At 71.6% G+C, this 57,671-nt stretch carries 46 protein-coding genes (2 of these 46 running past the window's edge); 4 read left to right on the forward strand and 42 right to left on the reverse strand.

Annotated features, from left to right (window positions below; genetic code table 11):
• From trpA to DSM112329_RS16155, 15 genes are all read right to left on the reverse strand, one after another.
• Positions 1–463 carry the 5' portion of a tryptophan synthase subunit alpha gene (gene trpA, locus DSM112329_RS16085; protein WP_354697568.1) on the reverse strand. Its footprint begins 350 nt before the window's first position, so only the first 463 of its 813 coding nucleotides appear in the window; its start codon is at positions 461–463; the stop codon falls past the left edge of the window.
• Complete coding sequence (trpB, locus tag DSM112329_RS16090; RefSeq protein WP_354697569.1) at positions 460–1,641, reverse strand: tryptophan synthase subunit beta; 1,182 nt, start codon at positions 1,639–1,641, stop codon at positions 460–462. Before trpB ends, trpA begins: the two co-directional genes overlap by 4 nt.
• Complete coding sequence (locus tag DSM112329_RS16095; RefSeq protein ID WP_354697570.1) at positions 1,638–2,312, reverse strand: phosphoribosylanthranilate isomerase; 675 nt, start codon at positions 2,310–2,312, stop codon at positions 1,638–1,640. Before DSM112329_RS16095 ends, trpB begins: the two co-directional genes overlap by 4 nt.
• Before the next feature lie 47 nt (positions 2,313–2,359).
• A complete protein-coding gene (locus tag DSM112329_RS16100) occupies positions 2,360–3,544 on the reverse strand; it encodes a trypsin-like peptidase domain-containing protein (protein WP_354697571.1) in 1,185 nt (394 codons plus the stop codon).
• Between the two features lie 89 nt (positions 3,545–3,633).
• Positions 3,634–4,446: an indole-3-glycerol phosphate synthase TrpC gene (gene trpC, locus DSM112329_RS16105; protein WP_354697572.1), complete on the reverse strand. Its 813-nt coding sequence runs from the start codon at positions 4,444–4,446 to the stop codon at positions 3,634–3,636.
• 3 nt (positions 4,447–4,449) lie between these two features.
• Entirely contained in the window at positions 4,450–5,493 is a 1,044-nt protein-coding gene (trpD, locus tag DSM112329_RS16110) for an anthranilate phosphoribosyltransferase (protein ID WP_354697573.1), read from the reverse strand.
• 18 nt (positions 5,494–5,511) lie between these two features.
• Positions 5,512–6,174 carry an aminodeoxychorismate/anthranilate synthase component II gene (locus DSM112329_RS16115; RefSeq protein ID WP_354697574.1) on the reverse strand — a complete coding sequence of 221 codons (663 nt, stop codon included), beginning with the start codon at positions 6,172–6,174 and terminating at the stop codon, positions 5,512–5,514.
• Positions 6,175–6,243: 69 nt separating this feature from the next.
• Positions 6,244–7,272 (reverse strand): hypothetical protein, encoded by a 1,029-nt coding sequence (locus DSM112329_RS16120; protein WP_354697575.1) that lies wholly within the window; start codon positions 7,270–7,272, stop codon positions 6,244–6,246.
• A 13-nt stretch (positions 7,273–7,285) separates the two neighbouring features.
• Positions 7,286–8,953, reverse strand: coding sequence for a transposase (locus tag DSM112329_RS16125; protein WP_354697576.1), 1,668 nt, complete (start codon positions 8,951–8,953; stop codon positions 7,286–7,288).
• Between the two features lie 97 nt (positions 8,954–9,050).
• Positions 9,051–9,722 (reverse strand): SprT family zinc-dependent metalloprotease, encoded by a 672-nt coding sequence (locus DSM112329_RS16130; protein ID WP_354697577.1) that lies wholly within the window; start codon positions 9,720–9,722, stop codon positions 9,051–9,053.
• A 4-nt stretch (positions 9,723–9,726) separates the two neighbouring features.
• Complete coding sequence (locus tag DSM112329_RS16135) at positions 9,727–12,987, reverse strand: HsdR family type I site-specific deoxyribonuclease (protein WP_354697578.1); 3,261 nt, start codon at positions 12,985–12,987, stop codon at positions 9,727–9,729.
• Positions 12,984–14,153, reverse strand: a complete 1,170-nt coding sequence (locus DSM112329_RS16140) for a restriction endonuclease subunit S (protein WP_354697579.1) — start codon at positions 14,151–14,153, stop codon at positions 12,984–12,986. Before DSM112329_RS16140 ends, DSM112329_RS16135 begins: the two co-directional genes overlap by 4 nt.
• Positions 14,143–16,833 (reverse strand): class I SAM-dependent DNA methyltransferase, encoded by a 2,691-nt coding sequence (locus DSM112329_RS16145; protein WP_354697580.1) that lies wholly within the window; start codon positions 16,831–16,833, stop codon positions 14,143–14,145. The genes DSM112329_RS16140 and DSM112329_RS16145 overlap by 11 nt, the downstream gene beginning before the upstream one ends.
• A 127-nt stretch (positions 16,834–16,960) precedes the next feature.
• Positions 16,961–17,572, reverse strand: coding sequence for a hypothetical protein (locus tag DSM112329_RS16150; RefSeq protein ID WP_354697581.1), 612 nt, complete (start codon positions 17,570–17,572; stop codon positions 16,961–16,963).
• On the reverse strand, positions 17,573–18,484 hold the full coding sequence (locus DSM112329_RS16155; protein WP_354697582.1) for a nucleotidyltransferase: 912 nt from the start codon (positions 18,482–18,484) through the stop codon (positions 17,573–17,575). It lies immediately after the preceding gene.
• A gap of 285 nt (positions 18,485–18,769) precedes the next feature.
• Between DSM112329_RS16155 and DSM112329_RS16160 the strand changes: the two genes are divergently transcribed.
• A complete protein-coding gene (locus DSM112329_RS16160; protein ID WP_354697583.1) occupies positions 18,770–19,345 on the forward strand; it encodes a calcium-binding protein in 576 nt (191 codons plus the stop codon).
• 21 nt (positions 19,346–19,366) lie between these two features.
• Here DSM112329_RS16160 and trpE read toward each other — a convergent pair whose 3' ends face one another.
• From trpE to DSM112329_RS16180, 4 genes are all read right to left on the reverse strand, one after another.
• Positions 19,367–20,866: an anthranilate synthase component I gene (gene trpE, locus DSM112329_RS16165; RefSeq protein WP_354697584.1), complete on the reverse strand. Its 1,500-nt coding sequence runs from the start codon at positions 20,864–20,866 to the stop codon at positions 19,367–19,369.
• Complete coding sequence (gene hisIE / locus DSM112329_RS16170; protein WP_354697585.1) at positions 20,850–21,446, reverse strand: bifunctional phosphoribosyl-AMP cyclohydrolase/phosphoribosyl-ATP diphosphatase HisIE; 597 nt, start codon at positions 21,444–21,446, stop codon at positions 20,850–20,852. Before hisIE ends, trpE begins: the two co-directional genes overlap by 17 nt.
• Positions 21,447–21,506: 60 nt before the next feature.
• The gene (locus DSM112329_RS16175) at positions 21,507–23,678 is read right to left on the reverse strand and encodes an EAL domain-containing protein (RefSeq protein ID WP_354697586.1); all 2,172 of its coding nucleotides are present in this window, start codon (positions 23,676–23,678) and stop codon (positions 21,507–21,509) included.
• Between the two features lie 78 nt (positions 23,679–23,756).
• A complete protein-coding gene (locus DSM112329_RS16180) occupies positions 23,757–24,614 on the reverse strand; it encodes a phytoene/squalene synthase family protein (RefSeq protein WP_354697587.1) in 858 nt (285 codons plus the stop codon).
• Positions 24,615–24,652: 38 nt separating this feature from the next.
• On the opposite strand from DSM112329_RS16180, the gene DSM112329_RS16185 reads away from it, so the two are divergent.
• Entirely contained in the window at positions 24,653–25,588 is a 936-nt protein-coding gene (locus DSM112329_RS16185; RefSeq protein WP_354697588.1) for an ArsA-related P-loop ATPase, read from the forward strand.
• 537 nt (positions 25,589–26,125) lie between these two features.
• Here the strand turns inward: DSM112329_RS16185 and era are convergent.
• The 13 genes from era to DSM112329_RS16250 all read right to left on the reverse strand — a co-directional run bounded on the left by era (position 26,126) and on the right by DSM112329_RS16250 (position 42,836).
• On the reverse strand, positions 26,126–27,046 hold the full coding sequence (gene era / locus DSM112329_RS16190; protein ID WP_354697589.1) for a GTPase Era: 921 nt from the start codon (positions 27,044–27,046) through the stop codon (positions 26,126–26,128).
• Positions 27,043–27,429 carry an rRNA maturation RNase YbeY gene (ybeY, locus tag DSM112329_RS16195; protein WP_354697590.1) on the reverse strand — a complete coding sequence of 129 codons (387 nt, stop codon included), beginning with the start codon at positions 27,427–27,429 and terminating at the stop codon, positions 27,043–27,045. Before ybeY ends, era begins: the two co-directional genes overlap by 4 nt.
• Before the next feature lie 55 nt (positions 27,430–27,484).
• Positions 27,485–28,468 carry a PhoH family protein gene (locus tag DSM112329_RS16200; protein WP_354697591.1) on the reverse strand — a complete coding sequence of 328 codons (984 nt, stop codon included), beginning with the start codon at positions 28,466–28,468 and terminating at the stop codon, positions 27,485–27,487.
• Between the two features lie 11 nt (positions 28,469–28,479).
• Entirely contained in the window at positions 28,480–28,911 is a 432-nt protein-coding gene (locus tag DSM112329_RS16205) for a GatB/YqeY domain-containing protein (RefSeq protein WP_354697592.1), read from the reverse strand.
• Between the two features lie 23 nt (positions 28,912–28,934).
• Positions 28,935–30,305 carry an NAD(P)/FAD-dependent oxidoreductase gene (locus DSM112329_RS16210; protein WP_354697593.1) on the reverse strand — a complete coding sequence of 457 codons (1,371 nt, stop codon included), beginning with the start codon at positions 30,303–30,305 and terminating at the stop codon, positions 28,935–28,937.
• Positions 30,306–30,355: 50 nt separating this feature from the next.
• On the reverse strand, positions 30,356–31,282 hold the full coding sequence (locus DSM112329_RS16215; protein WP_354697594.1) for an alpha/beta hydrolase: 927 nt from the start codon (positions 31,280–31,282) through the stop codon (positions 30,356–30,358).
• A 74-nt stretch (positions 31,283–31,356) separates the two neighbouring features.
• A complete protein-coding gene (locus DSM112329_RS16220; protein WP_354697595.1) occupies positions 31,357–35,424 on the reverse strand; it encodes a hypothetical protein in 4,068 nt (1,355 codons plus the stop codon).
• 78 nt (positions 35,425–35,502) lie between these two features.
• Positions 35,503–38,799, reverse strand: a complete 3,297-nt coding sequence (locus tag DSM112329_RS16225) for a Calx-beta domain-containing protein (protein WP_354697596.1) — start codon at positions 38,797–38,799, stop codon at positions 35,503–35,505.
• A 137-nt stretch (positions 38,800–38,936) separates the two neighbouring features.
• On the reverse strand, positions 38,937–39,770 hold the full coding sequence (locus DSM112329_RS16230; protein WP_354697597.1) for a 50S ribosomal protein L11 methyltransferase: 834 nt from the start codon (positions 39,768–39,770) through the stop codon (positions 38,937–38,939).
• Positions 39,767–40,891, reverse strand: a complete 1,125-nt coding sequence (dnaJ, locus tag DSM112329_RS16235; RefSeq protein WP_354697598.1) for a molecular chaperone DnaJ — start codon at positions 40,889–40,891, stop codon at positions 39,767–39,769. The genes DSM112329_RS16230 and dnaJ overlap by 4 nt, the downstream gene beginning before the upstream one ends.
• A gap of 14 nt (positions 40,892–40,905) precedes the next feature.
• Entirely contained in the window at positions 40,906–41,943 is a 1,038-nt protein-coding gene (gene hrcA / locus DSM112329_RS16240; protein WP_354697599.1) for a heat-inducible transcriptional repressor HrcA, read from the reverse strand.
• Between the two features lie 48 nt (positions 41,944–41,991).
• Complete coding sequence (locus DSM112329_RS16245; RefSeq protein ID WP_354697600.1) at positions 41,992–42,390, reverse strand: MaoC/PaaZ C-terminal domain-containing protein; 399 nt, start codon at positions 42,388–42,390, stop codon at positions 41,992–41,994.
• A gap of 5 nt (positions 42,391–42,395) precedes the next feature.
• Complete coding sequence (locus DSM112329_RS16250) at positions 42,396–42,836, reverse strand: MaoC family dehydratase N-terminal domain-containing protein (RefSeq protein ID WP_354697601.1); 441 nt, start codon at positions 42,834–42,836, stop codon at positions 42,396–42,398.
• 92 nt (positions 42,837–42,928) lie between these two features.
• On the opposite strand from DSM112329_RS16250, the gene DSM112329_RS16255 reads away from it, so the two are divergent.
• Positions 42,929–43,282, forward strand: coding sequence for a hypothetical protein (locus DSM112329_RS16255; protein WP_354697602.1), 354 nt, complete (start codon positions 42,929–42,931; stop codon positions 43,280–43,282).
• A 23-nt stretch (positions 43,283–43,305) separates the two neighbouring features.
• On the opposite strand, the gene DSM112329_RS16260 is transcribed toward DSM112329_RS16255, so the two are convergent.
• The 6 genes from DSM112329_RS16260 to murJ all read right to left on the reverse strand — a co-directional run bounded on the left by DSM112329_RS16260 (position 43,306) and on the right by murJ (position 50,354).
• Positions 43,306–44,088: an SDR family oxidoreductase gene (locus DSM112329_RS16260; protein WP_354697603.1), complete on the reverse strand. Its 783-nt coding sequence runs from the start codon at positions 44,086–44,088 to the stop codon at positions 43,306–43,308.
• A 55-nt stretch (positions 44,089–44,143) separates the two neighbouring features.
• Positions 44,144–45,385 carry a hypothetical protein gene (locus tag DSM112329_RS16265; protein ID WP_354697604.1) on the reverse strand — a complete coding sequence of 414 codons (1,242 nt, stop codon included), beginning with the start codon at positions 45,383–45,385 and terminating at the stop codon, positions 44,144–44,146.
• The gene (locus DSM112329_RS16270) at positions 45,382–45,981 is read right to left on the reverse strand and encodes an RNA polymerase sigma factor (RefSeq protein WP_354697605.1); all 600 of its coding nucleotides are present in this window, start codon (positions 45,979–45,981) and stop codon (positions 45,382–45,384) included. The genes DSM112329_RS16265 and DSM112329_RS16270 overlap by 4 nt, the downstream gene beginning before the upstream one ends.
• 48 nt (positions 45,982–46,029) lie before the next feature.
• Positions 46,030–47,835, reverse strand: coding sequence for a translation elongation factor 4 (gene lepA, locus DSM112329_RS16275; protein ID WP_354697606.1), 1,806 nt, complete (start codon positions 47,833–47,835; stop codon positions 46,030–46,032).
• Between the two features lie 84 nt (positions 47,836–47,919).
• Entirely contained in the window at positions 47,920–48,729 is an 810-nt protein-coding gene (locus DSM112329_RS16280) for a class I SAM-dependent methyltransferase (protein WP_354697607.1), read from the reverse strand.
• Positions 48,726–50,354, reverse strand: a complete 1,629-nt coding sequence (gene murJ / locus DSM112329_RS16285) for a murein biosynthesis integral membrane protein MurJ (protein ID WP_354697608.1) — start codon at positions 50,352–50,354, stop codon at positions 48,726–48,728. Before murJ ends, DSM112329_RS16280 begins: the two co-directional genes overlap by 4 nt.
• Before the next feature lie 98 nt (positions 50,355–50,452).
• Between murJ and rpsT the strand changes: the two genes are divergently transcribed.
• Complete coding sequence (gene rpsT, locus DSM112329_RS16290) at positions 50,453–50,719, forward strand: 30S ribosomal protein S20 (protein ID WP_354697609.1); 267 nt, start codon at positions 50,453–50,455, stop codon at positions 50,717–50,719.
• Positions 50,720–50,810: 91 nt separating this feature from the next.
• On the opposite strand, the gene holA is transcribed toward rpsT, so the two are convergent.
• The 4 genes from holA to leuS all read right to left on the reverse strand — a co-directional run.
• Positions 50,811–51,782: a DNA polymerase III subunit delta gene (gene holA, locus DSM112329_RS16295; protein WP_354697610.1), complete on the reverse strand. Its 972-nt coding sequence runs from the start codon at positions 51,780–51,782 to the stop codon at positions 50,811–50,813.
• 407 nt (positions 51,783–52,189) lie between these two features.
• Positions 52,190–54,664: a ComEC/Rec2 family competence protein gene (locus tag DSM112329_RS16300; protein ID WP_354697611.1), complete on the reverse strand. Its 2,475-nt coding sequence runs from the start codon at positions 54,662–54,664 to the stop codon at positions 52,190–52,192.
• 52 nt (positions 54,665–54,716) lie between these two features.
• The gene (locus DSM112329_RS16305; RefSeq protein ID WP_354697612.1) at positions 54,717–55,553 is read right to left on the reverse strand and encodes a ComEA family DNA-binding protein; all 837 of its coding nucleotides are present in this window, start codon (positions 55,551–55,553) and stop codon (positions 54,717–54,719) included.
• A 107-nt stretch (positions 55,554–55,660) separates the two neighbouring features.
• A protein-coding gene (leuS, locus tag DSM112329_RS16310; protein ID WP_354697613.1) for a leucine--tRNA ligase crosses the window boundary here: on the reverse strand, positions 55,661–57,671 show its 3' portion. The gene runs 476 nt beyond the window's last position; only the last 2,011 of its 2,487 coding nucleotides appear in the window; its start codon lies beyond the right edge, outside the window; it ends in the stop codon at positions 55,661–55,663.

Below are 57,671 nucleotides of genomic sequence, written 5' to 3' on the forward strand. Positions count from 1 at the left end.
CCAGGCCGGCGGCGTCGCATGCGGCGAGCACGGCCGGCGCCTCCTCCATCGGCAGATCCGGGACGATCAGGCCGCTGGCGCCGGCGTCGCGCAGCCGGGCCGCGAAGGCCTCGGCGCCGTGCACGAGCACCTGGTTGGCGTAGCACATGAGCACCACCGGAAAGCGCGGGGCGAGGCCTTCGCAGACGGTCAGCACGCCGGCGACCGTCGTCCCGGCGCGCAGCGCCGCGGCGCCCGCGGCAGCGACGACCGGCCCGTCCGCGAGCGGGTCCGAGAACGGGATGCCGAGCTCGACGAGGTCGGCCCCGCCGTCGGCGTAGGCGTGCCCGATGGCGAGCGAGCCCTCGATCGTCGGGAAGCCGCCCATCAGGTACGGCATCAGCGCGGCACGCTTGCCGTTGTCCGTGAACGCCGCGGCGATCCGCTCGGCACCGGCGTTGGACACCGTCTCGGTGCTGGTCACAGCTCCTCCAGCCCGCCGAGGCGCTCGAGGACCTGCGCGAGGTCCTTGTCGCCGCGACCGGAGAGGCAGACGAGGTCCATCGTCGACTCCGAGGGCTCCTCCAGCGCGTAGTGGAAGGCGTGAGCGGTCTCGAGCGCCGGGATGATGCCCTCCAGGCGCGTGACGGTCGCGAACGCGCGCAGGGCATCCTCGTCGGTCACGGCGACGTACTGCGCGCGGCCGGTGTCGCGCAGGTACGCGTGCTCGGGCCCCGACCCTGGATAGTCCAGGCCCGCGGAGATCGAGTGCGCCTCGGTGATCTGGCCCTCGTCGTCCTGCATGACCGCGGACATCGAGCCGTGCAGCACGCCGGCGCGGCCGCCGACCGTCAGCGGCGCGCCGTGGCGGCCGGTCTCGATCCCCTCCCCCGCGGCCTCGACGCCGATCAGCTCCACGCCGTCGTCCCCGACGAACGCCGTGAAGATGCCGATCGCGTTGGAGCCACCGCCGACGCAGGCGATCACGCGGTCGGGCAGCCGGCCCTCGCGCTGCAGGAGCTCGGCGCGGGCCTCGTCCCCGATGACGCGCTGCAGGTCGCGGACGATCGACGGGTACGGCGACGGCCCGACCGCCGAGCCGATGATGTAGTGGGTGTCCTGGACGTTCGTGACCCAGTCCCGGATCGCCTCGCTGGTGGCGTCCTTCAGCGTGCCGGTGCCGGCCTCGACGGGACGGACGGTCGCGCCGAGCAGCTGCATGCGCTCGACGTTCGGCTTCTGGCGCCGGGTGTCCTCGACGCCCATGTAGACGATGCACTCCAGACCGAGCAGCGCGCACGCGGTGGCGCTGGCGACGCCGTGCTGGCCGGCACCGGTCTCGGCGATGATCCGCTTCTTGCCCATCCGCACGGCGAGCAGCGCCTGCCCGATCGCGTTGTTGAGCTTGTGCGACCCCGTGTGGTTGAGATCTTCGCGCTTGAGGTAGATCGGCCGGCCCGCGTGCTCCGACAGCCGGCGGGACCGGTAGAGCCGGGACGGGCGGCCGGCGAAGTCGCGCAGCAGCTCGAGCAGCTCGTCCTGGTAGCCCTTGTCCGCCCGGGCGACCCCCCACGCGGCCTCCAGCTCGGCCAGGGCCGGCATCAGGGTCTCGGGGACGTACTGGCCCCCGTACGGGCCGAAGCGGTGCTCGACGGTGCTCATGATGCGATCTCCTCTTCGGCGGCGGCTGCCGCGGCAAGCTGGTCGTCGGCGGCCTTCGCGGCCTCGACGAACGCCGTGATCTTCTCGGGGTCCTTCACGCCCGGGGACGCCTCCGTCCCGCTGGCCACGTCGACGGCGAACGGCCGCACCACGTCGATCGCTTCGGCGACGTTCCCGGCGTCCAATCCGCCGGACAGGATCAGCGGGATCCGGGTCATGCGCTCCTTGGTCAGCGACCAGTCGAACGTCTCCCCCGTCCCGCCGACCTTGCCCTCCACGCGGGTGTCGAGCAGGTGCAGGTCCACGCGGTAGCGCTCCATGTCCTGGATGTCCCAGCGGGCGCCGACGCGGGCGGCCTTGATGACCTTCACGCCCGTCCGGCGGCCGACCTCGGTGCAGAAGCTCGGGCCTTCGTCGCCGTGCAGCTGCACCATGCTGAGCTGGGCGACGTCGACCGTCCGGACGACCTCGTCGAGCGTCGCGTTGACGAAGACGCCGACGATCTCGGCGCTGCGGCGGTGCGTCGCAGCGATCTCCTGGGCCGCCTCGAGCGTGCAGGCACGGGACGACGGCTCCCAGAGCACCATTCCGAGGGCCCAGGCGCCGGCTTGAACCGCGAGGGTCGCGTCCTCGACGCTCGTCAGGCCACAGATCTTGATTCGGGTGCCCACCCGGCCATCGTACGACCCGCGGCCCGGGGGCGGCCGACCGGGCGCGGTCAGCCGATGTCGGCGGCGTCCGGGCGGGTGGCGAGCTCGACGGTCACGTTCAGCTTCTCGCGGCCACGCAGCAGCCCGATGCGGACCGTGTCGCCCGGCTTGTGCCCGGTGATGCTGTCAGTCAGGTCCTCGGAGCTGGTGATCGCCTTGCCGTCGACCGACTGCAGGATGTCCCCGCCGAGGACCAGGTCGATCCCGCCCAGCTGCGCGCTCTGCGTCCCGGCGTGGATGCCGGCCTTGGCCGCCGGGCTGCCGGCCTGGACGGTCTGCACGAGGACGCCGGCCCTGGTCGGCAGGCGCAGCGCGGCGAGCGATCCGTCGACCGTCAGCGACGAGACGCCGAGGTAGGCGCGCTGGACCTTCGCCCCGGTCTTCAGCTGCGGGAGGATCTCCTTCGCGGTGTCGATGGGGACGGCGAAGCCGATGCCCACGCTGCCGTTGCCGCTGCCGCCGGTCTCGATCTGCGAGTTGATCCCGATGACGCGGCCCGTGGCGTCGATCAGCGGGCCCCCCGAGTTGCCCGGGTTGATGGCCGCGTCCGTCTGGATGACGTTGTCGATCCCGACCTTGTTCGGTGCCGAGATCCGGCGCTGGAGGGCGCTCACGACCCCGGTGGTGAGGGTGCGGTCCAGGCCGAACGGGTTCCCGATCGCGATGACGGGATCGCCGACCTGCACGTCCTTGGCGGAGCCGAGCTGCAGCGGCATCAGGTTCAGGCCGTCCGGGTCGACCCGCAGCAGCGCGATGTCCGAGTCGACGTCCTTCCCGATGACCCGCGCGTCGACCACCTGCTTGTCCGCCAGCTGCACGGTCACCTTCACGGCGCCGTCGACCACGTGGGCGTTCGTGAGGATGTCGCCGCGGGCGTCGATGACGAACCCGGACCCGGTCGACAGCCCGCGCTGGGCCTGCGGCGAGCCGAAGTCGAACGGGGACGGCTCGCCTTGCTGCACGACGTCGGCGCGGACGAAGACCACGCCCGGCGAGTCGCGCTTGTACAGGTCGCGGGCGGTCATCGCGCCGCCGGCCGGCAGACGGCTGCTGCCGGTGTCGGCGGAGAGCGGAGCCTGCTGGACGACCGTCCGGGTCGTGCTGGTCGCGCCGAGGTCCAGCAGGGCGACGCCGGTGGCGGCGACCACGCCGCCGAGGACCGCCGCGCCCACGACGGGTACGAGCTTCTTCATCCTGCCCATGCAAGCGCGGTGCGCTCAACGGACCCCAAACCCGGGCTGAACCTCAGCTAAAGCGGACGGATGGCCGAGGCGGCGGCGCGTCAGACCAGCTCGGAGAGGTCGCCGCCGTGGCGGCCGAGCAGCTCCGCGAGCGCGTCCTCGGGCTGGGGGGCGCGCATCAGCGACTCCCCGACGAGCACGGCGTCGATGCCGACGCGCTCGAGGTCCTCGAGCTGCTCGCGGTGGTACAGGCCGGACTCGGACACGACGGTCTTGCCGGTCGGGATGTCGGCGAGCAGCTCGTAGGTGCGCTCGACGTCGACCGTGAAGTCAATGAGGTTGCGGTTGTTGATCCCGATGATGTCGGCGTCCACGACCTCGAGCGCGGTCTTCAGCTCGTCCTCGTCGTGCACCTCGACGAGCACCGCGAGATCCAGCCGGTAGGCCTCGGTGTACAGCGCCTCCAGCTGGTCCTCGTCGAGTGCGGCGACGATCAGCAGGATGGCGTCCGCACCGGCCACGGCCGATTCGACCACCTGGTAGCGCGTGACGATGAAGTCCTTGCGCAGGATCGGCAGGCGGCACGCCTGCTGGGCGGCGGCGAGGTCGTCGAGCGAGCCCTCGAAGTGCGGGCCCTCGGTGAGGATCGACAGCGCCGCCGCGCCGCCACGCTCGTAGGCGGAGACGATCTCCGCGACCGACGCGCCGGCGCGGATCTCCCCGGCGGACGGCGAGCGGCGCTTGTGCTCGGCGATCACGGAGATGCCGGGACGGGTGAGCGCCTCGCTGAAGGGGCGGTCGTCGTGCAGCTCGCGCTCCTCCAGGCGCTGCTCGAGCTGCTTGATCGAGATGTCCTTCTTCCGCCGCTTGACGTCCTTGCGGGTGGTCTCGACGATCTTGTCCAGGACTGACATCGGTTACGCCGGGTCCGTTCCGCCGGCGAGGTCGGCGCTGAGCGTCGTGTACCGCTTGAGCGTCGCCGCGGCGGCGCCGGAGTCGATCGCCTGCTCGGCGGCGCGCACGCCGTCGCCCAGGTTGTCCGCGCGGCCGGCGGCGTAGATCGCCGCCCCTGCGTTCAGGACCACGATGTCGCGCGGCGCACCGTGCTCGCCGGCCACGATGGCGCGGGCGATCGACGCGTTCTCGGAGGGCCCACCGCCGATCACGGACTCGTAGGCGGCCACGTCGAGACCGACATCCGCGGGGGACACGTCGTAACGCTCGATCTGCGGTCCGTTGACTTCCACGACGTGGGTGACGCCGGAGGTGCTGAGCTCATCCAGGCCGTCGCTGCTGGACACTACCAGCGCCCGATCGCAGCCCAGCTTCGCCACCGCGCCCGCGATCCGCTCCACCAGGCCGGGGTCGGAGACGCCGATCAGCTGGCGTCGCGCGCCCGCGGGGTTGGTCAGCGGGCCGAGGACGTTGAAGATCGTGCGGACCGCGAGGCCCTTGCGGACCGGGACCACCCAGCGGGTCGCGGCGTGGTGTGCCGGCGCGAACATGAAGCCGAAGCCGCACTCGTCGATGCAGCGGGCGACCTGCTCCGGAGTGAGGTCGATGCGGGCGCCGAGCGCCTCGAGCACGTCGGCGCTGCCGGAGATGCCGGTGGCCGAGCGGTTGCCGTGCTTGGCGACGGCGCAGCCGGCACCGGCAGCGATCAGGGCGGCGGTGGTGGAGACGTTGAACGTCCGCCGTCCCCCGCCGGTCCCGGCGGTGTCCACCAGGTCGTGCCGGCCGGTGTTGACGGGTGTGGCGAACGCGCGCATGGTGGCGGCGAGTCCGGCGATCTCCTCCTCCGTCTCGCCCTTCGTCCGCAGCGCGATCATGATCGCGGCGATCTGCACCTCGGAGGCCTCGCCGCTCATGATCTGGGCCAGGACGGCCGCCATCTCCCCCCGCGGGAGGTCCCGCCCCGACGCGAGGTCGTCGATCGCGGCGGTCAGCACGTCGGTCTCCATTGGACGGGGAGGGTATTCCTAGGCCGCGAGGAAGGCGGCCAGCATGGCCATGCCGTGCTCGGTCAGGACCGACTCGGGGTGGAACTGCACGCCTTCGACGGGCAGCTCGCGGTGGCGGATGCCCATGATCACGTCGCCGCCGCGGGCCGCGACCTCGAAGCAGTCCGGCAGCTCGTCCTCGGCGACGACGAGCGAGTGGTAGCGACCGACCGTGAGATCTTGCGGCAGGCCCAAGTACACCCCGCGCCCGTCGTGGGTGATCGGGGACGTCTTGCCGTGGACCGGGACGTGCCGCACGACCTTCCCACCGAAGGCCTGCGCCAGCGACTGGTGGCCCAGGCAGACGCCGAGCGTCGGGATCCCCGCCTCGGGAAAGCGCCGCATCGCCTCCAGCGAGACGCCGGCATCGTCCGGGGTGCACGGCCCCGGGGAGACGACGACCCGGTCGGGGGCGGTGTCGAGCAGCGCGTCGACCGTCGCCTGGTCGTTGCGGACGACGCTGAGCTCCGCGCCGAGCTCACCCAGGAACTGGACCAGGTTGTAGGTGAACGAGTCGTAGTTGTCGACGACGAGGCATTTGATCAACCGTTTGCCGAACTCGGCTGGCGCTCGCTGGGACTCGGTCACAGAGCCATTCTCGCGCATCCGGCCGCCGATGCCGTGCCCGAGGTCGTCGGTCACGCGCCCGAGGTTGTAGGTGAATGAGTCGGCTTTCCAGCGGGTTCGGGTCTCGGCCCCAGTGTGGGCCGACTACCGCGCCCGTCGACGAGCCCGGATCGCAGCCTCGGCGCGGACCATTTCGGGGAAGCTCGTCTCACTCTTCTTCGCGCGGTCGATGATGGTCTTTGCGCTGGGGAACCCATCGGCACGGGCGAGCAGCTTGTAGCGCTCGACCGTCAGACGCTCCCCCGGCCCGAGTGCATCGAACGCTCGGGCGATCACCACCCGAAGCTCCTCGATCGTCCACGGCTCAGCGCGGGTTCGCTTGCGCGGGTAGGCGCGGGCGAGCGCTGCCAGCTCGGGGGCACCGTCGGCGAGGGTCTGCCAGTCCTCCGGCCGGTCGCCGGTGCGACTCACCGGCGGGAACCAGCGGCGAGCCTCGACGAACAGTCGCTCGGCTTCGGCGACGGCCTCCGAGTGCGGGCTACGCACTCGCATGACGAGCTGGATGCGGTGGTGCTTGCCGAACCAGTCGACGTCGGCCTGACGTGGCCGAAACCCGTAGTGCTCGACGAACGCTACGACCGCGTCAGCGCGCGGGAACACGGGCTCGGCTCCGGTCGCGGGTTCCAGCCCGGCCGCGAGGGTGACCTCGGGCCACTTGAAGCGCTGCGTGATGACGTGCGCCTGTGGCAGCGGGACGAGGTGCGCGCCGTGCTTGTGTCGGCCGGAGGCTCGACGGTCAATGTCGATGCGCCCCTCTTCGTACTGCGGCACGGAGAGCGTCGTGGCGCTGCGGTACGTAGCGACGCGTCGGATCGCGGCCACCGCTTCTGCGTGGGTGAGCACCCGTCGAACTTGCTGCTTGCCTGCGATCGACAGTGCATAGGCGGGGTGATCGTGATGAAGCACGCGGTCGCGGAACACCGGCCAGCTCACGTTGAAACGGGCTGCGAGCTTGTCGGCTCGCGGTGACTCCTCGTGGCCGACGAGCGGACGGGCCGCGTCGTACGCACGCTGGCTCACGCGCTCAGGGTGCGCCGGGTCGGCCGCGCGAAAGACCTCCTCGGCGATGGCGAGGAGGACGAGAGGGTCGTGCTGACTCTTGAAGCGACCCACGGGGTCGCGGATGCTACGGACCGGGCGGGTCGTCGCTCCCCTCTGTCGGACTTGGGTCAGCTGCCGCCGTTGGCGCGTCCGGGACCGCAGCCCCCGGTTCCAACAGCGCGGAGATCCCCGGCCCGTGCGCGCTTCCTGGCCCGAGTCCGGAGGCCGACGAGCCGTAGGCGCCGAGCACCTCGGCCTGGTGCTCGGCGAGATCGGCGCTATCGACGGAGCTGAGGCCAAGCGCCTGACGGACGGCGACGAGCCGATCGCAGTAAGCACGGGCCTCGCCTCGGCGCACGACCGTCTCCGAGCGAGTGTTGATGCGCGGCCCGCCGAGCCAGCCCTCCCGGTGGCAGATCGTGAGCCACTCGATGACGAGCGCGGCCGAAGCCCGGAGCTGCTGCACCCCCAGCCCACGGCGCTTGATGCGGTCGGCCTTGCAGTCCCCGGCGACGGCGTACCGCTCGCGCCAGCGGTGATGTGACGCCTCGTAGGACTGATGCTTCTCACGGAGCACCTGGTAGGCCGGGCTGGTGCGCCACAGGGGCAGCAGCAGCCGCCAGTTTTCCGAGCACATGATGCTCTGCGACCGCTCGCAGCCTTCCTCGACGGGGCGAGCACAGAGGAACCACAGACGGGGACGACTCGACGGCCCGGCGTCGTGCTGGAAGCGCTGGTACACCGTCTCGCCGTTGCAGTGCTTGCAGCGTGGGATGCCGTGGCGGTCGAAGCGCTCGTGGTCGTCACGGTTCAGCTCGTAGTGGTGCTTGCGCCAGGGCATGACGCTCGCCACCCCGTCGCGGGTGTGCAGCTCGAACACCGACGAGATCGAGAAGCCACGATCGGCGACGACGGCCTTCGGAGCCTGGCCGATGTTCTCCTTGACCTGCTCGTACAGCGCGGGGTAGCCGAGGTGCTCCTGCGTGGATGCATCGGTGAAGTGCGCGCCGATGACGCCGCCCGTGTAGTGATCAGTGGCCTTCAAGCAGTAGTAGCCCGCCCAGAACTTGCGGACCTTGCCGTCGGCTCGCACGTAGGCGCGGATGCCCGCCTCGTCGTCGGAGAGCAGGTACCAGCAGCCTCCGACCTTGACGCGAAGCCCCCGGTCGCCTTCTTCAACCCCGTCCGCTGCGCCCATCAGTACGTCATCGGTAGGCAGCTGCTCGGCGAGACGGTGGCGCTCGTCGCGTGCGTCGGCGCTACCGAGACGGCGCGGGACCTTCGCCTGCTTTGAGCAGGCGTCCCCATCCGTGCAATCGTGGATGAGCCGTGAGTTGGTCTCGGCCTCGGTGCCGTCGACGTGGACGGCGTGTCCGACCTTGCCACCGGACTTCTCGACGGCGAGCTGGATGAGCCTCGACGCGACCAGTCGGAACGCGGCCTCGTGTGCTTCCAGCTCGCGGAAGTTCTTGTACGTCGCGTCGTAGCCCGGCATCGCGGCGAACCCGATCCGCTGCCACAGCTCGTCGGCCGTCGACCGGTGCCAACGGCGTAGCTCGCGCTCTCCGCTGTTCGCGTACAACAGGAAGGCGAGCGGCCACTCGCCGCCCATGCGCGGACGGCCCTCCTTCTTGACGAGGAGATCCGCCGACGAGAGGCCGTCCCACAGCAGTGGATGCGCCTCGATGACGTCGAGCAGGTCCTGCCATCGGGACAGTGAGTTGTCGATCGCGCCGGTCAGCCTGGCGGGCACCCAGTCCCTACGCACCCTCGTTCGCTCGCAGATCCATGACTGAGTTCAATCATGGATCTGCGCGAAGTCAAGGCCGCGACGCTGATTTCCACGCTCGTTACCAGCCACTCGCGTTCCGTCGAAGCCACGCGCGCCTGTCGTCGGCGTCCGGCATGACCCGGAGGACGGCACGCCAGAACGCGCGGTCATGCGTCGGATGGTCGAGATGCGCGAGTTCGTGAACGAAGAGGTAGTCGATCATCTTCGGCGGCAGCGACATCGCCTGCCAGTGGATGTTCATGACGTCGTTCGTCGACATCGACGCCCAGCGATAGCCGAGATCGAGCACCTTGATCTCGACCGGGTCGATGCCGAGGCGATCGCACCACGGGCCAAGGCGAGCGGGCAGCCAGGCCCGTCCGCGAGAGGAGTACCAATCACGGAGCATCTTCTCGGCGTCGGCGCGATCGTGCGTCGGAACGTGTAGCCGACCGTCTTTGCAGACCACCCCGTCGAGGTCGCCCGTGAACGTCAGTCGATACGTGCGCCCGAGGTACCGGAAGCTGGCGCCCGCGACGAACGCCTTGTCGGCAAGGTCCGCCCGGAGCAGCCGTTCGGCAAGCTTGCGGTGGACCCATTCGACGCGCGACCGAGCCGCGTCGGCGAGGTCGGCGTCGTCGAGGTCGGTGGGTGCTTGCAGAACGAGCGTTCCATCGCGCTCGATGGCGATCGCCGTCGTCTTGCGGCGGTCAGAGCGTGCAACCGAGAACGTGAGCCCGTCGACGATCAACGACTCAGACATCGCCGAGCAGCTCCTCGTGGAGGCGATGCGCGAGATCGCGCATGTCATCCCCGAGCTGCTGGACGGTGGTGAAGTCGTCGATGTAGCCGTCGAGCAGCTGGACGAGCTTGTTGCGAAGACCATCACGCAGCGTCTCGCTACGCCAGAAGTCGACCGCCGCGATCTCGGAGCGGATCAACGCGGTGGCCTTCTGCGTGGCCTCGATGATCTTCGGGTCGATCGCCGTGCCGTCGAGGCTCGCACGGAGCACGATCAGCTCGTAGAACGGGCGCTCCACCGCCGACAGGCCCGGAACGGTCGAACTCGGGGACGTGGTCGCTGCGTCTTTGAGGTCGACGAGGGCATCGAGCAGCTCGTCCCAACGGTCGGCGAGCTTCTCGATGATCTCTTCAAGCCGCTCGCTCAGCGCGATCGCCCGAGCGGGATGCTTGTCTTCGAGCACCGTCAGGTAGTCACGGATGGCGTGTTCCATCACCTGTGCCTTCGCCCGTGGCGACTTGCGCTCATCGACCTCCTTGGCGAATGCTGGATCGGTGAGATCTACCGGGGCGATCGTGGGATCGACGCCCTGCGCCTTGACGTGCTCGTCGATGAGCGCGCGGACCTTCGGCGCCGCATCGGCGAGGACCAGAGCTAGGTCGTCGTCACGGGTGAGGTTGCGCACGCGCAGGGCGATCTTGCCCAGCCGCTTGGCGTCGCCGAGGTACGCGAGCGCCTTCGGCTGCGGCAGCGTGTCGGCGAGGCTGCGAGCAAAGTCCTTGAACTTGTCGGCGAAGTCAGCCCGGAACGCAGCGTCCTCGACGAGTGCATCGACGCAAGCGTCTTCGTCGTCGAGCCCGAGCTTGCGATCGGAAAATAGGGCGAGCGCGCGGGCGTGGCGCTTCTCCAAGCGAGTCAGCTCGTCGTCGGAGTCGTTGCTCGCCCCCTTCACGGGCTTCTCGCCCCGATACAGCGCTAGCGCTGCTTCGAGCGTCGCGGCGATCCCGACGTAGTCGACGACAAACCCTCGGCTCTTGTTGTCGGCGCTTCTGTTGACGCGGGCGATCGCTTGGAGCAGCTCAGCGCCCTTCATCGCACGGTCGAGGTACATGACCTGCGCGATCGGAGCATCGAAGCCGGTGAGCAGCATCGACTTCACGCACAAGAGGGCGACGTCGCCCCCGTCGGCGCCGATCGACTTCTTGAAGCTCGTGATGCGCCCGTTGGTCTTCGTCGGGTCAGACCATTCGACGAAGCTGTCAGGAGCACCGTCTGGCGGATCGTTCTCGGCCCCGCTGATGACGGCCGCAGCCTTGATCTGCTTCAAGCGGTCGAGGTGGAGCGCCGCTCGATCCAGGAAGCCGTCGTCAGGCTTCTCCCACCGGGTCAGTGCTTCGGCGTCGCCGTCGAGCGCGACGACGAGGTCGTCGATGAGTTCGGTGAACGCCTCCTGGTAGCGGACGGCTGCGATGCGACTAGAAGCGACGACCATCGCCTTGAAGCCGTCTGGCATGGCGGTCTCTACGTAGTGGATGAGCATGTCTCGGGCCTTTGCTCGGATGATTTCGGTTGCCTCCGAAACCATGCCTTCTGTCGCGTAACGCTTCACCACCGCATCGCGTTCTTTCTGCGACAAATGTGCGAAGAAACTGCTGAACACGGCGTCGAGGCTCGTCGCGCCCTCCACAACGGCAACCGCGTGGCGTCCTTCGTACGTGATCGGGACGGTCGCCCCGTCCTCCTCGCTCTCCTTCAACGTGTACTGGTCGATGAACGGCCCGAAGATCTCCGTCGTCTTGCGCTTGTCCTCGTCGAGGATTGGCGTCCCGGTGAAGCCGATGTGCGCCGCATTCGGAAGCGCCGCGCGCAGACGCGCGTGCAGTGCGCTCGTGTGCGAGCGGTGCGCTTCGTCAGCGAGCACGACGATCTGATCGCTTGTGTTCAGCGGTTCCGGGACGGCATCGAGCAGGCCGTCTGCGCTGTCCTTGTCCGACGCCTTTTCGTCTGCTCCCCGGTACTTCTGGATCGTCGCAAAGATGAGCCCCGGTGGCTTCCGCTTCAACAGGTCGGTCAGCGTCGCCGTCTCCACCCCACCCTTCGGCGCCCTGGTCTGAGGCCGAGCGACTGACAGCGTCTCGCCGGTGAGCCTTGCGGTCCCCAAGAGCTGGCCTTCAAGGTCGCGGCGGTCGGTGATGAACACGATCTTGTGACCGCGTAGCGCTGCGGTGTTGCGCATCTTCCGGACGAGGAAAACCATCGCAAGACTCTTGCCGGAACCCTGCGTCTGCCAGATGACGCCGCCGCGCTCGTCGTGCTTGGCACCAGCCGAGATGGACTTGCCGGTTTGGAGGCGCTCCACGGCGCGGTTGACTGCGCGGAACTGCTGGTAGCGCGGGCCGATCTTGGCGACCCGATCCCCCTCGTCGTTGAAGATCACGAAGTTGCGGACGATGTCGAGCAGGTGCGCGGGTCGAAGAACCCCAGCCACGAGTGTCTGCTGGGCAGTGAGCTTGCTCGTTCCGAGTTCGGCGAGCACATTGGCCTCGGAACCCGGCTCCGTCGTACGCCAGCGGCCGTAATGACGTGGACCGGCAGTGAACGTGCCGAGGCGCGCCTGATCGCCTGAGGTGGCGATCGTGAGCTGGTTGAAGTCGAAGAGCTTCTCGATGCCCTCGCGGCTCTTGGGCTTTCGCTGATTAGCGTAGCGCCGCAGCTGGTCGATCGCCTTGACGAGCGGATCCTTGCGATGGCGGCTCTTGCACTCGATGACGACAATCGGGATGCCGTTGACGAACAGCACGACGTCGGGCAACAACCAGTCCGTTGAGCCTGGACGGTTGACGCGGAACTGGTTGACGGCGAGGAAGTCGTTCGCGGCCCAGTCATCGAAGTCGATGAAGTGCACTCGTGGATCGCGCTGCTCGCCTTGCGACGGGTCCTTGGCGATCTGGACGCCCGTGAGCAGCATCTCAGTCAGCGCACGGTTCCGGGTGAGCAGTCCAGTCGCGCCTCGAAACGCGACGAGCTTGGCAATTGCCTCGTCTGCGCGGACGGGTGTCAGCCACTTCTGTGCGTGCTCGTTGCGGTTGATCTCGATGAGCTTCGATCGCAGCCGATCACGCAACACGACCTCCGCGAACGACGAACGCTCGGACTGCGCAGCGACCCACTTGTCGCCTTCGGTGTGCTCCCAGCCCATCGTGACGAGCTGCGCGATTAGTGGCAGCTCGACATTGTCGCGCTCGTCCTGCTCAATCTTGGCAAGCGAGGTCATACGCGCACCTCTCCGGCGAGAAGGTCATCTCGGAGTCCCAACCCGACGCGGTCGTTCCCGGTCGAAGACTCGCGCGCTGCGGCAATCTGGTCATCGACGCGGTTGAGGGCCTCGCTGATGGCAAGAGCAGCACTGTCTGGATTGCCCACTGGCAGCGCGAGCAAGTTCGTTGCCGACACACGCGGCATTCGTGTGCCCTCCGAGTGCCGTTCGATCCACGAGAGTACGTCGGGCGCGCAGAGGCGGTAGTAGAGGAACTGAGCATCGACGCCGGAGCGTGGTCGGATCACGAGGATTTCTGTCGACGCAATCCCATCAAATGGCGCAAGCGCGATCTTCCTCAGGTAGGGCCGGAGCTTTCCGAACAACACGTCGCCTTCGCAGAACGGCACCTTCTGTGAAGCTACTTCCGACGAGCGCCCGTGCCCAATCAGGCCGCGCGTCTCACCAGCCAGATGCTCCATTCCGACGTACCTCGTCGAGCCACTCGTCCGGGATGGAGCCACTTGGCGTAGCTCTACTTCGGCCAGGTCGGCCAGGGTCAGAGTGCCATCGCCGTCGGTTCGCGCCAGCTCGCTGAGGAGTGCACGGCGCAGCTCGATGAGCCGCTGTCGGGTTGTGGTTCGGACGGCGGCTAGGGAGCCGTAGGCATTCAGCACCTCGACGACGGCCCGCTGCTCGTGCTCGGGCGGAAGCGCAACCGGCACGCGGCTCAGAATGCCTGTGTTGAGATTGAGCATTGTGAGCCCAACTGCGTTGTTTTCAACCCAGTCCTGCGTGGCTCGACTGGTCAAGTACGCACCGATGAACGGGCCGTATGCGGCGTCGCCAACACGAACGCGCAGACATCCGGTACCGCAAAGCCAGCCCTCCTGTTCAGGGGTGACGAGCGCGCACTTGCGCACGTCGCCTCGGCGGCTATACACGACGTCATTGGCGCGCAAGCGGTGCTTGGCGAGCCGAGCTGCGTCTCGCTCGCGCACCTGCGCGATCGCGGAGGTGTCGATCAGGCCGTCGACGATGTCCTGGGGCATCACGACGGGCACGCCGTGACGGACGTAGTCACGTGCGTGCAGCTGGCTTCCGAACGGACCCGTCTGGATCTCGCCCCCACCAGCGGCACATAGCGCGCCCAGTGTGGTCTTCTGCCAGCCCTCAGGCGTCATAGCCGAGGCCCTCGAGTAGAGAGTCCAGCTCTGCGCGCGCGTCAGCTTCGTGCTGCTCCATTGCTCGCAGCCCGTCGCGGTAGCGGTCCCACAGGGTTTCGATTGCCTCGATCTGCGGCTCCACATGCCGCACGAGCCGCTCATCGACCTCGGCCGCAAGCGGCGCCAGCAGTAGCGACAACACGACTTCGTTGATCTCGTCGGCGGCAAGGGACGCGTGCGCCTTGGCAAACTCGTCGGACAGCCCCGTGCGTGCTTCCTTGAGCACCTTGTTCGCCTCAGTCAGTGCCTTCTTGTCTGCCTTGTACGGCGCGAGTGTGGTGTCGACATGGTCCTTGGCTGCGGCGAGTGGCTCGATGAGCTGAGTCAGGGCGGCTTCTCGCGCGACGAGCGCGTCTGTGGCCGCTCCGGCGTCGGCTTCGGACTTGATCGAGCCGGAGACCTTCGCCGAGCCGTTGAGCATCTTCTGCTCGGCGGCGAGCGGCTTGATTTGGTCCTTGAGGTTCTTCACTTCAACTTCGAGGCGTTTGGCGTAGTGCGGTCCGTCCTCCTCGGCTTCGCCGTCGTCGTCGCGCTCCTCGAACTCCTTGATCTGCGCCTTCAACGTCGTCGCCTGCTCAGAAAGCTCGGTCAGTGAGTCGAGGTGGTCGCCGATCAGTGCTCGAAGCAGCCGCGCGGTGAAGTCGGCATCAGAGCTGAGATCGACAGCCTTCATCGCCTTGTCGTCGGCGAGTACATCGAGCGCGCTCGTGACCCAACTTTCGAGCAATCCGGCAGGGTCACGCTCCGCGAGCGTGACCAAGTCGTAACGAAGCTCCTTATGCCAGCTCGCTAGCGCCCCGGCGATGTCAAAGCGATCGAGGCTGCCGAGCGGTGCGAGGTGGTCGAACAGGGAGGTCAACAACGTCTTGCGCATCTCGACTAGTCCCGCGCGCCCATCGACACCGAGGACGCCCTCGTGCTGATGGCCCCACCAAGCGTCTACCGCGTCGCGCAACTCTTGCTTGCGCGCGATCACGCCGTCGTTCGTCTCGATTGCAGGCCGAAGATCAGGTCGTGCGGCGAGGTTCTCGACGAACTGGGCGCGCTCGCTGCCGTCGCGCACGAACAGGGTGTCGAGTTCAAGCCCGATGCGTGCCGCATCCGGCGCGAGCGCGTTGATGTCAGCGACTGGAACGCCGCCGTGCAACAGACCGCGCACGTCGAGCCGTGCCGGTTCGGGCGCGCTGTCGATGTACTGCCGGACGTTGAGGTTGCAGTCGTTGGCCACGATGTCAGCGAGATCGGCAACCCGCGCAAACCGCTCGACGTCCTTGAACTCGCGGAACGTCGTGGCGATCTTGGCGACGTGGTCGGGACGCAGGTAATTCTGCGCCCGGCCAGCCTCGAACTCGCGCTCGGCATTGATGAACAGGACCTTGCCCTTGCGTTCGGCAGGCTTCTCGCCCGCTCGACGAAGCACGAGGATGCAGGCCGGGATGCCGGTGCCGTAGAAGAGGTTGGGGCCGACGCTGATGACGGCCTCGAAGACGTCCTTGTCCTCGGCGAGCATCTCCTTACGGATCGCGCCCTCGGCGCCACCACGGAAGAGGACGCCCTGCGGCATGACCGTGGCGACCATGCCGTGCGGCCGAAGCACCGAGAGCATGTGCTGGGCGAACATGAAGTCGGCCTTCTTGCTGTCCGGCGGCGTCTGGCCGAACGCGAACCGTTCGGGGAACGGATGGTTAGCGGCGTACTTCTGCGAGAACGGCGGGTTGGTGATAACCCGGTCGTACGTGAGCAGCTCCCCCTGGTCGTCGAGGTGCTTGGGCTCGCCGATCGTGTCGCCGTTCTCGATCGAGGCGTCCGCGATCCCGTGGAGGATCATGTTCATGCGGCTAATCGCCCAGGTGCCGCCGTTCTCCTCCTGGCCGTACAAGCGGAGGTTGGCTGCGTCGCCACCTTGCTCCTCGACCCAGCGACGGCTCTCGATCAGCATGCCGCCTGAGCCACAGCACGGGTCGTAGATGCGCATGCCCTCAGTCGGGTCGAGGATCTGCACGAGCAGATTGACGACGTCGCGCGGTGTGTAGAACTCACCGCCCTTCTTGCCTGCCGAGTCAGCGAAGTCTTTGACGAGGTACTCGTAAGCGGCGCCAAGAAGGTCGGGGAACTCGAAGTCCTCGTCGAGCAACCGGTACCGGTCGAAGTGCCGGACGAGGTCTGTGAGCTTCTGGTCCGACAGCGTGGTCTGGCCGACCTTGCGCGTGAAGTCAATGTGCGCGAGCACTCCTTCGAGCGCCGCCTGGTTGCTCTCTTCTAGCGCGCCCAGCGCGATGTTCAGACGTTCGCCCATCGTCTTGCCCTCACCGGTGTCGTCGGAGAGCTGCGCGCGGCCGACGAGGTATTCCCATCGCGCGCGCTCAGGGACGAAGAAGGCGCCATCGGTGTACATCGCGGGGCTGTCGGCGCGGAGCGCAGCGTCGGCGTCACTGCGACCGAGGCCCGTCTGCTGGTCGATGATGCGCTGACGCTGCTGGTCGAAGACGTCCGATGCGCGCTTCATGAACAGCATCCCGAAGATGTACTCCTTGAACTCGGAGGCATCCATCGAGCCGCGCAGGATGTCGGCAGCGGCAAAAAGGTGCCGTTCCAGCTTCGGGAGGGTGAGGATCACGATGTTCTTGCCTTGGGCCACGCGCCGAATGTGCCTCACGCGCGGCGTTCGACGCTGATTTCTGGTCTCAGTTGAGAGGGCGCCAGCCTATGTGCTCAGGGTGTCGCGCGAGGGACCGGAGTTCTGACGTCCCCGGGCGATCGAACGCCTACTTCGCCTTCGGCCCGTATTCGGCGGCGTCGGCCGCCGAAAAGCTGTCGAACAGCTCTTTCGACCAGCCGACCGTTACGAGCCGACCGGTGGTCTTGCGCTCCGTCCAGTACGTCCCATCCAGTTCAAGAGCGGGGACTGTGGCGATCTTCATCTCAGCCTTCCCCCGGTGGCTTGGGTTCTCGTGGTCGTACTCCGTGGCGGCGCTTCGATAGTCCCAGGCCAGACGGTAAGTGTCGTCCTCACTCAATATCGCGGCGCGCTCGCTATCAGAGGAAGAGATGTCGAAGTACATGCGAACACTGACCTTTGCGAAAGTCTGGCGGACCACCAGGTAGCAGCGCTTGACCTTGGCCTGGCTGTCGCGGTCCGTGTAGTGAAGGTCCGTCGCCCAGGTCCCGCGCACGTCAGGGCGCTGGCGCACCTTTGCTGGCACCCGACGCCATACGAAGCGGTCGAAGAGCCATAGGAGCCCGACGACAGCCGCTAGGACGCCGCCTGCCGGTTTCAACCACGTCGCGTTGAAGGTCTCCCCGAGGACCCAAAGCGCACCGAACCAGAGCAGTGCTCCGAGCACGAGCACGGCGCGCGTCCACGTCGAGGTCGGCATCTACCCGTCGAACCCCACGTAGTTCCACGCGGCGTCAGCGAAGGCATGGAGGTCCCGCCAGGTCCAGGGCTGCTGCGCATGGAAGAGGTACTTGATCCCGTTCGCTTCGAGCCAGTCGTCCGACGTGACACAAGCATCGCTCCGGGTCTCGTTGAAGATGTGTGCCAGCGCGCCCTGCGTGCGTCCCGTCCAGGTAACCGGATCAGTGAGTTTGTTGTCCGGGACGTTCCAGACAGCCGACTCGATGAGAAAGGACGGGACCTCTCCGATCTCACCCCGGTCAACCATCTCGTTCTCCAAGTGCTTCAAGATGCGGACGACACGCTTGTAGCGCCTCGAACAGCGGTCGTTCTTGCGTACGCCTTCGTCGAGGTGCTGTTTCGGATAGTTGACGATCTGTTTGCTCGGGTTCGAGTCGTCAAGCAGGCGGATACCGACGTTCTTGTGCGTCCTGCTCGTCCAGATCTTGTGCTCGACGCACGGGACCACGTCGGCCTTCAAGCCTCGCGTGGTCTCCCGGATGTGGATCGCCTTGTTACCGCGATCGACCGGTCCGGCGCCGAAATGACTGATGAGCGCAAGCTCGACGTCATTCTTGAACTCGGAGAGCGTCGCGTCGCCGGTGTACGGGATGAGCCCGAGATCCTGGATCGTCAAGCCCTCGGCGCTGTGGGTGAAGGTATTGCCGCTGAACGTCGACAGCTCTACCGCGATGTCGACGTCGCTGTCTCGGACCACGTTGGTGAAGTTGGGATAGGAGCCCTTCGCGTAGACCGAGAACGAGTACTTGTCGAGCCAAGATGCGCGGAGCGCTTCCCGGATGGCATTGCGCGTGTTCTCGTAGCGCGTCTGCTCTGAGTCGCTCGCCCTGCCTGTCCATCCTGAGAAGGTGCTTTCCCAATCACGTGCCACGTGTCCAGGGTACGTCTCGACCCGGCGGCATCGCAGGCTTCTCGCCACCACTCACCGTCGTGTGCAGTTTCCGTGGGGGCAGGTGTGCAGTTCGCTCGGCACCCCGCGAATAACCCCCGTCGTAGCGGGCGCTACGAGTTCGTCAAACGCTCCACGACGAGCACGCGCTGCTGCGGCGCGCGGACGTCCGCGGGTGCTGGGCTGACCTCGGTCACGCGGACCATTCTCGCGCATGAGTCGAGGTTCGACGTTGTGGGCTGCCCCGCGCGCGCTTACGATTGTCGGATGCGCCACCTTCTCCGCCGGCCCGTGCTTGCGCTCGTGCCGTTCCTCCTCGCCGTCAGCGTCGCCGGCGTGTCCCAGGCCGACCACATCATCGGCACCTCGTGCGGAGGCGCCGCCAAGTGCGCCGGGCACGAGTTCTGGCCGAAGATGACCCTGGACGACGTGCAGAAGACGCCCGAGCGCGGCACGAACACGCTGCGCGGCAAGGCGGGCACGCACAACGACGAGCTGCTCGGCTGGCACGGCTCGGACACCCTGCTCGGTGGCGACGGCGACGACGTGCTCTGGGCGGACCACATCGGCACGAACCAGCCGAAGGGCCAGGTGGACGTCCTCAGCGGCGGCAACGGCAACGACTTCCTCTACTCGGCGGCAGGCCGGAACACGATGACGGGCGGCCCCGGCAACGACGCGATCAAGGCCCGCTACGGGCGTGGCACCGTCAACTGCGGCCCCGGGCGCGACATCGTGCACCTGCCCAAGTCGCGCCGCAAGAACTGGAAGTTCTCGAACTGCGAGAAGTACGAGTACCGCAGCGAGTCCGCGACCGGCCAGGGCCTCAAGACCCTGCCGTAACCGCTGTCCTCGCCGCGCCCGTCAGCTCCAGCCGGGCTGGCGGGCGGCGAGCTCAATCGCCTGGCGGACGGACTTCGCCTTGTTGACGGACTCCTCGTACTCGTAGTCCGGGCGGGCGTCCGCGACCGTGCCGCCACCCGCCTGGATGTGCGCCTGGCCGTCCTTCATCACGACGGTGCGGATGTGGATGCAGGTGTCGAGGTCGCCGCTGTAGGCCAGGTAGCCGATCGCGCCGCCGTAGCCCCCGCGCTTGATCGGCTCGACCTCGTCGATGATCTGCATCGCGCGGACCTTGGGCGCGCCGGACAGCGTCCCCGCCGGCAGGACCGAGCGCAGGGCGTCCATCGCGCTGACGTCGGGGCGCAGCTGCCCGGAGACGTTGGAGACGATGTGCATGACCGTCGAGTACATCTCGACGCCCATCAGCTGGTCGACCGCGACCGTGCCGTACTCGCAGACGCGGCCGAGGTCGTTGCGGCCGAGGTCGACGAGCATCACGTGCTCGGCGCGCTCCTTCTCGTCGGCGAGCAGGCCTGCGGCGATCTCGGTGTCCTCCGCCGGCGTGGTGCCGCGCGGGCGGGTGCCGGCGATGGGCCGGGTAGAGACGGTCCGGCCGGAGACGGTCAGCAGCGGCTCCGGTGAGGCGCCGGCGACCTGGAAGTCCAGGAAGTCGAGGAAGTACATGTAGGGCGACGGGTTCACGACCCGCAGTCCGCGGTAGATGCTGAACGGGTCGATGTCCGTCAGCGCCGCGCTCCAGCGCTGCGACGGGACGACCTGGAACGCGTCGCCGGCGTAGATGTACTCGATGATCTTCGAGACGTTGGCCTCGAACTGCGCGCGGTCCATGTTGGAGGTGAACTGCGGCGCGGCGCGGTCCGGGGCGTGCGCCGGCGGGACCGGGACGGGCCCGGCGAGGACCGCGCGCGTGCGCTCGACCGTGGCGAGCGCGTCGGCGTAGGCGGCATCCACGTCCCCCGGCTGCTCAGCGTAGACGTTCACGAGGATCGTGACCGTGTGCTTGAGGTGGTCGAAGATCACCAGCACGTCGGAGAGCATCAGCGCCATGTCGGGCAGGCCGACGGCGTCCGGGTTCGGGGCGCCGAGCGTCGTCTCCACCGTGCGGACGAGGTCGTAGCCGAAGAACCCGACAGCGCCGCCGGAGAACGGCGGCAGGTCGTCGAGGGGGGCCTGGCGGAACCGGGCGACCTCCTCGGCCGCGAGCGCGTAGGGGTCGCCGCCGTCCCCCAGCGACCAGCGGACGACCGCTTTCGGCCGCACCCCGATGAACGAGTAGCGCCCGACCTTCTGGCCCTGCTCGGCGCTCTCCAGGAGAAACGCGGGCGTCCCCGACTCCTCGGCGGCGCGCAGCTTCAGGAAGGCGCTGACCGGCGTCTCGCAGTCATCGATGAACGAGTGCCGCAGCGGCACCATGTTGTAGTCGGCGGCGAGGGCGCGGACCTCGTCGACCGACGGCGTGACGGCGGGCGGCGGGGGCGGCGGACTAGCGGCTGCGCTCATCGAGCACCGCCTCCACGTCGGCGAGCGTCCGGCCGCGGCCGTGCAGCAGCACCAGCAGGTGGTAGATGACGTCCGCCGCCTCGTTGTCCACGCGGTCGTCGGTCTCCTCACGGGCGGCGCGGGTGACCTCCTCGGCCTCCTCCCGGACCTTCTCCCCGACGAGGGCGGGGTCGTCGAGTAGCTGCACCGTGTAGGAGCCCTCGGGCCGCTCGGCCTTGCGGGCGGCGAGCGTCCGCTCGAGCGCGGGCAGGACCTCGTGCGGGGCGGGCGGCGTCAGGTCACCGGTGAAGAAGCACGTCCGCTCGCCCGTGTGGCAGGCCGGGCCGGCGGGCTCGACGAGCGCCAGCAGGGCGTCGCCGTCGCAGTCGACCCGCAGCGCCTTGACCTTCTGGGTGTTCCCCGACGTCGCGCCCTTGTGCCAGAGCTCGTTCCGCGAGCGGCTCCAGAGGTGCAGCTCGCCCGTCTCGAGCGTCTTCGCGACCGCCTCGGCGTTGGTGTAGGCGAGCGTCAGGACCTCCCCCGTGTTCCAGTCCTGGATGACGCACGGGGCCAGCCCCTGCTCGTCGAACGCGATCTTCATTGCGGGGCAGTCTACGTCCGGCGGCCCGCGGCGGACGGGCGGGCGGGCGGGTCTCCCTGCTCAGGCGGCTGCACGCTGCAGCTGCCCGCGGACCGTGTGCGCCGGGCCGGGACGGCCGAGCAGGAAGCCCTGCGCAAGCGGGCAGCCGAGGCCGACGAGCTGCTCGCGCTGGCTCTCGGTCTCCACGCCTTCCGCGACAGCCTGCAGGTTCAGCGCGCCGGCGAGCGCGACGACGGCGCTCAGGACGGCGGCCGAGGCCGGGTCGGCCGGCACGCGGGCGAGGAACGAGCGGTCGATCTTGAGCATGTCGACCGGGAGGCCGACCAGCCGTGACAGCGAGGAGTGCCCGGCGCCGAAGTCGTCGATCGCGATCCGCACGCCCGTGTCGTGCAGGTCGCGCAGCAGCGGGCGGACCTGCCCGGGGTCCTGCATCGCCGTGGACTCGGTGATCTCCATGACGACGGTCGCCGGGTCGATGTGATGGTCGGCGAGGCGCGTCGCGACGCGGTCGGCGAAGCGCGGGTTGCGCAGCTCCCGCGGGGACAGGTTCACGTGGACCGTGGGCTCGAACCCGTCGTCCTGGCGCCAGCGGACCCGTTGCCTGACCACGAGGTCGAGGACCAGCTCGCCCAGGCGGTCGATGATGCCGGCCTGCTCGGCGAGGGCCACGAACGCGTCCGGCATGACGAGGCCGCGAACGGGATCCTGCCAGCGGACGAGCGCCTCCAGCGCCTCGAGCCGGCGGGTCGCCGGGTCGACGATCGGCTGCCAGTGCAGGACGAGCTGCTCCTCGGCGATGGCGTGGCGCAGGCGGCTGGTCAGCGAGAGGCGCTGGCGCGGCTCGCCGCGGTCCGCGTCGAAGAGGCGGACCTGGTCGTGCCCTTCCCGCTTGGCCTGGTACATGGCGGCGTCGGCGTGGCGCAGCAGGCTCTCGGCGTCGAACGCGTCGGCCGGCAGCAGGCTGATGCCCACGCTGCCGGTGACGTGGACCTCCATCCCGGCGAGGACGAACGGGACCGCGAGGGCGTCCAGCACCCCGCGGCCGGCGGCCTTCGCGTCCTCGGCGGCCGTCGCCGGGTCCAGGTCACCGAGCAGGACGAGGAACTCGTCGCCGCCGTGGCGCGCGAGGACGTCGGCGTCGCGGACCCGCGCCCGCAGGCGCTGCGCGACCTCGACCAGCAGGCGGTCGCCGGCGCTGTGACCGAGCGAGTCGTTGACGAGCTTGAAGTCGTCCAGGTCCAGGTAGAGGAGGCCGACGGCGTGGCCGGCCCGCGCGGCACGGGCGAGCGCCAGCTCGAGGTGCTCGCCGAACAGCCGGCGGTTCGGCAGGTCGGTGACGGGGTCGTGGTTCGCCAGGTGCGCGATCTGCGCGGCCGCGGCCCGGCGCTCGGTCACGTCGGTGCCCGAGGAGACCGTCCCGATGACCTCGCCGTGTTCGTCGCGCATGACGCGGTGGGTCCAGGCGACGGTCCGGGCACCGTCCGTCCGCACCAGCCGCCACTCGGTCGACGGCGGCATGTGCCCGGTGTCCATCGCGGCGGCGAAGACCGTGCGGGCCTCGGCAAGGTCGTCGCCGTCGAGCACGGTCCCGAGGAAGTCCCGTCCCTGCAGCGTCCCCTCGGGATGGCCGGCGAGCTTGTAGCCGGAGCGGTTGAGCAGCTCGACCCGGCCCGCTCGGTCCAGCACGACGATCGCGGCCCCGGCGACCTCGAGGTAGCGGCGTGCGCTCTCGCGTTCGGCGTCGAGCTCGTCGCGGATCAGATGCATCGGGGTGACGTCCATCAGCACGCCCTGCGTGTGCGTCGGAGCGCCGTCCGCGTCGGTGATGATCGCGTCGCGCTCCCAGACGATCACCTCGTGGCCGTCGCGGTGGACCATCCGGAACTCGCAGTCGAACGGCGTGCGGGACTCGAACGTCCTGAGCTCCTCGCGGCGCACGCGGTCCAGGTCGTCCGGGTGCACGCAGGCGTACCAGAGCGCCGGGTCGCGGAGGAACGCATCCGGCGTGTAGCCGAGCAGCTCCTCGATCTGGGGCGAGACGTACTTGAGGGTCGCGCCGGCGTCGAACTCCGCGACGTAGGTGACGGCCGGGATCTGCTCGACCAGGCCGCGCCAGAGCGCGCCCGGACCCGGCTCGGGGAACGGCAGGGCGCGGTCGGGAGCGGCGCTGGGCGGTGGGATCTGGTGCATGCGGAGCCGGCGGGTGGCCGCGGCCGCGCCGGTGGGAAGCACGGACCTTGCGGGGTTATCGGCACTGGATGGTCCGCGCTGTAGCCAGGCGGATCCCGCGTTCCCGGCCTATCGAGTGGTTCAGGCCGGCCGGGCACCGGCGAGCGCGGCGCGCGCCAGGCACAGTGGGCGCGGCGTCGCCCGGTGCCCGATGACGTCGAAGTCGATCGCCTCGACGCGGTCCAGGACGCGTCCGTAGACGCTGCAGGCGACCCGGATGCCGGGACGGACGCGGCGGGGGACCTCGGCCTCGATCGCCGCTGCCTGGGCGAACAGCGAGCGGGCGCGGTGCACCTCGGTGGCGACGCGCTCCCGCAGCGACGGCGTGGCGACCGCGAGGCGCAGCGTCTCCTCGTCGAGCCCGGGCAGGTAGACGCGGTCCAGCAGCCAGTCCTCGCGGACGTCGCGGATGAAGTTCGTGAGCTGGAAGGCCACGCCGAGCTGGGCCAGTGGCTCGACGGCGTCGGGGCCGGCGTCGAGCAGCGGCGCCATCAGGCGCCCGACCGTCGCGGCGCTGCCGTCCATGTAGCGGTCGAGCGCGGCGGCGTCGCCGATCCGCACGTGGTCGTCGCAGTCGACCCGCATCGACTCCATGTACCGGCCGAGCAGGTGCAGCGGCAGCGCGTGCCGCGGGCCGGCATGGACGAGCGCGGCGAGGACCGGATGCGGGGGCCGGTCGCCGGTCAGCCCGTGCTCGAGCGCGCGCTGCCAGCCGTCGAGCTCGGCGCGGCGCTGATCGGGGTGGGCGGCCCTGTGCCGGCCGTCGACGATCTCGTCCGCCCCGCGCAGGAACCCGTACAGCGCGTGCACCGCAGGCTGCCGTCGACGAGGGAGCCGCGCTGTCGCGACGAAGAACGTGGGATCATGCCGCCGCTGGAGGCGGCGACAACGGCGGTAGGCGGCAACAGTCGCCGGGTCGGTGTCCTTCAGGTCATCCACCTCGTGAGTGACTACGTATTCCCGCGACGGTACGGATGATGCGACTTCTCGACAAATCTCTGATTCTGGTCACCGGCAAGGGCGGGGTGGGCAAGTCCACGGTCGCTGCGGCGCTCGGCCGCGCCGCGGTCGCCGCCGGCCACCGGACGATGGTATGCGAGGTCTCCTCGCAGGCCCGGATGGCCACGCTGCTGGGCGGTGCGGACGCCGGGACGGGCGCGGTCGGCGAGGAGCGCGAGCTCGAGCCGGGGCTGTGGACGGTGACCATCGATCCAGATGATGCCCTGAAGGCCTGGCTCGCAAATCAACTCGGCTCACGGCCGCTCGTCAACATCCTCACGCGGTCCAACCTGTTCTCGTACTTCGTGGCCGCTGCGCCCGGCGCGCGCGAGCTCGTGACGATGACCCGGGTATGGGAGATGGCGCAGGTCAAGCGCTGGGACAAGCGCTCGCAGCGGTACGACGTGGTGATCGCGGACCTGCCGGCCAGCGGGCACGCCCTCGGCATGATGCGCGCCCCCAAGACGTTCCTCGACATCGCGCGGATCGGGCCGATCGCATCGCAGGCCGGCCAGGTGACCAAGTCGCTCGCCGACCCGGGGCAGGCGGCGATCGTCGCGGTCACCCTGCCCGGCGAGCTCCCGGTCTCCGAAACCCTGGAGCTCGAGGGCAGGACCGTCGCCGCGCTCGGCCGCGGCCTGGATCTGATCGTCGCCAACGACGTCTTCACCAAGCGCTGGACGGCGGCGGACGCCGGGGCGCTGGCCGACGGCGGGGCGGTCGAGGGGCGGATCGCCGGGGCCGCGGCCCGCGAGGCGGCGCGCACCGCGGTCCAGCAGCGGCAGCTGCGACGGCTGCGGGACGGGGCGACGGTGCCGGTGCTCGCGCTGGGGCACCTGACGGCGCCGTCGCTGGGCCCGCCGCAGATCACGGAGCTGTCCGAGCAGCTGGCGGGCAAGCTCGCGAAGCTCTGACGAGCCTCGTTCCCGCCCTGCGCTGAAAGGGCTGTTGTGGTCGGTGGAGCTGACGCCGCGGGCCTGGTGGTCGGGAGGTCGGTGGCGCTGACGCCGAGGACCGTCCTGGTCGTGGCGGCTTTGCGAACTGCGGGCTGCAGACGGCGGTGAGCGCCGGGAGGCTGCGGGGTCTCGGGTACGGGGCGTGGAGCGGGCGGCTGGCCGGACGGGACGAGTGGCGGTCGCGGGGGTCCGCGGAGAATTCGGCGGGGCATACCCCCCAAACCTTCCGCGGGTGCGGGGGACGGCCGGGCGGCAGCCTCCCCTCGGAGGATTCGGCGGGGCATACCCCCCAAACCTTCCGCGCGTCCGGGGCACGTCCGGACTGCGTAGCTCCCGGACGTCCGCACGCGCCTTGCTCCCGCTCGCTGCCGCCAGGGACCGCCCGCGGAACCGCAGCTCGCACGGACGGCGGCCGGGTGTCGGGCGGGCCGCCCGCTGACAGGTCTTGCACTCCATGGTGGGCAGAAGCTGTCGGCGGCGCGGTCCTCGGAGGCGTCAGTCGATGCCCAGGCGGTCCAGGAGGCGGTCGTCGCCCCTCCAGCCGCGCCGGACGCGGACGCTGAGGTCCAGGTGCACCTGCGTGCCGACCTCGCGCTGCAGCTCCTTGCGGGCCGCGGTGCCGATCGCCTTGATCATCTTGCCCTGGGACCCGATCAGGATGCCCTTCTGGGACTCGGTCTCCACCCAGACGAGGGCGCGGATGCGAGTGAGGTCGTCGTGGACGGCCTCGACGTCGTCGATCATGACCTCGACCGAGTGCGGCACCTCCTGGAAGGTGCGGCGCAGGACCTGCTCGCGGACGAGCTCGGCCAGGAGGACGTTCTCGGACTGGTCGGAGTTGTCGGCGATCGGGAAGAAGAACGGGCTGAGCGGGACCAGGCCGCGCAGGTGCTCGGTGAGCGCGACGACGCCGCTGCCGGTCTTGGCGCTGATCGGGAAGATGTCGTCCCCGACCTCGAGGCCCGACGCGGCCATCAGGGCGGTCAGCGTGCCGGCCTTGTCGAGGCGGTCGACCTTGTTGACCGCGACGACGACGGGGACCTTGGCACGGGCCAGCGCGCCGGCGATGAAGCGATCGCCGGGGCCGATGCCCTCTTCCGCGTTGACGATCATGAGCGCGGCGTCGGAGTCGCGCAGCTCGGACTCCACGCGGCGCTGCATCCGGGTCGTGAGAGCGTCCCGGGGACGCTGGACGCCGGGCAGGTCGACGAGGATCAGCTGGGTGTCGGTGCTCGTGGCCACCCCGCGGATCGCGCGGCGGGTGGTCTGCGGCTTGTCGGAGACGATCGCGATCTTGTGGCCGACGATGGAGTTGATCAGCGTCGACTTCCCGACGTTCGGCCGGCCGGCGAGGGCGACGAAGCCGGCCCGTGTTGCGACCGGGGAGCCCGGGATCAGCGCTGCGTCGTGCTTCACCACGAGAGGATCTCGGCCTGGAGCGCGAGCATCTCGCCGTCGTCGGTCTCGTGGTCCATGCCGGTCAGGTGCAGCGCGCCGTGGACGATCGCCTCGCGGAGATCCTCGGTGTGGGCCGGGCAGATGACGATGTCGCCGAGCTCGCGTGGCCCGAAGGTGTCGCCGTCCTCGTCGATGCCGAACGACAGCACGTCGGTCGGGCCCTCCTTGCCGCGGTACTGCGCGTTCAGCTCCGCGATGCGCTCGGCGACCACGAACTCGACGGCCAGGTGCCCGTCGTCGACCCCGGCGGACGCGAGGGCCAGGCCGACGAGACGCTGGACCTCTGCCTCGGGCGGGACGCCGGGCGCGAGCTGCGGATGGATGACTTCGACCTCGATCATGCGTGCCTCCATCCTGACAGCCTCCGATCGGCTGCCCCTCCGCGGGGTCGGGACGTCAGGCCCGGCGGTGGGTGCCTGCTGCAGGCCGGAGCTCCGGCGCGCTGCGCTCGGCGTGCTCCCCGTACGCCTCCACGATCCGCTGGACGAGCCGGTGCCGGACCACGTCCCCGCCGCCGAAGCGGACGAAGTCGATCTCCTCGACCTCCTTCAGGATCTCCCCGACGACCACGAGGCCGGACTGCTGCTCACGCGGGAGGTCGACCTGCGTCACGTCGCCGGTGACCACCATGCGGGAGTTGAAGCCCAGGCGGGTCAGGAACATCTTCATCTGCTCGGGCGTGGTGTTCTGCGCCTCGTCGAGGATGATGAACGAGTCGTTGAGGGTCCGGCCGCGCATGAACGCCAGCGGAGCGACCTCGATGACGCCCTTCTCGAGGTGGGCGACCACCTTCTCGGGGTCCATCATGTCGTGGAGCGCGTCGAACAGCGGCCGCAGGTACGGGTCGATCTTCGCCATCAGGTCGCCGGGCAGGAAGCCCAGGCGCTCGCCCGCCTCGACGGCGGGGCGCGTCAGGATGATGCGGCTGACCTCGCGGCGGTTGAGGGCCGCGGCAGCCGCGGCGACCGCGAGGAACGTCTTGCCCGTGCCGGCCGGGCCGACCCCGAACGTGATCGTGTTCTTGCGGATCGAATCCACGTAGCGCTTCTGCTGGACGCTCTTCGGGACGACCTTCGTCGACCGGTGGCGCCAGACGACGTCGTCAAGCACCTCGGAGGGCGAGGTGTGCTGCGCGAGCGCGCCCGTCACGGTCCGGATCAGGCCCTCGTCGACGGCGTGTCCCTGCGCCACGAGCGACGCGAGCTCGCGGACGATGATCGACGCGCCGGCGACGGACTCGGCGTCGCCGTCGAGCGTGATCAGGTTGCCACGGACGTAGAGCGAGCACCCCACGTGCGACTCGAGGGCTCGGAGCGTCGTGTCCGTACTGCCCGTGAGGGCGGCGGCGACTTCGTTTGAGACCTCGATCTGGCGGCGCACGGTGGGAAGAATCAGCTCCTCAGAAGCTCGTTGACAAGAGCAGACACGCGCTTGCCGTCGGCGCGTCCTGCGATCTGCGGCATGGCGGCCTTCATGACCGCTCCCATCTCCTTCGGGGATGTCGCACCGGTCTGCGTGACGGCGGCCTGCACGATGGCGCGCAGCTCGTCGTCCCCCAGCTCGGCGGGCAGGTAGCCCTCGATGATCCGCGCCTCGGCCTCCTCGGCGTCGGCGAGCTCGGTCCGGCCGTTGTCGCGGAACGCGGCGGCGGCTTCCACCCGTCGCTTGCGTTCGCGGCGCAGGACCGCCTGCTCGTCGTCGTTGCCGTCCTTCGCTGCCTTCTGCAGCTCGGAGAGCACGAGCCTGAGCGCCCCGACGCGATCTTTGTCCCCCGCCTTCATGGCGGTGGTCACGTCGGCCTTGACCGTCTCCTCCAGCGTCATCCGCGACGGACTCTAGCGCCGCGTCAGACGGAACCCGCCGGCACGGCCGGATCGGGCCCGGCCAGCCCCTCCACGGGACCGGTCGACGGCGACGCGGGGTTCGAGTCCGCGCTCGCGAGTCCCTCGGGATGGCCGAGCTGCCCGAGCTCGGACGTGTCGCGGCCGAAGACGAGGCCGACGTTCCAGTCGACGAGCAGGCGGAGCTTGCGCTTGGTGCCGGGCATCATCGCCAGGTGGTAGGTCCGTGCGAGCCACCACGCCGGGGCCCCGCGCCAGCGCAGGCCCATCGTCGAGGCCACCGCCCGGCCGCGGCCCATGTCGACGAAGACGCCCTTGGTCTTGAAGGTGAACGGCCTGACCTTGCCCGTCCCGAGGGTGGCGGCGACGTTGCGGGCGACGAGCCGGCCCTGCCGGATGGCGTGCTGCGCGGTCGGCGGCGTGGGGCGCTGCAGCTTCTGCGCCGGATCGGGCACTGCGGCCGCATCGCCGATCGCCCAGACGTTGTCCGTGCCGGCGACGCGCATGGTGCGGTCGACCTCGATCCGCCCGCCCGTGTCGGTCGGCAGCCCGAGCTTCGCGATCACCGGCTGCGGCCGCACCCCGGCCGTCCAGACGACGGTACGCGTGGGGACGACCTCGCCACCCGAGAGCGTCGCCGTGGTCGCGGTGACGGCGTCGAGCGTGGTCGACGTGCGGATGTCGATCCCCCGGGATCGGAGCTCGCGCATCGAGAAGTCGGCCAGCGGCGCCGGGATCTCCGGCATCACGCGCTCCTGGGCCTCCACGAGGATGAAGCGGATCCCCGACGTGGCGCAGCGCGGGTAGAGCCCGATGACGTCGGCGGCGAAGTCCTGCAGCTCGGCGAGGCCTTCGAGGCCGGCGTATCCGGCGCCGACGAAGACGTAGGTGAGCCAGGCGGCGCGCTCGGCCGGGTCGGTCATGCGCTCGGCGATCTCGAACGTCCGCAGGAGGCGGTTGCGCAGCGCGATCGCCTCGGGGAGCGACTTGAAGCCGACGGCGTGCTCGGCGAGCCCGGGCACGGGCAGGGTCCGCGACACCGATCCCAGGGCGACGATCAGCTGGTCGTACGTCAGCTCCTCGACGCTGTCGGTCTCGGGTGAGCTGACGCTGATCACGTTGCGGGAGGGGTCCGCCCCGACCACGCGGCCGAGGCGCAGGTCGGTCCGGCGCAGCTCCTCGCGCAGTGGGACGACCACGTGGCGGGGCTCCAGCGTGCCGGCCGCCGCCCCGGGCAGCAGCGGCGTGTACAACATGAAGTTCGTGTCGGTGACGAGCGTGACGCGGGCGGCCTGGGGTGCGAGCGTCTTCTCGAGGGTTCGCGCGGCGTGGAAGCCGCCGAAGCCACCACCCGCGATGACGATGTGCCAGGACATGCGGTCGAGTGTCCTCGCTTACAGGCGAAGAGACCAACCGCACAAACCTGTCACAAAGTCGGCGCCACCTTCGCGGTGGCCGCCGGCGCACCAGCCGCGTCGAGCAGGTGCCGGGTCAGGAACTCGACCTGATCGGCCCGCGCCTCGAGGCTCGAGTAGATGTCGAAGTGACCGATCGGGTAGGACTTGAGCTCGCCGCGGGGCGCGCGCTCGGCCGCCTTGCGCGCCGGCGCCGGCGGGGTCGTCTGGTCCTTGTCGCAGGCGCAGATCAGCAGCGGCATGGCCAGCTTGCCCGTCCCGCCGGCCGGGTTCTCGGTGCCGATGTGAAGCATCACGCGAGCCGCGACCTCGTTGCGCCACTTGGACTGCGGGCTGACGATGCCGGTGAAGCCCGGCAGCGCCTCGGGCGCGGTCATGACGGCGTAGGTCCCGGGGTCGCCGGCCGCGGTCAGCAGGACGGGCGGACGGCCGAGGAGCGCGCCGGCCTGGTCGCGCATCGCGTCCGCCGTCGCCCGCAGCAGGTTCAGCTTCGGGGCGCTCTTGACGATCGTCAGGCCGTCCGTGAACGGCGCCTGGGCGACGACGGCCGCCACGGCCGGGTCCTCCTGGGCGAGCGACATGACGTGGCCACCGGAGAACGAGGACCCCCAGAGCGCGATGCGCGCGCCGTCGATGCCGTCGAGCCCGCGGGCGTAGCCGACGGCGGCGCGGTAGTCGGCCCGCTGCCTGCCGATGTCGAGCAGCTGGCGCGGCTCCCCCGTCGAGTCGCCGAAGTGGCGGTAGTCGAAGACGAGCGCCGCCAGGCCGGCCGCCTGGAACGCCTCCGCGTACGGCGCGAGGCCCTCCTCGCGGGTCGCGCTGAAGCCGTGGGCCATGACGACGCACGGCACGTCGGCGTCAGCGCCTTCCGGCCGGTAGAGCCAGGCGGCGAGGGAGTCGTCGCCGGAGGGGATCGTCACGTCGGTGCGGTCGGACATACGGCGACCCTAACGCGGACGTGCGGTCCGGCGCCGCCGCTCGGTCCGCGTGCGGCCCGCCGACCCGCTGGCGGCTACCGCGGCCGGTTCGCCGTGGGCGCCGCGGTGGCGGCGACGTCGACCTCCAGGAGCAGGTGCCCGGGCCCGGCCCCGTCGAGCACGGCCGGGCTGACGTGGGCCGCGACGCCGACGAGCAGACCGCGAGCGTGCATGTAGAACGTCTGGACGTCCGCCGTGTCGAGCGCGCCGCTGCGGAGCTGCCGCGCCAGCTCGCGGTGCGCGCGCATGTTGTCCGAGTCGATGATCGACGGCCAACCCGCGCCGAGGAGGTCGGGCTCGGCGTAGCCGAGCAGATCGCAGAAGCCCGCATCCAGGCGCTTGAAGCAGCCGTCGGGTCCGACGACGGCGAAGGCGCGGCCCGGGGCCGACGGCAGCTCGATGGCGCTTGCGACTGCCGCCGCCGGGACAGCGGCGGCCGGCACGGACGGGACCGCGAACGGGCGGATCCGCGTGGCGGCGGCGTCGATGTCGCCGGCGTTGGCCGCGCGGGCACGCGCTCGCGCTCCCGCCGGGGCGGGCGCCGGCACCGGCTCCGGACGCTCGGGGACCTCGACCCCCGCCTCGGCGGCGAGCTGCCTGTGGCGGCTCCAGACGTCGTCCCGCTCGGCGCGGGCGGCGTCGAGCTGGCCGCGGACGGCCTCGAGCTGGGCCCGGGCGGTCTGCAGGGCGACCTTCAGGCCGTCGACGTCGCTGCCCAGCCGGGCGCTCGTCGCCGCGGCCTCCTCCGCCCCGGCGCGCGCCTGCTCGAGCGCCGCGCGGGTGCGGGCCTCGCCGTCACGGGCCTCGGCGGTCTCCGCGCGAGCGTCGTCCCGCTCGGCGTGCGCGGCGCCGATCTGCGTCCCGGACCGTGCCAGCGCGGCAAGCGCCTGCTCGAGCTCGGTGTGGACGTGGTCGACGGTCCCCCGGTGGTCGTCCGCCTGAGCGCGGGCCGCGTCGGCCGCGACCCGGACGGCCCGGAGCTCCGCGGCGCCGCGCGCGGCCTCGGCCCGCGCAGCGTCGCGCTCGGCCAGCAGCGCGGCGGCGCGGGTCCGGGCATCGTCGGCTGCGCCGCGGGCCTGGTCGCGCTCGGCGGCTGCGGCCTGCGCGTCAGCCTGGGCCTGCGCGAGCTGGGCGGCGGACTGCGCGGCGCGCGAGCCGGCCTGCGCCAGCGCCTCGGTGGCGGCCGCTGCTTCCGCCCGGGCCTCACGGATCTGGGCGTCGGCGGCGGCCAGGCCCGATGTCCTGTGCGCGGTGTCGGCCTGGGCTGCTGCCAGGGCAGCGTCGCGCTCCCGGCGCGCGGTGTCGGCGTCCGCCTGTGCCTGCCGCGCGGCAGCGCCGGCGTGCTCGGCGGCGGTTCGCGCGGCTGCGGCCTCCGCATGGGCCACTTGGAGCGCCGCGCGCGCCCTGTCGCCTTCCGCGGACGCCGACAGGGCAGCTGCCTCCGCGGTCGCGCGCTGCTCGTGCACGCGCTCGAGCTCGGACTGGGCGTGCGCGGCGAGCGTCTGCGCCGCCTGCAGCTGCACGCTGAGGTCGGCGTCGCCGCTCTGCCGCTGGGCACCGGTGGCGCCTGCCGCCGCGAGCCTCTCCTGGGACCGCTCGAGCTCGTAGCGGACGGCCACCTCGGCGGCACGGGCGCTCGCAGCGACGTCGTCGGCTGCCGCCGCAGCCGCCTGCGCCTGCTGGAGCTGGGACGTGGCGGTGGCGTGCGCGGCGCGGGACCGGGCGAGCGCCGTGGCGGACTCCGCCTCGGCGGCGCGGGCGCTGTCCAGACCGGCCGCCGCCGCGGCCTCGGTGGCGCGCGACTGCTCGAGCGCCGTCGCCGTGGCCGCGGCGTCCGACCGTGCCCGGTCCAGCTCGGCGGCGACCAGCGTGCCACGGCGCTGCGCCTCGGCGAGGGCCGTGTCCGTCCGTGCCTGCGCCTCCCGTGCCTGCGCCAGGTCCGCCGTCAGCGTCGCAGTGATGGTCCGGGCCCGTTCGAGCTCGCCGCGCGACTGGTCCTCGGCGACCCGGAGCTGCTCGAGCGCGGCGCGGGCCTGCGCCAGCTCCTGCCGGGCCTGCGCCGCCTCCGCCGCGGCGCTGTCGGCCGTGCTGTCGCGTCGCCCGGCCTGTTCGGCGGCGGCGCGCGCCCGCTCGGCCTCGCGGGTGAGCTCGTCCAGGGCCACCTGCCGGCTGCGGGCCGCGGCCTCTGCGGCGGCGCGGGCCTGGCGCTCGTGCTCGAGGTCGGCGCCCAGCGCGTCCCGTTGTGCCGTGGCCTGCGTGGTCGCGGCCTTCACGGCGTCGTGCTCGGCGAGCACGCGGTCCAGCTCGGACCGCAGCGCGTCGCGGTCGGCCTCGAGGGACATCAGTCGTGCGGTGAGGGCGGCCCGCGCGTCGTCCGCCTCACGCGCCGCGGCCTCCATGGCCGAGCGTGACTCGTCGGCCGCCGCGAGCCGCCCCTCCAGCGCGGCCTGCTCGGTCGCCGCCGCCGCGAGCTCGGCCTCGGCGAGGGCACGGGCCTGGACGGCGACCTGCAGCTCGGCTTGGCGGTCGCGCGTCGCGGCGAGGGCGGCGGCGAGCTCCTGCCGCAGGGCGTCGCCCGCCGCACCTGCCGCGGCCAGGTCCCGAGCGAGCCCCTCCCCCGTTGCGGTCGCCGCCGCAAGCTCAGCCCGTCCGGCATCGCGCTCGCGGCCGAGCGATTCGGCGGCCGTGCGCTGCCGGTCGAGCTCCGCCTGCAGCGCTGCGGCGCGGTCCGTCGTGCCCGTCCCGGCGGCCCTCGCGTCGGCCAGGGCGCGGACCGCATCCTCGCGGGCGGCTTCGACCCGCGCGAGCTGCCGACCACGGTCTGCGTCCGCCGCCTGCAGCGCGTCCCGCTCGCGCAGCGCCCCGGCGTGGGCCGCGCCCAGGGCCGCATGCTCAGCCGTCGCCTCCGCGAGCCGTCGACCCAGACCGTCCCGTTCGTCGCTCAGTGCGGTCAGGGCCGCCTGCAGCTCCTCGCTGCGGCGCTCGCCGGCCTCGCGGGTCAGGCGGAGCGCGTCGCGCTCGGCGACGGCAGCGGTGAGCGCGGCGTCGAGCTCGTCGCGGCGCGCGGCGGCCAGCTCGTGCTGCGTCGCGAGCGCGGCGCTCCGTGCGGTGGCCTCGTCCAGCGTGGCGCGCAGCGCCCCCAGGGACGCTGTGGCCGCGTCCTTCTGCTCCTGCAGCGTGGCGGCGTCCGCCTCCAGCGTCGTGAGGCGCAGCCGGGCCGCGTCGAGCGACTCGGCGAGCGCCTGCTGGCCGCGGCGAGCGTCGTCACGGGCAGCGATGATCCCGTCGCGCTCGGCGAGGATCTGCTGGCGCGCCTGCTCGACGGCGTCGCGGGCACGGACGGCCTCCTCCGCCCGTTGTGCCGCCGCGTTGCGCTCGCGGGCGGCGGCATCGCGCTCCTCGGCCGCGGCGTCACGCTCGCGGGCCACCAGCGCGGCGGCGGCCTCGGCCTGGTCCAGACGCCCGCGCAGCTCGCGCGCGTGCTCGACGAGCTCGTCCAGCGCGCCCGCGTCGAGCGGCGCGTCCTCCGCGAGGAGGTCGACCGGCCCCTCGCCCTCCACGCCCGTGTCCTCCGCGCGTCGCAGCCGCCGCTCCCGGACGCCGGCGCGGTCGAGGGTCGTCCCGGCCGGCGGGCGCAGCACGACGAGGATCCCGGCCAGCCGGACGTCGGGCTCCAGCGTCTGGTCCGCGAGCACCTGATCGATCGCGAGCCCGTGCTGGCTGCGGAGGGCGGCGAGCGTCCAGCCCTCCGGGTCCCGGATCCCGAGGTCGCCGAGCAACGCCGTGACCTCCCAGCCCAGCGACAGCGGCACGGCGACGACGCGCGCCCGCAACGACGGGCCGTCGTCCAGCGCGACGTCGAACGTCCGGTCCGGCCCCTGCAGCGCCCGCTCGAAGGCGGCCTTCGCGGGCAGCAGGAGCAGGTCGGTGAGCGGGAGGCCGACGGCGTCGATCGCGGCGATCCCGACCCGGGCGGCGATGTCGGCACCGCACTCGCGCACGCTCCCGTCCCCGGCCGCGACCAGGTAGGCGCCGTCGGCGACGGCGAGCAGCAGCTGCTCCTCGTCGGACGTCGGGAGCGGCTCCAGCGCGACGTCGTCCATGCCCGACCATCGGCAGGCAGCGCGCGGTCTTGAGCCGGACGGCCGCGGAGCGGACGGGCGGCGGGGCGTGGCCCGCGGTCAGCCGGTGCGCACCACCGGGATGCCGGCCGCGCCGGCGTTGACCGGGCACGGCAGTGCGGCGCCGGCGATGATCGTCCCCGGCAGGAACCGGAAGACCCCGTCGACGGCGAAGAAGACGACCTCGCGGTCGCAGATCTCGGTCACCATGCCGCCGGCGGGGACGACCTGCGGCCTGGCGGCCGGGACGGCCTTGCCGCCGACTTGCGCCGCGACCCCACCGGCGACCACGAAGCTGCCGCCGAGCGCGGTGATGCCGGCGGCCTGCGGCAGAGCACCCTGCCGGGTCGTCCCACTGGTGACGCTCAGGATGCCGGAGGCGGTCGGCCGGAGCCCGGCGATGCGCGAACCCGCCGCCGCCTGGCGCGGGCGCGCGCTGCGGGCTCCGCTGTGGTTGCTGACGATCGAGGCCCCGTCGTTGGCGATCAGGGACGATCCGTCGTTCGCGATCAAGGACGCGCCATCGTTGGCGATCAGCGAGCCGCCGTCGTTCGCGATCAGCGACGCGCCGTCGTTGGCGATGAGCGAGGCGCCGTCGTTCGCGAGCAGGGTGCCGCCGGCGTTCCCGACCAGCGACGCGCCGTCGTTGGCGATCAGCCCCGATACGAGCACGCTCGGGCGTAAGCCCAGCGTGTCCGCCACCCGGACCGGCCGGGGCTGGACGGCGACGGCCGGCTTCGCCAGCTCGCCGGCGACGCCGGCGAAGAAATTCTGCACCGCCCGGAGAACTGCAACCACGGCGTCCTCGAGCACGCCGCGACGCCGGGCGGTCGGGTTCCGCAGGTTGAACTGTTGTGCGTTGGCGACGTACTCCACTTCGCGGCCGCCGAGCAGCGTCGCCACGGCGCCGTTCTTGCGCGTGGTCGCGCGGACCCGTGCGCCACCACTCAGCTCCTGTCCGTTGGTGCCCTGGTAGGTGACCTGGAAGAGGTAGTCGCCGGCGTCGCGGATCGCGAACAGGCCGCAGAGCTCGCCGCCGGGCATGCGCGCCGGCATCGTCGTCGGGCGCAGCGTGCCGCCCGTGAGCGCCTTCAGGGCGACCGGCTGGCCGGCCGGGTCCTGGACGTCGATCGAGGCCTCGATCGCCTGCCCGGTCGCAGACACGATCGCGCGCACGCAGATCGCGTTCTGGTCGTTGGTGTCGCCCCCGGCGGGAATCGCGGTGAGGCGGCCGTCCGTCGTCATACCGGCGTTGACCGCGCCGAAGTTGACCCGGGGTGCATCCGTCGTACCGCCGGCGAGGTAGTCCGAGCCGGTCAGTCGCCGGTAGGAGAAGGCCAGCGCGAGCGCCGGGTACCGGAACCGCGTCACGGTGAGCCGGGGAACGCTGAAGGCGCCGGCGATCCGGTCGGTCTTCACGTCGAGCACGACGGTGGCCCGGGCCGCTCCGCTCACGTACGGCGTGAACGGGTCGTTCCCGCGCTGGATCGTGCTCGTCGTGCGGAACGGGCACTCACGGTCTTCCAGCCGCGCGACGGCGGCCTTTTCGCTGAGGCCGTCGAGGGAGCGCAGGAACTCGCGCTGCGCCTCCTCCTTGAACTTGCCCGTGTTGATGAACGGGCACTCGTCGCCGTACTTCCTGGTGTCGGGCGGGTCCTTGCGCTCGTCGAGCGGGTCCCGAAAGAAGAGCCGGACCTCTTTCGCCTTGACGAGGGAGACCTCGAACTCAGCGCCGGCCTCCGGCGACTGCTTGAAGACAGCGTTCGCCGCCAGGCGCTTGCCGCCGGGCCGCGTGCACGCGGCTTTCGAGCTGGGTGGGGAGTCGCCGCCCTCGCTGCACTTGATGTCCTTGATGGCCGTGCCGCGGCTGCTCTGCTCGGCGACGCTGCCGAAGTCGACCGCGCTGCCGAGCACCGCATCGATCTTGCGCTTGGCCTCGGCCAGCGTCATGAAGCGGACGTCGGGCATGGTGCGCTTGACTGGCGTCACGATCGGGAAGGTCGCGGGCGGACCAGGGGCACCCGGGTTGACCGGGGCCTGCGGAGGGTCCGGCGGCCGGTTCGGGTTGAGCGGGACGAGCTCCGGGCCCTGGGTCTGGCCACCCCCGGGGGCGGAGTCGTCGTCGAGGACGGTCACGGTGACCGTCGATGGGACCGCCAGCTTCAACGTGCCGCTCGGGTTCTCGAGCTGGACCGTGAACGTCTCGGTCGGCTCGGCCACCGTGTCCTCGGTGGACGTGAACGTGACCTCACCGGTGCGGGTGGCCGGCAGGAACTCGACCGACGCCGCGTCCCCGCCGCCCTGCAGCAGCCAGTCGTCGCCGAGCTTCGCGGTCCCCGCCACCCCGCGCGTGCCGACGAACCCCTCAGCCGTCCCGAGCGGGCGCTGGAGCGTCAGCTTGCCGCCATCGCCCTCGGTGACGGTCACGGCCGAACCGACGAAGCGCACCTCGTTCTCGCCCGGCGCGGGGGCCGGGTCGTCGTCGTCCTCGATCGTCAGCGTGAACTCCGTCGGTGGACCGAGGACCACGTCCCCTGTCGCGTTCGTCAGCCGCAGCACCACGGTCTCGTTCGGCTCGTCCTCCGTGTCGGCGACGATGTTCACCGGGAAGTTCTTCGACGTGTCGCCCGCGCCGAACGGCACCGGCTGTCCGGCGGAGGGCACGGAGAAGTCGACGCCCGGGGTCGCGGTCCCGCCGGCCACCTCGACCGTGTAGCTCCCAGTCCCGACACCGGTCCCGGCGGTGAAGACGAGCTGCGAGCCGCTCTCGCCGTGACTGGTCGCAGCCGGCACGAAGTGCACGGGATCGGCCGACGCCACGTCGTCGTCCTGGATCGTGAGGGTGTACGTGGCCGGCGAGCCGATCACGACGTCGCCGGTCGGGTTCACGAGCTCGACCACGACGGTCTCGTCCGGCTCGTCGGCGGTGTCCTGGAGGACGGTCAGCGTGAAGCCGTAGCCGATGGTGCCGTTGTCGTGGTTGCTGATGACCACGGGTGTGTTCATCTGGAAGTCGCTCCCGAGCGACGCCGTGCCCGAAGCAGCGACCCGCCAGGTGAACCCGTCGCCGCTCGGCGGGTGCGTGTACCCGGGGGGATTGGTGGCGACGATCTCCACCGTCTGACCGCCTGAGCCCTCGCCGCGGCCCGCGGCTGCGGTTGCGAAGGCCATCGACGCCGGTCCGCCCGCGCGCCGCGTGTCCCCGCGGGCGCCGCCGGCGCCGTCACACGCTGCGAAGGCTGGGCAGAGCGACTGCCACTCGGGCGGCGCGGACGCGGCCGCCGTCTGGACCTGTCCGGTGCCCATGAGACTGCCGGCGACGGCGAGGACGACGAGGGCACGCCCGGAGGCGCGCAAGCGAGACGAAGACAAGGATGCCCCCCGAGGCGTGCGATGCAGTGTGTTGTTTCTAGACGAACATTACATGATCTGGAATACCCGCAATGCAGGGGTTTTTCTGCGACTCAGCGGCGCAGGACCGGCCCCGACGACCGTCAGCGGCGGAGCAGCAGCGCCGCCCACTCGCCGCCGTGGCGGCGGTCGACCTCGCGCAGGCCGTGCGCCGCGCCGAACGCGGCCGCGACCTCGTCGGCCTCGTGCGCCAGCAGCCCGGAGGCGATCACGACGTCCGGCTGCACGCCCGTGAACCCGTCCGCCGACACCCGCAGCAGCAGCGGCCGCAGCAGGTTCGCGAGGACGACCGGTGCGCCCGGCGACGGGCCGTCGCGCAGCAGGTCGTGCCGGGCGGCGTCCATCGCGACGCCGTTGACGGCGGCGTTGGCCAGCGTGGCGGCGACGGACTCGCGCTCGTGGTCGACGCCCGCGACCGGGCCGTAGCCGAGCTTCGCCGCCGCGATCCCCAGCACCCCGGACCCGCATCCAACGTCCATCATGGCGCGACCCGAGCCGGACGCCGGCGGCGGCTCGAGCGCCAGCAGCAGCTCCAGGCAGAGGCGCGTGGTGTGGTGCGCACCGGTACCGAACGCCTGTCCCGGGTCGATGACGATGTCGATCGGTCCGGGACAGGGCTCCGGATGCCACGGCGCGCGCACGTGAAGCCGGCCGCCGACCTCGATCGGCTGGTGAAAGTCGCGCCAGCGCTCCGCCCAGTCGTCCTCGACATGGGTCGTGGTGACCTCCACCAGGGCGTCACCGGCCGCCGCCTGCAGGTCCGGCAGGTCCGGGAGCTCGCCGGGCGCGCCGTAGATGGCGTACTCCACCCGATTCCCCAGGTCGACCTCCTCGACGCCGGCCGGGGCCAGCGCCAGCAGCTCGGCCAGCGCGATCTCGGCGTCCTCCCGGCGGACGCGGACCGCGAGGCGTATCACTGCTGGAACAGGCGCTTGAGCTTGCCGACCATGGTCTCGTCCGTCCGCAGGTTCTCCGGGGTGACGGTCGCGGCGAACTGCTCGAGCAGCTTCTTCTGGTCCTTGGACAGCTTGCGCGGGATCACCACGTTCACGATCACCTTCAGATCACCGGACCGGCCCGCGCGCCGCAGCCCGGGCATGCCGAGGCCGCGCTGCGTGAGGCTCTCCCCGGGCTGCGTCCCCGCCGGGACCTCGACGTCCGTCTCGCCGTCGATCGTCGGGGCGCTCAACGTGCCGCCCAGGGCCGCGAGCGGCGCCGGGACGTCGAGCACCGTGATGAGGTCGTCGCCGTCGCGCAGGAAGCGCTCGTCCGGCAGGACGTGGACGAGGACGTAGAGGTCACCTGGGGGTCCGCCCGCCTCGCCCGCGTGGCCGCGGCCCGACAGCCGGATGCGCTGACCGTCGGCGATGCCGGCCGGGATGTCGACCTCCAGGTCGCGCCGCCGGACCTCGCGGCCACGCCCGTCGCACGTCTCGCAGGGTTGCTCCGCCGTGCGTCCGTCTCCGTGGCAGACGTCGCAGGCGACGGTCCGCACGACCTGGCCGAACGGGGTCCGGCTGACGGCCTGCAGCCGGCCGGCGCCGTTGCAGCGCTCGCACTTGACGATCGGCGTTCCGGGCTCGGCGCCGTTGCCGTTGCAGGTGCGGCAGAGCTCGACCGCCTCGAAGCTGAGCGGCGACTTCACGCCGTGGGCCGCCTCGACGAGCGGGATGTCGACCTGGATGCCGACGTCGTCCCCCTGCGCCGGACCGCCGCGGCCGCCCCCGCCGCCACCGCCGAAGAACGCGTCGAAGAGGTCGGTGATCGAGCCGAAGCCGTCGAAGTTCGGGCCCATCCCGCCGGACCGCAGGCCCTCGTGGCCGTGGCGGTCGTACGTCGCGCGGCGCTCGGCGTCGTTGAGGATCTCGTAGGCCTCGGCGGCCTCCTTGAACTTCGTCTCCGCCTCGGGATCGTGCGAGTTGACGTCCGGGTGCAGCTCCCGGGCGAGCTTGCGGAACGCCTTCTTGATGGTGGTCTCGTCGGCGTCGCGGGCGACGCCGAGGACCTCGTACGGGTCGCGGGGCACGGTGGAGCTCAAGGCGGTCGGTTCTTCTAGGGGGTCTCGTAGATGTCTTCGATGAAGCGCGACAGCTGGAAGGCGGCCTCGCGGACCGAGCCGATCACGACCGCATAGTCCATGCGGACGGGCCCGATGACGGACACGGTACCCAGCTTGCGCGCCGGGAGGCCGTAGCCCGCCGCCACCAGCGCCAGCGACCGCAGGGCCGGTGCGTGCTCGAGGTTCTCCGAGCCGATCCGCACCAGCACGTCCGGCTCGCCGAGCGCGCTCTGCAGGACGCCGAGCAGCGAGACGCGCCGCTCGAGCATCGCCATGATGTCCTCGATCTGGTCGAGGTCCTGCACGCGATGCTCGGTCAGCAGGCGCGCGGCGCCGTCGACGTAGAGCGAGTCCTCGGCAGTGGAGGCGAGGTCGATGAAGGCCGGTGCGAGCGCCTCGAGGAACGTCCGCTCGCGGTGCCCGAGCGCCTGGTCGGTCAGCCGGCCGCGCAGCGACCGCGCGCCGAGCCCGACGCCGACCAGGCGGCCGTTGAGCTCGTCCCCCGCCCAGGCGACCAGCCCGGGGTCGACGGGGTGATCGAACGTGAACACGCGCTTGGTGACGCCGCCGGTCGAGGTGATGACGACGACCATCAGCACCTGCGGCTGCAGGGCGAGGACCTCGACGTGGCGGACGGTCGCGGTGTCGATCGGCGGCGCGGAGACGATCGCCATCAGGTTCGTCACCTGCGACAGCGTCTCCGTCGTCATCCGCATCGCCTCGTCGATCTCGCGGCGGACGAGCTGCAGGTCCATCGTCCCGATTCGCGCCGGCAGCCGGTCGGGACCGTGGAGGAGCCGGTCGACGTGGTACCGGTGGCCGGCGTCGGTCGGGACACGGCCGGCGGAGGTGTGCGGATGCGCGAGCAGGCCGCTGTCCTCGAGGTACGCCAGCTCGCCGCGGATCGTCGACGAGCCGCAGTCCAGCTCGGGGTCGGCGGCCAGCACCTTCGACCCGACGGGGGCACCGGTGGCCGCGTACGCGTCGACGACCTTGCGGAGGATCAGCTCCTGGCGCGGGGTGAGCAGCACTGGCGCCCAGTGTATTTGCCCGGCTGCAGGCGCCCGGGCGCCCGGGCGTCAGCTGATCTCTATCTCCGCGGTGGCGCCGCGGATGATCTGCACGCCGTTCTGCGTCGCGACGGTGTCGACGGTCGCGAGGCCGTCCTCGACGGAGCGGACGGTGGAGCTGACCGCGACCTCGGCCTCCGGGACGCCCATCCCGCGGAACTGGACCTCGAGCGCCTTGAGCGTGTGCGGGCCCCCGCCGGCGTCCGTCTGCGCGCGCGCGACCTGGGCCATCGTCCACAGCCCGTGCAGGATCCGGCCCGGCAACCCGACCTGACGCGCGAACTCCTCGTCGACGTGGATGGGGTTGAAGTCGCCGGACGCACCGGCGTAGCGCACGGTGAGGAAGCGATCCGGGGTGATCTTCAGCTCGGGCAGCTCGGCGCCGGGGGTGAACTCGATGTCGGTCATGGCGGTCAGATCCCTCGCACGATGTTGGTCCAGGTCCCGACGCAGACCGTGTCGCCGTCCTGGTTTGTGGAGACGGACTCGAAGACGAAGAAGCCCTTGCCGTCGTTCTCGGTGATCGACTTGACGCTCACCGACGTCGTGATCTCGTCGCCCGCCACGACCAGCGGCCCCCAGCGGAACTGCTGGCCCCCGTGGACCATGAGCGCGAAGTTGATGCCGACCTCGGGGTCGAACAGGGCCGGCCCGAGCGCCGGGGCGCACGGGACCACGCAGAACATCGGGGGCGCGACGACGTCCGCGTAGCCGGCGGCACGGGCGGCGTCGACGTCCAGGTGGAGCGGGTTCGTCTCCCCCACCGCGAGCGCGTACTCGCGGATCTTCTCCCGGCCCACCGCGTAGACGGTCGGGGGGTACGCCTTGCCGACCGCACTCGTGCTCACGCCCATGCCGCGCAGCCTAACGGCGCGCGCCGCCGGTCAGTGCGCCCGCTCCGCGGTGACGGCGCGGCCGGCGATCGCGGGCGCGGTACGGTGCGCGAATGGCCGACGGACCCCGCCCGTACACCGCGAAGCACGTCGCCGCCGCGTCGCCGTGGGACGTCTACGAGTGCCTCACCGACCCGGACGACATGGCGCAGTGGCGCGGACAGCACACGATGGCGATCAGCGTCGCCGACGCCTACCCGTACACGAAGGTCGAGTTCAACAACGGGATGGTCGTCGAGCTCGAGCCGGAGGACGGCGGGACGCTGCTGAAGGCGCGGCGTTCGCGGAGCAGCAACGGGATGACCGGTCGCGTGGGACGGCTGCTGACGAGCCGCAAGAACGTCGAGGAGGAGCTGCTGGAGGTGCTCCGGCGCATCGCGTCGGTCGCCGAGCACGGCAAGATGTAGGGGGACTCGTCGGCGCTCGGCGCTCAGACGATGATCGCCACCGCGCCGCCGTCGGCCGACCATGCTGCACCGGTCACCGTCGACGCCCGCGCGCTGCAGAGGAAGACGATGACGTCGGCGACCTCCCCCGGCTCGGCGAACCGGCCGAGCGGGACCTTCGCCTCCTGCACGGCGAGCGCCTCGTCGCGGCTGATGCCGCCGGCCGTGGCCAGCTGCTCCGCCATTCCGCCGTCGGCCATCCACAGCGGGCTGCTGACCGGCCCGGGCGCGACGGCGTTGACGAGCACGCCGTCCTTCGCGTGCGCGTCGGCGAACAGCCGCGAGAGCGAGAGCTGCGCCGCCTTCGTCACGCTGTAGGCGCCGTTGCTCTGCGACGGGCGCTTGCCGGCGCTCGAGCAGACGTTCACGATGCGCCCGCCGCCGCGCGCGGCGAGCTTCGGCGCCACCAGCCGCATGAGCCGCATCGGGCCGACCACGTGAAGCGCGTACTGGTCGTGCCAGTCCTGGTCGGTGAGGTCGTCGAGGCTGCGGGCGAACGTCGTCCCGGCGTTGTTGACGAGGACGTCGACGCCGCCGAACGCCTCCTCGCACGCGGCGACGATGGCCGCGGCCGCGCCGGGATGCGTGACGTCGGCAGCGCAGGCGATCCCGCCGACCTCGCGGGCCGCCGCGGCGAGGGCGTCGCCGTCACGGCCCACCAGGAGGACGCCGGCCCCCTCGGCCGCCAGCCGCCGCGCGGTCTCCAGGCCGATGCCCTTGCTGGCGCCGGTCACGATGCAGGCCTTGCTGGTCAGTCCGAGGTCCATGGGCGGGGACGCTAGCGTCCCCGCCTCTCGCGCTTCTGGAGCCGCTGAGGCCCGCTCAGCCGGCCGAGCCGCTGCTGCCCTGCGGGAGCTCGACGCCCCGCTCGGCGCAGCCGAGCCCCTCGCCCACGTCGCCGATCAGCGGACGGCCGTGGTAGGTGCCGCTCCGCATCGCGGCCGCGTACTCGACGATGGCCTCGGGGTAGTCGCCCTCCTTGGTCATCTCGCGCAGGATCGGCCAGTCCTTCGCCGTCGCCATCGCGGCGATTGCCGCGTCGCGCGTCCGCACGTCCCCCGCTTGGCGGGCGTCGTTCCACTGCTTCAGCCAGCGGCAGGCGACGGCGCCGGTGACGTGCGCGCCGAGCTGGTAGCGGTCCTTGGTCAGCTGCTCGTCCGGGATGTCAGCCGCCGTGAACCCGCGCGGCAGCGGGATGCCAGCCAGCATCTGGTCGACCGCACCGTCACGGTCGGCGGCCTTCACGACGCTGTCCGGCATGGCGGACAGCCAGGTGTCGGTGTCGGCGGCGGTCAGGGTCGCGAGCAGCGCCTTGAAGGCGCTCATGCCGGCGGCGCCCGCCCGGAACTCGAGGATCCGGTCGTCGTAGCGGAAGATCGCCGTGATGTCCCGGTGACCCCGGGTGCCGCCGTCGTACTGGTAGACCTTCGCGGTGGTGCCGAGGACCGGCGCGGTGCTCGACGCAACCGCGCTCTTGTAGCGGTCCCGCGTCCACATCTCGTAGGACCCGCCGCGCCAGTTCAGCTGCGCCGCGGTCGTGTCGGCCGGGACGGGCTCTGGCGTCACGCCCTCGGTGAAGTCGTTCGAGCCGGGGGGCGGCGTCGGTCCGAGGCGGAAGTGCAGCTCGCCCTCCTCCTTGGACTGCTCGTCGGCGTACTCCACGCGCCACCCGTCGGCGCCCAGGAGCACCAGCGGCGACGCTTCGGCGAAGCGGAGCTGCTCCGCGGCCCAGACGCTGCCGCCGTCCCGGCCGCCGCCCGGACCGTCCCCCAGCGAGAGGAACACCATCATCACGACGGTCACGACCGCGGCAGCGCCGGCGACGCGGGGGACGAAGCGGCGGGCGTGGCCCCGGGGGACGCTGTCGTGGTCGCCGCGGGTGCGGTGACGCAGCCGGCGGGGCGCGTGGGCCGGGGCCGGGGCCTGGCTGAGGAGCTCGTCCAGCAGCGCGGACTGCGCGGCGTCCAGGGGAAGCTCCGCCGCACGGCCTGGCGCGAGCGGGCTGGACGCGGCGAGCGCTGCGTCCAGTTCGGTGTCGGTGAGCGCGTCGTCGCGTCGGGTCATCGGGTGGCTTTCGGGGCGAAGGTGGATGCGGAGGCGGGCGGCGTCATGGACGTGGCCTTGGTGGACCCGGCGGCAGCGGCGGGGTCGGCGGGCTGGCGGTCGAGCTGGGCCTTCAGGCGGCGCCGGGCCCGGTGCAGGCGGCTGCGGACCGTGACCCCCGGGATCTGCAGGACGGCGGCGATCTCGGCTGGGGTCAGCCCCTCCCAGCTGGTGAGCCGCAGGATCTCGCGGTCCTCCTCGTCGAGGTGGGCGAGGGCGGCGCGGACGGCGGCGACGCGCTGGTCGTCCCCCGCTGCGCCGACCCCGGCCGTCGCCGTCGGCAGCTCCTCCCGGAGCCGTGCGGCGAGGCGGGAGCGGCGGAGCTGCCCGCGGCGCTGGTTTGCGAGTTGGCGGCGCGCGACGCCGTACAGCCACAACCGGGCCTCGTCGCCCGGCGGGACGTCGTCCAGCCGTCGCCAGGCGACGAGGAACGTCTCCGCGACGACGTCCGCGGCGTCCTCGGCCCGGTCCACGCGCCGCAGCGCATAAGCGAGCAGGTCGCGCTCCGTGTCGGCGAACAGCGCCCGGAAGCGCGGTTCAGGGTTCTCAGCGGTCATATGCCAGGCACATGTCCGGGTGCGGCCTGCGCGTTGCAGGCGGCGCGCTTATTTGTCGCCGAGCTCCAGCACCGCGAGGAACGCCTCCTGCGGGACCTCGACGCGGCCCACCTGCTTCATCCGCTTCTTGCCCTCCTTCTGACGCTCGAGCAGCTTGCGCTTGCGCGAGATGTCGCCGCCGTAGCACTTGGCCGTGACGTCCTTGCGGAACGCCTTGACCGTCTCGCGGGCGACGACGTTCGCGCCGATCGCGGCCTGGATCGGGACGTCGTACTGCTGGCGCGGGATCTTCTTCTGCAGCTTCTCGGCCAGGGTGCGGCCGAACGCGTAGGCCTTGTCCTTGTGGACCAGCATCGAGAGCGCGTCGACCGCGTCGCCGCCGAGCAGCACGTCGAGGCGGACGAGGTTCGACGCCCGCATCCCGGTGATCTCGTAGTCGAGCGACGCGTAGCCGCGCGTGCGGGACTTCAGCTGGTCGAAGAAATCCATGACGATCTCGCTGAGCGGGAGGTCGTACTCGAGGTTGACGCGGTTGGCCGACAGGTAGTGCATGCCGGCGTGCTCGCCGCGCTTGTCCTGGCACAGCTCCATGACGGTGCCGACGTACTCCTTCGGCATCAGCATCTGGGCCCGGACGAACGGCTCGCGGACCTCGGCGACCCGCTGCGGGTCGGGGAAGTCCGACGGGTTGTGGACCTCGACCTCCTCGCCGTTGGTCAGCGTCACCTCGAAGCCGACGGACGGCATCGTCCCGATCAGCTCGAGGTTGTACTCGCGCTCCAGGCGCTCGCGGACGATGTCCATGTGCAGCAGGCCGAGGAAGCCGACGCGGAACCCGAAGCCCAGCGCGTCGGACGTCTCGGGCTGCCAGTCCAGCGCGGCGTCGTTGAGCGTGAGCTTCTCGAGCGCGTCGCGCAGGTCGGGGTAGTCGTCCCCGTCGATCGGGAAGAGCCCGCAGAAGACCATCGGCTGGACTTCCTTGTAGCCCTCGAGGGCCTCGGTCGCGCCGTGGTGCTTGGTGGTCAGCGTGTCGCCGACGCGCAGCAGCGTGACGTCCTTCAGGCCGGTGATGACGTAGCCCACCTCGCCGGCGGTCAGCTGGTCCGTCGCGGTCATCTTCGGCGTGAAGAAGCCGATCTCGTCGATGTCGGCCTCGGTCTGGGCGGCCATCGCCCGGATGGCATCGCCCTTCTTCAGGGTGCCGTCGACCATCCGGATGTAGGCGACGACGCCGCGGTACTGGTCGAACTCGCTGTCGAAGATGACCGCGCGCGGTGCACCGTCCGGGTCGCCGCTCGGCGCCGGGACCTTCTGGACGAGTTCCTCGAGGACCTCCTCGACGCCCATGCCGGTCTTGCCGGAGATCTGCAGGATGTCCCCCGGCTCGCCGCCGAGCAGGTCGGCGACCTCACCGGCGACGCGCTCGGGCTCGGCGCCCGGCAGGTCGAGCTTGTTGAGGCACGGGATGATCTCCAGCCCCGCCTCGACCGCGAGGTAGGTGTTGGCGAGCGTCTGCGCCTCGACACCCTGGGAGGCGTCGACGACCAGCAGCGCGCCCTCGCAGGCGGCGAGCGACCGGCTGACCTCGTACGTGAAGTCGACGTGGCCAGGGGTGTCGATCAGGTGCAGCTGGTACGTCACACCGTCCTTCGCCGTGTAGGCGACCCGGACGGCCTGGGCCTTGATCGTGATCCCGCGCTCGCGCTCGAGCTCCATCGAGTCCAGCAGCTGGTCCCGCATCCCGCGGGCGTCCACCGTGTGCGTCATCTCCAGGATGCGATCGGCCAGGGTCGACTTCCCGTGGTCGATGTGGGCGATGATGGAGAAGTTGCGGATAAGGCTTTGGTCACTCATGCGATGCTCTCGGTCGAGTGACGCCTAGCCGTGCGGATCAGGGACTGGTCGCTCATGAAGTCCGACTGAGGATACGTGGGCGACCTACGTGGTCTCGTCCCGGGTGATGGTGGTGATCAGGTAGCGGCTCGTCATCAGCAGGCCCTGCGGGTCCTCGTTCGCCGCGTGGAGGATGTCGATCAGCTCGCGTTCGAGCGTGACGAACCGCTCGTCGCCCAGCAGCTCGCGGGTGCCCAGCCAGAGCGGATGGTGCTCGGCCTGCTCGCGGACCCAGGCGTCCGGCGAGGCCGCGCGGAACGGCAGGCTGCTGTCGGCGAACTCCAGGGTGACGGGGTGCGGCGCGAAGAGCTCGGCGACCGTGTCCCGGTCCCCCCAGTCGACGACGGTCCGGCCGGCCGGCGGGACGTCGGTGTCCTGCTGCGGTGCCGCGGCGGCACGTGCCCGCGCAGTCGCAGCACCGACGTCGGCGAGCGCCCCCGCACGGACCCAGCCGGTGACGATCGCCCGGCCACCGGGCCGCAGGACGCGGACCATCTCGGCGGCCGTCCGCTGCTGGTCGGGGGCGAAGATCAGGCCGAACACCGACAGCGCGACGTCGACGGTCCCGTCGTCGAGGGGCAGCTGCTGCGCGTCGGCCGGGACGAACTTCACGTCCAGGCCGGCCGCCTGCGCGCGCTGCTGCGCGACGAGCACCAGGCGCTCCGCGAGGTCGACGCCGACGACGATCCCGCCGCGCGCCGCCGCCTTCAGCGCCGCGTTCCCCGTTCCGCAGGCGATGTCGAGCACGCGCTCGCCGGCGGTGATGCCGGCCAGCTCGACGACCTCCGCACTGGCCGGGTCGAGCTCGGTGGCGGTGCGCTCGTAGCTGCCGATGGACCAGTCGATGGTGCTCATGTGGCGGGACGGCTCCTGGTGACGCGGCCGGAGATGAGCCGCTGGATCTGGCCGGCCTCGGGGACGCGGAGGGCCAGGACGGCGGTCGCGTAGACGAGGAAGCCAACCGTAGCCGCGCCGCCGACGGCCAGCACCTGGGCGATGATCGACCGGCCGAGGAGGTCGTCGATCACCCACCACGTCCCGTAGCTCGCGCCGCCCAGCAGGCCGGCGGCGTTCCAGATCCGCAGGACGGCCCACGACATCTGCGGGCCCTCGAGGCTGCCGGCGAGCAGCCGCTTGAGGTAGATCGACTGCAGGACGGTCATGCCCGCGCTGGCGACCGCGGTCCCGATGACGAGGCCGGCGATGCCGCACGAGCGGTACAGCAGCAGGCTGATGATCACGTTCACGATGAGGTTCACGACGGCCAGCGCGGTCGGGATCCACGGCCGCTGCAGGCTGAAGAACGTCCGTGTCAGCAGCAGGTTCACGCCGGCGAACGGCAGGCTGAAGGAGAACCAGAACAACGCGTCCGACACGAGCGCGGTGGACTCGGCGTCGAACTCCCCGCGCTCGTAGACGAGGCGGGTGACCGGGGTGGCCAGCACGGCGCAGAACACCGCCGCAGGGACGAGGCAGAGGTAGATCTGCCGGGACCCGGAGGCCATGGTCGTCCGCAGGCCGTCGAAGTCCTTGCGGGCGGCGTAGCGGCTGAGGGTCGGGAACAGCACGGTCGCCAGGGCGACCGAGAACATGCCCTGCGGCAGCATGTAGATACGGAAGGCCGCGTCGATCGCACGCGGCGCCTGCTCGGAGACCAGGGTCCCCAGGCTCGAGTTGATGTAGAGGTCGAAGTTGATGACCCCGAGGCTGAGCGTGATCGGGAGCATCAGGACGAAGACCCGCCGGACGCGCTCGTCGCGCAGGCTGAACGTCCGGGCGAAGCGGAAGTTCAGCCGTCCCAGGATCGGCAGCGCGATCAGGAGCTGGACGAGCGTCCCCACGAGCACGCCGGCGGCGTAGGCGTAGAGCTCGTCGTCGCCGTCCAGGAACGGGTGCGCGCCGACGAGCGCGACGATGATGATCACGTTCCACACGAGCGGCGCGATCGCGGGGACGGCGAAGTGCCCGTAGGCGTTGAGGATCCCGACCACGAGCCCGTTCACGCCGAGCAGCAGGACGATCGGGAACAGCACCTGGCTCAGGCCGATCGTCAGGTCGACGAGCGGCTGCTCGAACTCGGCCCCGAGGAAGATCGGCATGATCGAGCCGGCGAAGAGGATGAAGATCGCCGTTATCGCGCCGAGCGCGGCGATGATGCAGAGCAGCATCGTCGTGGCGAGCTGCGCCGCGTCCTTGCGCTGCCCCTTCTCGAGCAGCTCCGTGAAGATCGGGACGAACGCCGCGCTGATGGCAGCGTCCGCGAACAGGCTGCGCACGAGGTTCGGGAACTGGAAGGCCAGGGTGAACGCCGAGGCGCCGCCGCCCGTGCCGAAGTACCGCGAGGCGACGACCTCGCGGACCAGGCCCATGATGCGGCTCAGGCCCGTCGCGATCGAGAAGATGACGGTGTTGCGGGCCAGCCCGCTGCTCTTCGGCGGGTCCTGCGGTGCTTCAGGGGTCGTGGGGCTCGTCGTCGCCAAGCTGCCGGAGGGTACGTGAAACGGCCCGTCCCCACCGCTGGGACGTGCGAGCCGCGAGGCTCTCAGGGGTCGAATCCCGCTACACTTCGCCGTCGCTTATGGCCAACATTGCATCCCAGAAGAAGCGCATCCTCCGCGCAGAGCGCGAGCGCCTCGAGAACCGTCGCTACACGAGCACGATCAAGACGTACTTCCGTCGCCTGGAGGTGTCCGCCGCCGGCGACGACGCCGCAGCCGCTGACGCCGATCACACCCAGCTCGTTTCGCTCATCGACAAGGCCGTCAAGCGCGGCGCGCTGCACAAGAACACCGGCTCGCGCAAGAAGGCCCGCGCCGCCCGCGTGCGCGCCGGCCAGCCCTCCTAGCTCCAGCTCCGGTCACCGGCGCCCGTCCGAGGCGCCACCGCAGGACCCGCACCGCCCCCATCGAGGGCGGTGTTTTGCGTTCCCGGCGCCGTCAGGCCGCGATGGCGACGATCGCCCGCAGGGTGGCGGTGTCGTCGGAGAGCTCGGACAGCCCCCGGCTGCCGACCTCGAGGTCGGCGAGCAGGATCACGGCGCTGCGCAGGCTCTCGAGGTCGGTGCCCCTGGCCTCCTTGATGCGGCGGTCGGCCATCCACGGCGGCATCCGGATCGCGGCCTTGATCTGCGCGGGCGACTCCCCCGCCTCAAGGCGAGCCGAGATCGTCTCGATCTCCCGGATCCTCCGTGCCATCAGCGGGATCAGCCGCCCCACCGACTCGCCCTGGGCCCGCAGCTCGAGGTAGGCCCGGACCGCCCGGCGGCCGTTGCGGGCCACGAGCGCGTCGACGAACCCCCAGACCTGCTGCTCGGCCGAGGGCGCCGCGACGGCCTGGACCTCCTCCAGGCCGAGCACGGTGCCGGCCCCGTGCTCGAGGGCGAGCTTCTCGAGCTCGCGGAGCAGCCGCTGCTGCCGCTCGCCCACGAGCTCGATCAGCAGGCGCGCCGCGTCGGGGTCGAGGTCGACGCCCAGGCGGCGAGCTTCGCCGATCGCCCAGCGCGGCAGCTCCTTGCCCTTCAGCATCGTCTCCGTGGCGATCTGCCCTCCGGCGGCCTTGACGGCGGCCAGCAGCGGCGGCGGGACCTTGGCCCGCCCCTCGTCGCGGCCGAAGAACGCCACGGTGGTCTCGGGCGGCATGTCCGCGAGGGTCGCCTGCAGGTGCTTCTTGACGTCCGCGTCCTTCCACCGCTCGACCCCGTCGACGATCAGGAACCGCCGGCCGACCGCGAACGTCATCGCGTTCAGCGCCAGCCCGATGCTCTCCGGCGTCGACGCGTCCCCCTCGAAGACCTCCACCCCGCCCGACCCGGACTCGGACTCGGCCATCTCGCGCAGGCGGGCGCGACGCTCGGCGACGCGGCCGTGGTCGTCGCCGTGGATGAGGAACGCGGATTTCCAGGCGGGCATCGGCGGGGACCTTACGCGTCGCGGGGGACGGGCCGGAGGCACCGAGGGGGTTCGGCCACGCGCTCGGCGGCGACGTCCCATCGTCGGGGCGCTTGCCCGACGCCCGAGAGCGGTGAATCTCGGTCCACCGGGCTCCGAGCCGTGCAATCCGCCACTCACCCACCCCACCCGCGGTGAATGACGATCCACCCGGCCCCGAGCCGTGCGATCCGCCACTCACCCACCCCACCCGCGGTGAATGACGATCCACCCGGCCCCGACCCGTGCGATCCACCACTCACCCACCCCACCCGCGTGGATGACGATCCACCCGGCCCGAGCCGGACGATCCGCAGTGGCGAGTCCGCCGCTCCCGCGCAGCGCGCGTTCCCGCAGGCGGCGGAGCGTCTGGGGCGGACTGCGAAGCTTCAGCGCGCGGCGCGCACGGCGGGCCGTCTGATGCCGGCCGTCGGCGGCGTGACCGTCCAGCGACCGTCACCCGCCGTGTCGAGGCGGACCGTCCCGTCCACGTCGGTCCGGACCACCCGCGGGACGGCCCGGAGGGCGGCGAGCGTCGACGGCGCGGGGTGACCGTAGGTGTTGTTCGCGCCCACCTGGATGCCAGCGACCAACGGCTGCAGTCGTTCGAGCAACGTGGGCAGGCCGGGATCGGCGCTCCCGTGGTGGGCGACCTTGAGCACGTCGATGCGGGTGAGGTCGAGTCCAGCCAGGACGTCGGACTCCGCGTCGGCGGTCAGGAGGACGCGCGCGCCCGCAGCCTCGGCCTGCGTGACGATCGCGCGCTGGTTCGGGTCGCCACCCGTCGCGCCGGACGTGGGTCCGGACCGCGGGCTGAGCACGCGCAGGGTCAGCGTCCCCGCGGTGAGGCGATGGCCGGCGCGGACCGCCGCCAGCCGGACTCGCTTGCGGCGGGCGACCGCGGCGAACCGGTCCCCGAGCGGCGACCGCACACCGTCCCGTCCGTCGACCACGAGGCCGACCGGCAGCGCGTCCAGGACGTCGGCGGCGCCACCGTCGTGGTCGGCCTGCGCGTGCGTCACGACGAGCGCGTCCAGTCGCCGGACCCCGGCCCGGCGCAGCGCGCCGACCACGTCACCGTCCGGCGGGCCGGTGTCGACCAGTACCGCGTGACCGGGGACCTCGAGCAGCGTCGCGTCGCCCTGGCCGACGTCGAGGAACGACACGCGCAGGCCCGCGACCGGCGGGGGCGGGGCCGGCGGGCCCGGCGCCAGCACGACGGCGAGCAGCGTCGCGGCGGCGGCGATCGCCCCCACGGGGACGGCGACCGGCAGCCGCCGACCACCGGGCAGCCGCACCCGCGGAGGCCCGCCGGCACCCACCGCCAGCACGGTCCCGGCGCAGGCGACCAGGACAGTGACCGCGCCGCCCGGGACGGCGACCGCTGCCCCGGGGGCCCCGGCGATGCGGTGTGCGACCGCGAGCACACACCCAAGCAGCGGGTCGACGATCCCGTCGAGGACCACGGCCACCGGCGTGACCAGGACACCCAGTGACGCGGCCACGAACCCGAGCCACATGATCGGCGCGACGACCGGTGCGACCAGCAGGTTCGCCGGCAGCGACAGCGGAGCCACCTGGCCGAAGTGCAGGGCGATGATGGGCGCGGTCGCGAGCGTCGCCGCGCCCGTGACGGCGAGCGCTTCGGCGACCGGCATGGGCAGCCGCCGGCGTGCGAGCCGGTCGGCCCACACCCGCGCGAGGGTGACGAGGGCGACGACGGCCGCGAAGCTCATCTGCCAGCCGGGATCGGCGACGGCGCGCGGGTCCGCCGTCAGCGTCGCGAGTCCGGCCAGCCCGAGCGCGTACCAGCGCGCCGACGGCCGGCCGGCCAGCACGGCGACCACGCCGGCCGCTCCCATCACCCCCGCCCGCTGGATGGACGGGCCGCCGCCCGCGAGCGGCACGTAGAGCGCGATCAGCCCGAGCACCACGACCCATCGCAGGTGGAACGGGACGCCGATCAGTCCCGAGAGGGCGATCACCAGCGTCGCCAGCAGCACGATGTTCGCGCCGGAGGCGGCGGTGAGGTGGCTGAGCCCGGCCGCGCGGACCTCATCGCGGACGGTCACCGGGAGCCCGGCGTCCTGGCCGAGCACCATGCCGTGCAGCAGCGCGACGCGCGTCGGGTCCCGCCCGTGCGCCAGCGCGTCCTCCGCCGCGCGACGGACACCGTCGACGAACCCCGCCGGGCCGCCCCGTGACCGGCCGGTCAGCCGGAGGTCGAGGACGCGGATGACGGCGTGGGCCCGGATCGCCCGGGCGTGCTCGTCGGGTGGCCGGACGGCCCCGCGGACGGCGACGATCGCACCGACTCCGGGCGCGCCCGCCAGCGCCGACCGCGCCCGCCGCGCAGCCTCGGCCGCGTCGGCGCTGTCGGCAGAGCCCTCATCGCCGAAGGCGCGTGGTGCGTTCACGCGGAGCAGCACGGGCTCGCCGCGGAAGCTCGCCCGCGCCGACCAGCCGCCGGAGGACTGCGGGCGCGGCGCCTGCACGATCGTCACGTCGCCGCGGACCACGTGGCCGTGGAGCGGCCGGAGCGCCGTCCGCTCGAGGGCACGGACACGCGCTTGGCCGCCGACGCCCGCGAGCACGACCGCGACGGCCACCGCGAACGCGAGTGCTCGCGGTCTGCTGCCGCGGACGGGGCCAGGCCGCCCCGCCGCACCGGGCCTGGCCGCCGCGTGCCGGTCCGGGCCGATGTCGCCGGCGAGCCAGAACATGCCCGCGGCCGCACCCGCCGCGACCGCGAGCAGCACGGCGATCGGCGTCCAGGGACCGATCACCAGCCCCAGCAGCAGCCCCACGAGCACGACATGCCGCGGGTGCTCCCGCAGCACCTCACGCACTGCGAATGCGGTCACGCCGCCGCCGCGCCGACCCGACGTGCGACAGCCGCGTGGTGGCCGGCCCGGGTCACACGCGGACCCGCGGCCGCATGGCGGCCAGCTTCTTCGGCCCGATGCCGGGGATCTGCTCGAGGTCGTCGACGCTCCGGAACGGTCCGTTCTCGGTCCGGTATTGCAGGATCTTCGCCGACGTCGCCGGGCCGACCCCGTCGAGCGTCTCGAGCTGCTCGGCGGTGGCCGTGTTGAGGTCGATGATCCCGCCGACGGCCGCCGCCCCCGGCCCGGCCCCCGCTCCACTCCCGCCCCCGCCGCCACTCCCCGTCGCTGCGCCGGCACCGCCCGCGGAACCGCCCGCCCCCGTACCGCCCGGCGCGGCCCCCACCGGCGCGCCCCGCCGCGGCACGAGGATCTGCGCGCCGTCCTTCACCGGCGCGGCGAGGTTGATCGCGTCGAGGTCCGCCCGCATGGCGCCGCCGCCCGCACGCGCGAGCGCATCGGCGATCCGCTCGCCGGCCTTCAGCCGGTAGATCCCCGGGCGCCGCACGGCCCCGGCGACGTGGACCACGACCGCCGCGGCCGGCTCGCGCTCGAGCACCGCACCCGCGTCACCGCCTCCCCCGGCCGCGCGCCCCGGCGCACCAGCAGCGTCCTCCCCCGCCCCGTCGGCACCGGCCGCGGCCGCTCCGCCGCCGCCAACGACCTCCGCGCTCGTGCCGTCAGTACCGCCGACCTCACCCGCGCCGGTCCCGCGCTCACCGCCGGCGACGGCGTCGGCCACCACCGCGCCCGTCCCCCCGACCGCCCCGCCCGGAACCGTCGGCGACAGCGCGCGGCTCCCCAGCCACGCCGCCAGCGCCACCAGGACGGCGGCGACGGCGAACTGGGCGCGGGTGATCTCGGTCACCCGCCCGAGGCTACGTGCGCACCTGCACCGGCAGAACCGCGTTCCTGCGCCGCCTCAGCGCCCGGATTGCAACGCCACGCCGCCGCACTGCGCGGCCGGCCCGCGGGTCAGCCGCGCACCGCGATGTTCACGAGCTTGCCGGGAACCACGATCACCTTCGCGACCGTCTTGCCCTCCAGGTGCGCCTGCACCTTCGGCGACGCCATCGCCAGCGCCTCGAGCTCATTCTTCGAGGCCGTGGCCGGCACCGAGGCCCGGTCGCGCACCTTGCCGTTGACCTGGAAGACGACCTCGACGGTGTCCCGCTCGAGCAGCTCGCTGTCGGCGGCCGGCCACGGCTGCTCCCAGACGCGGTCACCCGTCAGCTTCGAGTACGCGTCCGCCGCGACGTGCGGCGCGAACGGGAACAGCAGCGACGCCGCCGTCGCAAGCGCGAAGCGGACGGCCTGCGGCTCCGCGTCCCCGCGCTCGTTGACCGCGCGCGAGACGTCGTTCGTCAGCTCCATCACCGCAGAGATCGCGGTGTTGAAGTTGAAGCGCCCGGCCATGTCGTTCGTGACCTTCTCGATCGCCCAGTGCGCCTTGCGCAGCAGCTCGAGGTCGGCCGGCGACAGCGACTCGACGTCCGGCTGGTCGGCACCTGCCCCAGGCCCGTCCGCGGCCGCCGCCGACAGCCGCCACAACCGGCTGAGGAACCGGTACACGCCGTCGACCCCCTCGTCCGCCCAGTCGGCGTCCTGGTCGGGCGGGGCGATGAACAGGATGTAGGTCCGCGCGGTGTCGGCTCCGCGCGCGGCGACGATGTCCTGCGGCGAGACCACGTTGCCACGCGACTTGGACATCTTCGCGCCGTCCTTCGTGACCATCCCCTGCGTGAAGAGCTTCGCGAACGGCTCCTGCACGTCGACGTGGCCGAGGTCGGCCAGCGCCTTGACGAAGAAGCGCGCGTAGAGCAGGTGCAGGATGGCGTGCTCGACGCCGCCGATGTACTGGTCGACCGGGGCCCAGCGCTTGAGGATCTCCGGGTCCCACGCCGCCTCGTCGTTGCTCGCGTCGGTGTAGCGCAGGAAGTACCACGAGGAGTCGACGAACGTGTCCATCGTGTCCGTCTCGCGCTTCGCCGGCTTCCCGCAGGATGGGCACGGGACGTTGACCCAGTCGGTCGCAGCGGCCAGCGGCGAGCGGCCCTTCGGCTTGTAGTCCTCGACGTCCGGCAGGATCACCGGCAGCTGATCCTCGGGGACCGGGACGGTGCCGCAGGCCTCGCAGTGGATGATCGGGATCGGGCAGCCCCAGTAGCGCTGACGTGAGAGCAGCCAGTCGCGCAGGCGATAGTTGGTGGACGAGTTGCCCTTGCCCTCGCGGTCGAGCCAGCGGACGATCGCCTCGAGCGCCGCGGTCTTGTCGAGCCCGTCGAAGTCCGGATGGGAGTTCACGAGCACGCCGGGACCGGTGTACGGCAGGCCGTCCTCGTCCCCACCCTCGTCCGGGACGCCCTCCACGACCCGCTTGACCGGCAGGTCGAAGGTCTTGGCGAAGTCGTAGTCGCGCTGATCGTGGCCGGGGACCGCCATCACGGCGCCGGTCCCGTACTCCATCAGCACGTAGTCGGCGACGAACATGGGGATCTGCTCGCCGTTGACCGGGTTCGTGACCGTCCGGCCCAGCGGGACGCCGGTCTTCGTGCGGTCCGCGTTGCCGCGGTCCTCCTTGTCGGTCGTCAGGGCGCGGTTGACGTAGTCGCGGACCTCGTCCTCGTGGCCCGTGCCCGCCGCCAGCTTCTCGATGTCCGGGTGCTCGGGCGCCAGCACGAAGAAGGTCGCGCCGAACAGCGTGTCCGGGCGGGTCGTGAAGACCGGGTAGTCGACGCCCAGGTCCTCGCAGCGGAACGTCACCTCGGCCCCTTCGGAGCGGCCGATCCAGTTGCGCTGCATCGTCTTGACGTGCTCGGGCCACTCGATCTCGTCGAGGCCGTCGACCAGCCGGTCCGCGTAGTCGGTGATGCGGAAGAACCACTGCTCGAGGTGGCGGACCTCGACCAGCGCGCCCGAGCGCTCGCCGCGGCCGTCGACGACCTGCTCGTTGGCGAGCACGGTCTCCTCGACCGGGTCCCAGTTG

The organism is Paraconexibacter sp. AEG42_29, assembly GCF_040581415.1.
Taxonomy (GTDB): Bacteria; Actinomycetota; Thermoleophilia; order Solirubrobacterales; family Solirubrobacteraceae; genus Paraconexibacter.

Bases quoted from the DNA above. Each gene is read 5' to 3' on its own strand.
- trpB (WP_354697569.1), bottom strand. From the start codon at position 1,641: ATGAGCACCGTCGAGCACCGCTTCGGCCCGTACGGGGGCCAGTACGTC.
- DSM112329_RS16100 (WP_354697571.1), bottom strand. From the start codon at position 3,544: ATGAAGAAGCTCGTACCCGTCGTGGGCGCGGCGGTCCTCGGCGGCGTG.
- trpC (WP_354697572.1), bottom strand. From the start codon at position 4,446: ATGTCAGTCCTGGACAAGATCGTCGAGACCACCCGCAAGGACGTCAAG.
- trpD (WP_354697573.1), bottom strand. From the start codon at position 5,493: ATGGAGACCGACGTGCTGACCGCCGCGATCGACGACCTCGCGTCGGGG.
- DSM112329_RS16135 (WP_354697578.1), bottom strand. From the start codon at position 12,987: ATGACCTCGCTTGCCAAGATTGAGCAGGACGAGCGCGACAATGTCGAG.
- DSM112329_RS16140 (WP_354697579.1), bottom strand. From the start codon at position 14,153: ATGACGCCTGAGGGCTGGCAGAAGACCACACTGGGCGCGCTATGTGCC.
- DSM112329_RS16150 (WP_354697581.1), bottom strand. From the start codon at position 17,572: ATGCCGACCTCGACGTGGACGCGCGCCGTGCTCGTGCTCGGAGCACTG.
- DSM112329_RS16160 (WP_354697583.1), top strand. From the start codon at position 18,770: ATGCGCCACCTTCTCCGCCGGCCCGTGCTTGCGCTCGTGCCGTTCCTC.
- trpE (WP_354697584.1), bottom strand. From the start codon at position 20,866: ATGAGCGCAGCCGCTAGTCCGCCGCCCCCGCCGCCCGCCGTCACGCCG.
- hisIE (WP_354697585.1), bottom strand. From the start codon at position 21,446: ATGAAGATCGCGTTCGACGAGCAGGGGCTGGCCCCGTGCGTCATCCAG.
- DSM112329_RS16185 (WP_354697588.1), top strand. From the start codon at position 24,653: ATGCGACTTCTCGACAAATCTCTGATTCTGGTCACCGGCAAGGGCGGG.
- ybeY (WP_354697590.1), bottom strand. From the start codon at position 27,429: ATGATCGAGGTCGAAGTCATCCATCCGCAGCTCGCGCCCGGCGTCCCG.
- DSM112329_RS16205 (WP_354697592.1), bottom strand. From the start codon at position 28,911: ATGACGCTGGAGGAGACGGTCAAGGCCGACGTGACCACCGCCATGAAG.
- DSM112329_RS16210 (WP_354697593.1), bottom strand. From the start codon at position 30,305: ATGTCCTGGCACATCGTCATCGCGGGTGGTGGCTTCGGCGGCTTCCAC.
- DSM112329_RS16215 (WP_354697594.1), bottom strand. From the start codon at position 31,282: ATGTCCGACCGCACCGACGTGACGATCCCCTCCGGCGACGACTCCCTC.
- DSM112329_RS16220 (WP_354697595.1), bottom strand. From the start codon at position 35,424: ATGGACGACGTCGCGCTGGAGCCGCTCCCGACGTCCGACGAGGAGCAG.
- DSM112329_RS16245 (WP_354697600.1), bottom strand. From the start codon at position 42,390: ATGACCGACATCGAGTTCACCCCCGGCGCCGAGCTGCCCGAGCTGAAG.
- DSM112329_RS16250 (WP_354697601.1), bottom strand. From the start codon at position 42,836: ATGGGCGTGAGCACGAGTGCGGTCGGCAAGGCGTACCCCCCGACCGTC.
- DSM112329_RS16255 (WP_354697602.1), top strand. From the start codon at position 42,929: ATGGCCGACGGACCCCGCCCGTACACCGCGAAGCACGTCGCCGCCGCG.
- DSM112329_RS16260 (WP_354697603.1), bottom strand. From the start codon at position 44,088: ATGGACCTCGGACTGACCAGCAAGGCCTGCATCGTGACCGGCGCCAGC.
- DSM112329_RS16265 (WP_354697604.1), bottom strand. From the start codon at position 45,385: ATGACCCGACGCGACGACGCGCTCACCGACACCGAACTGGACGCAGCG.
- DSM112329_RS16270 (WP_354697605.1), bottom strand. From the start codon at position 45,981: ATGACCGCTGAGAACCCTGAACCGCGCTTCCGGGCGCTGTTCGCCGAC.
- lepA (WP_354697606.1), bottom strand. From the start codon at position 47,835: ATGAGTGACCAAAGCCTTATCCGCAACTTCTCCATCATCGCCCACATC.
- DSM112329_RS16280 (WP_354697607.1), bottom strand. From the start codon at position 48,729: ATGAGCACCATCGACTGGTCCATCGGCAGCTACGAGCGCACCGCCACC.
- rpsT (WP_354697609.1), top strand. From the start codon at position 50,453: ATGGCCAACATTGCATCCCAGAAGAAGCGCATCCTCCGCGCAGAGCGC.
- holA (WP_354697610.1), bottom strand. From the start codon at position 51,782: ATGCCCGCCTGGAAATCCGCGTTCCTCATCCACGGCGACGACCACGGC.